This is a genomic window from Pseudoalteromonas sp. P1-11, assembly GCF_001399995.1.
Classification (GTDB): Bacteria; Pseudomonadota; Gammaproteobacteria; order Enterobacterales; family Alteromonadaceae; genus Pseudoalteromonas; species Pseudoalteromonas atlantica.
In genome coordinates, this window is sequence record NZ_LJSP01000011.1 from 55981 (window position 1) to 111049 (window position 55069).

Sequence of the window (55069 nt, forward strand, 5' to 3'; positions counted from 1 at the left end):
ATGCCAAACATGCGCTGCCCTTCGGGTTCTGCCTAGGGGCGATAAACTCTTTGTTACTCGGTTTTTACTTAGCCCACTAGGTTACAAACCTCGTGCCGCGATTTAATCACCCCTAGATTGAACAAATTTCAATCCGCAAAGATCAACACGCCCTAGTATTTATATATAATTCAGCCTAGGTTTTTGTGCTTAGGCTGACTTACAAATGACATAACAAAGCCATAAAAACCCCACATTTTTTTAACACCCCTGTAAATAAACTTCATTTTTGTTGTCATAATTCGAAATCATACTGTGCCCGCTTTCATAATTACTTTAGATAATTAAAACCAAACGGGATCACAATGTACGCTTTAACTAATAAATCGATTTTGAGCATGGCAATTGCTATGGCTGTATCAACGTCAGCTTATGCAAATGACAACGAAATAGAAGAAATAACCGTTACTGCAAAACCAACCAGTTACGCAAATAATGTGATTGAGCCTGCAATGCTTGATCAACAAACAACGGTTTCGAGTGTGTTATCGGTTATCGATAACTTACCTGGAATTAGCATAAACGAAGGCGATGCATTTGGTGGCGATGACTGGTCTACCACAATTACTATGCGTGGTTTTAGTATTGACTCGAACCAGCAGCAATTAGGGATGACCGTTGATGGTATTCCTAACGGTGGCTCAAACTATGGTGGTGGCGCTAAAGCAAACCGTTACCTAGACACTGAAAATTTAGCCACTGTAGAAGTAGGCCAAGGCACCTCAGATATTAAATCGGCATCGCTTGAGGCACTAGGCGGTACATTTAACTTTGTAAGTAAAGCGCCAAGCCTTGATAGCAGCACCACTTTTGCTTACACCTCGGGTAGTCACGATGCGACCCGCTTTTACGTTAAGCACGAAACGGGTACTTTATTTGATAATACACAAGCGTATGTAAGTTACTCGCAAACTGATACTAGCCGCTGGATTGGCTCGGGTAGCAATGGCGGAAAAGATAATCAACACGCAGAGCTTAAATTTGTAACAACGCTTGCTGATTTAACAATTACAGGGCGTTTATCTTACGATGATGTAAGCGAGACTAACTACAACAGTGTAAGTCTTGCGCAATTTGAACAAACGCCAGAGTGGGATCAGCTAACGTGGAACTGGACAGGCGTTCCACATTACGACCAAATGTTTGCTGAGGGCTGGGGTACACTGCGTGAAAATACGTTAGCGTATTTAAAGTTTGAATATGCGCTTTCGCCAACATCGCTTATTACAGTGAGCCCTTATTATCATAAAAACTCGGGCCGTGGCGATTGGATCCCACCGTATTTAACAACTCCAGTAGATGAAAACGGCAACCCAACTACAGAGGGCGGCACTAACGCAGGCTCTTACGGTTTTGTAGATAGCGCAGGTAACGCACTGGCACCAAACGAAGGTTGTACGGCAAGTTTAAGCTGGCCGTGGGAGTCGGGCCCTGGTTTAAACCCTGCATGTTACGATGATACGGCAATACCTGTAATGTCGTATCGTCATACGCATTACAAAAAAGACCGCTTAGGGGTTACTGCCAACTACCAAGCTACGTTTGGCATGCACGACATAGAAGCCGGTTTTTGGTATGAGCAAAGCGACCGTGACGAGTCTCGCGATTGGCACAAAGTAATTAATGCCAGCATTTACCACCACTTTGATAGCACGCCATACTGGACCCAGTATAAAAACACCTTTGAGACCGACACCCTTAAATGGTACGCGCAGGATTCAATGGCCCTTGGCGATTTCACGCTTAACGTAGGTGTTAAAAAGTACCTTGTTGATATTGAAAAGTACGACCATTATCAAAATGCCACAACCGCTAAAGTTAATAGCGACTCTGATGTGCTATTTAGTGGCGGTATTTTGTATCAGCTAAATAACTCAACCGAGCTATTTACCAGCTACAGCGAAAACTTTGCAGCTATTAAAGACGGTGTGCTTGAGCGCGACAGCTCTGATTTATCAGCCATTGAAGCTGAAACCGCTGAAAACATCGATTTAGGTGTGCGCTATCAAAATAATGCGCTAAACCTGACCGCAACAGCGTATTCAATTGAATTTGATAACCGTATTACGTTCATTGCCCCAGGTAGTGACACCGGCGGTATTGATTACACCATAGGTACAAATGGCTCTTACTTAAATGTAGGGGGTATTGAGTCGCAAGGTTTAGAGCTGTCGGCAAGTTACATGCTAAGCCCACAATGGAGTGTATATAGCTCGTACACGAATAATGACTCAGAGTACAAAGGCGATGCACCCGGGTTTGAAGCCGGTGAAAAAGTAATAGACTCAGTAGATGACTTATTTGTGCTATCGACCGATTACTTTAGCGGTGATTTCCGCTTTGGTTTATCGGCTAAATACACCGGTGAGCGTGGCGAAGTTGATGGCTATACCGTGGTTGATTTAAACGCAGGTTACGCAACCGATATAAACGCAGGACCATTTAAAGCTATTGATGTTGCCTTTGTTGTTTATAACGTTACCGATAAAAGCTATTTAGCGGGTGGTACGGGTAATGGAAGCACTTACTTTATTGGTGCGCCACGTACAGCAGCACTGACGTTATCGGCTACGTTTTAATAGCCATAATGTACAGTAAATAATTAAAAGCCCATCTTTGATGGGCTTTTTGTTAAATGTACACAGTAATTAGGTACACAGTAATTATGAACTCAATTATAAAAGCCACGATATTTAGCATCATTGTATTAATCAGCAATACCGCAAGCGCAGCGCAAAATGTAGTGCTAGTAACCCTTGATGGTGTGCGCTGGCAAGAGGTGTTTAGCGGGGCAGATAAAAACCTCATTAATAATGCCGATTTTGTTAAAAACCCAACGCAATTAAATAAGCAATTTTGGGCGCCTACCGCCAATAAGCGCCAGCAATTACTCATGCCATTTTTAACTCAACATGTGGCTAAAAAGGGCGTAATTGTAGGTGATAGAGCAAAAGGCTCTAATATGTCGGTGAGCAACCCTTGGTATTTTTCATACCCTGGGTATAACGAAATTCTCACCGGCGAAGTAGATGAAAAAATTAATAGTAACAATAAAGTATTAAACGCGAATAAAACCATTTTAGAGCGCCTAGATGAGCGTGCAGACTTTAAAGGTAAAACCGCTTTGTTTGGGAGTTGGGATGTATTTCCTTACATTGTGAATACACAGCGTAGTAACGTGTATGTGAATGCGGGTTTTAAGCCCATAGAAAACGATTTATTTGCTGATGCTAAGCTTTTAAATGCATTGCAAAATGAAATTCCAAGCCCATGGGAAAACGTACGCTTGGACAGTTTTACTTACCGATTTGCTAAAGCGTATATGCTGGCAAAAACGCCGCGCTTATTAGTTATTAGCTTAGGTGAAACCGATGACTTTGCTCACGATGGCCATTACGACCAATATTTAAAATCTGCAAGGCAAAGCGATGCGTTTTTAAAAGACTTATGGAACACAATTCAAACTACACTGGGCTATAAAAACAATACAACGCTTATTGTTACCACCGACCACGGCCGCGGGGGCAGTGCAAGTGACTGGCAACATCATAGCTCTAAACGTGCGTTGGCTGAGCTGCATTTAGCAGGTAATAAATTTCCTGAGGGCATTGTCGGCTCTGAGCATATTTGGCTTGCTGCCATTGGCCCTGCAATAAAAGGGCACGGCTTAATTAAAACACAAAATGAGCTTAAACAAGCGCAGGTTGCAGCCACTGTTTTAAGCACATTGGGTATAAACCCTAAACACCTAAATTCAAACATGGCATCGCCAATAAGTGAGATTTTAAAATGAAGCAGTTAGTAAAACCTATTACACACGCCGTATTAGCATTAGGGTTAGCGTTTAGCGCAAATACTATGGCAGCCCCTTCAAAAATTTTATTTGGCTCGTGTGGGCATCAAGATAAAGACATCCCAATATTTGACACCATTAATAAAGAGCAGGGCGATTTATTTATATTTTTAGGTGACAATATTTACGGCGACACCAACGATATGACGGTACTTGCTAATAAATACCAAAAATTAGGTGCAAAACCAGGCTTTAAAACACTAAAAGCGAATACGCCAATCATTGCGATGTGGGACGATCACGACTTTGGTCAAAACGATATTGGTAAAGACTACCCACATAAAGAGCAGTCTCGCCAAATTATGCTCGATTTTTGGGGTGAGCCTAAAAGCTCACCCAGACGCACCCGCACGGACGGCATTTACACGTCGTATATGTATGGTGAGGATGAGCAAACCGTACACGTAATAATGCCCGATTTACGCTGGAACCGTGATGCACTTAACCACGTAAGCGAGCTTGAATATTACACTAAGCGTAAGCTTAATAACCAAGGCCCGTATAGCCCAACAGAGGTGAAAGGCGCGTCTATGCTAGGTGAGGCGCAGTGGCAATGGCTTGAGCAAGAGCTTAAAAAGCCTGCGGCTATAAAGCTAATTGCCTCAAGCTTGCAGTTATTACCCGATTTTACAGGGTGGGAGTCGTGGGCTAATTTCCCAGAGGATCGTAATCGTTTATTTGCGTTAATTAAAAAACATCAAGTTAATGGGGTTATTATCATCAGTGGCGATACTCACTGGGGCGAAATATCAAAGTATCAACAAAACCTTGATTACCCTTTAATAGAAATGACCAGCTCAGGCCTCACTGAAAAGTGGAAAGACGTAAGCCCAAATAAACACCGTGTAGGTAATTTTACCCATAATGTAAATTACGGCGATTTAAGCATAGATTGGCAACAAGCAGATCCAGCCATCTCACTTAAGCTTAAAGGGATAGATGGTAAAGTGATTATGCAAAGCGCATTTAGCTTATCAAGCATTAGCCCTTATAAATAAAATGACCTGACAAATAAAACGCACAGTGATTAAAATTAACGCTGTGCGTTTAAACTCCCTGCTAACTCGCTGATTTATTAGTGCCAATTTGCTGATTGCGCTACCCCTATAAATGAAAATATCTTAAACTGGTTTTACTTCAAGTAAGGACTCCAGTTGTATGCTCAATATTATTCAATCAAACCGTATGGAAGCGCTGCAGGCTCAGTTTAATCAGCTATTAAAAGTAAACCCGTTGCAAAGCCCATTCGATAAAGAAGTGGTATTAGTGCAGTCGCCGGGTATGTCACAGTGGCTTAAAATTGGTTTAAGCGAAAACCTAGGGTTAGCCGCGCAGGTTGATTTTCCGCTGCCATCGAGCTTTATATGGCAGTTATATCAGCAGTTACTGCCCAATGTACCTAAAGAGTCGGCATTTAATAAGCCTAACCTTGCTTGGAAATTATTTGCAATACTGCCCAGCTGTATTGATGAACCGCTTTATTTGCCCTTAAAAACCTATTTAGAGGGCGACCTAGACGGGCAAAAAACCTTTGCCCTGTGTGAAAAAATTGCCGATGTGTACGACCAATATTTAATGTACCGCCCGCATTGGATTGCCACTTGGGATAGCGGCAAAGACGAACTTGACGATGTTGATGTAAGCATTGCCCCGTGGCAAAGCGATTTATGGCGAAAGCTGGTGGCGCACAGTAAAGCGCTTGGGCAAAGCCAATTTCATCGTGCCAATATGCAAGGGCAGCTACTCGCCGCCCTTGAGAATATGGATAATAGCTTACTACCTAAGCGCATTAGTTTATTTGGTATATCGGCGATTGCGAGCTCGCAGCTTGAGGTGTTTGAAGCGCTGAGCAAAAAAACAGAGGTGTTTTTATTCTTTTTTAATCCTAGCGAGCATTATTGGGGCGATGTGGTTGATGAAAAAACAGCAGCCAAAATAAATGCCAAATACGCCAAAATGCCGCTTTTAGAAGCGCAGCAAAAAAAACAAACTAACCCTGATGAAGAGTACTACTTTATAGGTAACCCGCTTTTATCGTCATGGGGAAAACTAGGGCGCGACTACTTTGAGCAACTCGTACAACTTGATGCGCGTTGGATTGATGGCTTTATAGATGCGTTTGACGATAGTTTACTGGGTCAAATTCAAAGCGAGATTTACCAACTGGCATTTAAAGGTGAGTCGCTTACCGATAATAAGCAGTGGTTTATAAATGATGAGGGAAAACTGCCCATTAGCGACACCGACACCAGTATTACCTTAAGTGATTGCCACACACCGCTTAGAGAAGTTGAGCGCTTGCACGACTATTTACTTACTTTGTTTAATCAAAACCCGTCGCTCACTCCTAAAGACATTATTGTAATGATGCCTGATGTAGGTACGTACAGCCCGTATATTGAAGCGGTGTTTGGCGGCGCGCAAAACACCAGTCGCTTTATTCCTTATGCATTGGCCGATTTAGCCATAGAGCAAGAAAAACCGGTGCTGAGCTCGTTTGCCAGCTTAGCCAATTTGCCGTTTTCGCGTTTTGGTGTCTCGGATATTCTTGATTTATTGCAAGTAACACAAATTGCCGAAAAATTTGCGCTAGAGGCGCACGAGTACGAACAAATTCAATATTGGCTTGAGCGTGTAGGGGTTAAATGGGGTATAAATGCTGAGCACAAAAGTAGCTTTGATTTACCCGCAATAGATTTAAATACCTGGCAGCATGGTTTAAACCGTTTACTGCTAGGCATAGCCCAGCGCGATGAGCAATGCCCGTTTAACGGCATTTATAGTGCCGATGAAGTAGAGGGCATGGCGCTTGATACCCTTAATAAATTGGTGCATTTTATTGATGTACTGCAGCGCTTTAAAGATGAGCTAACCCCTGATGATACTCTTAGTAATAAAGCGGATATTTTATCTGAGCTAATAAATGCTATTTATTACAATGAGGGCGAAGACAGCTGGGATTTACTGGTACTGCAAAATGTTTTAGAGGAGCTTAAAAAGCACCACGATAATGGCGATTACGATAAACATGTATCGCAACGAATTGTAAGCTACCTGATAAAACAAGGCATTCAAGAAAAAGGGGTAGGGCAGCGATTTTTAGTGGGGCAAGTTAACTTTTGTACACTAATGCCTATGCGCGCTGTGCCGTTTAAAGTGGTGTGTATGCTTGGCTTAAACGATGCCGATTATCCACGTACGGTGCAGCCTATAGGGTTTGACTTAGTGCCGTATTCTAAAAAACAAAAAGGTGACCGTTCACGTAAATTAGATGACCGCTACTTATTTTTAGAAGCCCTCCTGAGTGCCCGCGAAAATTTATACATAAGTTACATTGGCCGCTCGTGTTTTGACAATCAACCGCGTATGCCCTCGACCTTAGTAAGCGAGCTTTTAGAGTACATAGGCCGCAGCTTTACGTTAGCAAATAACAGCGAAAAAACGCTGCCTGAGTGTTTAATTAATCAGCAGCACTTACAGCCTTTTAATCGTGCGTATTACACAGCAGACACTGAAGCTGAGGCTAAGCTGAGTAATCACAGTTTTAATCCTATTTGGCTACCAAGCGAGCGTATAGACGCGCAGCCGCTAACAGCCATTGATGTAACCGCGCCCGCGCAATTAGAGCTTGATGTATTTATTCGCAGTGTGTGCAACGCACAAGAGAGCTTTTACCAGCAAACATTAGGTTTACGCCTACCTGAATTTAACGAAGTAGCAAAAGATGAAGAGCCTTTTAGCCTAGATGCGCTGCGCCGCTACTTTTATTTAGACGAAATACTGCAAGCCAACATTAATGAGCAACCTTTAAGTACAGAGCAAATATTGCAACGGGGGGAGCTGCCACAAGCCAATGTGGGCAATTTAGTGTATGAGAGTATGGCGCACCGAGTAGATGCACTAGCTGGGCAAGTAAAAGAGCATATTAAAAGCGGCAAAACCGACCCGCTTGAGGTGTCTTTGCGTATAGAAAATACCACCATTGAGGGCTGGCTTAATCATATTTACCTTCAAAAACAAGTGTTTTACCGAAGTGCCAGTATAAAGGCCAAAGATTTAATTAAAGGCTTTATATATCATCTTGTTGCACAAAGTATGGAACAAAATGTTGAAACCCTTTTACTGGGGCTTGATAAGCAAATTAGCTTTGCACCGCTGAGTAAAAATGAGGCCGATGCCTTACTCAGTGATTGGTTTTCGTTATACCAAGCCTTGCGCAAAGAGCCTGTGGCATTTTATCCGGTAAGTGGCTATGAATACGTTAAAAGTGGTGGCGATATTGGTAAAGCCATTAGCAAGTTTAACCCACAATACATAGGGCGCGGCGAAGGCGAAAACCCGTATATTCGTTTAACGGTGCAATCGCTCAATGACTGCCAAGAAGAATTTATTAAGTGGAGCGAAAAATTACTCTCCCCATTACATGCACATGCAAAGGAGAGTGACCATGCAAGCGCTTAATCCGCTAACAATGCCATTAAAAGGGCAAAGTTTAATAGAAGCCAGTGCGGGTACAGGTAAAACCTACACCATTACCGGGCTTTATTTACGTTATTTATTAGGCTTGCAAATACCAGGGGAGATAAACACCCCGTTAAGCGTTGAGCAAATACTTGTGGTTACCTTTACCGATGCCGCTACGCAAGAAATTAAAGACCGCGTACGCAGCCGTATTATTGCTGCGCGCGATGCATTACTTGGCCAAAACCCAAATGATGAATTAATAGAAGGTGTAATAGCCGCAGTAGATGATAAACACCGCGCCTTTGATTTACTCGATGCCGCCGCTAAATCTATGGACGAAGCCGCTATATTTACCATTCATGGTTTTTGCCAACGCATGTTAAAGCAGCATGCGTTTGAATCAGGCGTTGCCTTTAATCTTGAATTTATTTTAGATGAGCGCGACATACTGCTCGACACGATTAAGGATTTTTGGCGCGCCTTTGTATACCCACTTAATAAAGAACGCACTGATGCTATTTTAGAGGTGTTTGCAGCCCCTGAATCGCTATTTAGCCAAGTTAGTAGTGTGCTAAATAAAGCGAATGCGAACATAGTGCCGCAAATAAACTTAGATGACGTATTTAAAGCTCGCGATGAGTACATTGCTAAAGTACCCACTTTTAAAAAAGCAGTGCTGGAGCAAGAGTTTATAGCTGCAATAAAGGGCTCGGGTTTAAGTGGCTCTAAAACACCTGGGCGAAAAGGCAGTTTAACGGCCCTTGAAGGATTTTGTTTAGGTGATGAGTTATTTTTTGAATTTGGCACCAATAAATACTCGTTTGAGGTGTGGAGCAGCGAAAACTTAAGTGATGCCAGTAATTATAAAAAAAATCAGCCATTATTTAGCCACCCTCTGCTTAGCCTGTTTGATGAGCTTAGTGCACTTAATACTAAAATTAATCAGGGTCTTAAAATTGCCGTTGTACAAACCGCAGCTCGGTGGGTTAAACAGGCAATTGTAAAACGCAAGCAAGAGCAAAGTGTGATCACCCCAGATGATTTACTGACTAATTTACACAGTGCTTTAAATGCCGAGCAGGGCGAGGCTTTATCGCAAAAAATAGCGCAGCTATTTCCTGTTGCCATGATTGATGAGTTTCAAGATACCGATCCGATTCAGTACGGAATTTTTAGCAAAATATACGGCCAAGAAAAAACGACGCTTGCCATGATAGGCGACCCAAAACAGGCTATTTATGGCTTTAGGGGCGCTGATATTTTTACCTATATTGGCGCAAAAGAGTCGGTAGAGCCTGAGCAGCAATTTACTTTAGGTACCAATTTTCGCTCAAGCACCGATATAGTAAGCAGTGTGAACAGTTTGTTTTCTAAACATGCCAATAGCTTTATTTATAACGATGCCATACCGTTTAACGCAGTAGCAGCAAAAGGCAAAAAAGCCGATGAAACATTTACAATAGATGGCAAACCTGTCACCGCGTTTGAATTTAATGTATTTGTAGATGAAGCTGCAGATGAAAAAAACAAACCCACCAGCAAAGGCGTTGGGCAAGGGCATTTGGCCAGCTATTTTGCCAATAAAATAGTGACATTGCTTGAGCAAGCCGAGCAAGGGCGAGCGTGCATTGGTAAGCATAAGGTGACCGCTGCCGATATTTGTATATTGGTGCGCGACCGTGTAGAAGCGCAAATAATGAAAAAAGCACTGAGCAATGCCAATATTGCTAGCGTGTATTTATCGCGCGACAGTGTTTTTAGCCAAGAGCTTAGCCACCATTTACTTAACTTTTTAACGGCATTGCATGGCCAATACAACGAGTCATTACTGCGCGGCGTATTAGCTGGGCCGTTATTTTGTTTAAGCTACAACGAAATTTACGCCCTTGCTGATGATGAAAATAAGTGGCAAGAGCACTTAAACTTTTTTGCTCAACTTAGCCATATTTGGAACAAGCAAGGCGCAATGGCGATGCTTGAGCGTTTGTTAAGTCATAATCAGCTGAGCGCTAAGTGGCAAGGGCTTGGCTATAACGTTGAGCGCTGGTTAACCGACTTTAGACACTTAGGTGAAATACTGCAGCAAAAGCAAATAGAGCTAGAAGGCACTTTGCGCTTGCTGCGTTGGTTTGCACAAAAGGTTAGCCAGCAAGATGGCGAAACCGTGCAAGTACGCCTAGAGAGTGACGCCAACTTAGTTAAAATTGTGACTATGCATGCCTCAAAAGGGCTCGAGTATCCGCTGGTATTTATGCCTTTTGCCAGTGGCTATCGCGAAACTAAAGAAGCGCTTTATCATCAAAACGGCCAGCTAGTTTACGATTTAAGTAAAAACGAAGACGCCTTAGCACAAGCCGAGCAAGAACGCTTAGCTGAAGACTTACGCTTACTTTATGTTGCCCTTACCCGTGCGGTACATTTTTGTGCACTTGGGGTGTATAACATAGGGCAGGGGCAAAGTAGTCGCTTGGCTATACAAAGTAGTGCATTAGGGCATGTGTTATTTGCAGGGCTTGAGCTTACAAGTAGCCAAACGTGGCGCACCCACTTAAGTGAATTTTGCGACGCTAACACCGAAATGCATTATCAGCAATTTACGGCTGAGCAATTGGCCGAACAAGGCCAATTAACACTTAATAGCGCAGTGCAGCAAAGCCAAGCGTTAAGAGTTAATACGGTTACAGCCAACATAGAGCGAGATTGGCGAGCAACCAGCTTTAGCGCGCTGAGCTTTAAAAAGCACACCGATCATATTGAGCCTGGGCGCAGCGATGAAGATCATGAAAAAGATGAATTTGCTAACAGCCAAGATGAAATACCATCGCCTTACAGTTTTCCCAAGGGGGCGAAGCCTGGAAGCTGTTTGCATGAAATTTTTGAACAAATAGACTTTACCAGTGCGCAAGTACACCCTACAAATCCAGAGCAAAATTTAGCAGAGGTAGTAAAACATGCGCTGGATAAATACCATATTAGCGAAAGCTGGCAACACGTGACCGAGCAATGGGTGCTTGATTCGTTAACCTGCCCCTTAAACAATGAAGGATTAAGCTTAAGTCAATTAGCCCCGACAGATTGCCTAGTCGAAATGGAATTTAATTTACCTTTAGATAGTTTGAGCGCGCCAAAATTAAATGAAATACTGGTTAAGTATTTTGGTTTTACCCAAAGCAAGCTCGCGTTTTCTCATGTAAAAGGCCTGTTAAAGGGATTTATAGATTTAATTTTTTGCTATCAAGGTAAGTATTATATTTTAGATTATAAGTCTAATTACTTAGGCAATACGCCCGCTGACTATGAAAGCGACCTGCTAGAGCAAGCCATGAATAGCCATCAGTATCATTTACAGTATTTAATTTATAGCGTTGCGCTGCACCGATTACTCAAACAACGCATCAGTGATTATGCAATAGAAACCCATTTAGGCGGGGTTTATTATACGTTTTTACGCGCCATGCCGGCGGGCAAAGGGGTGTATTTTAATAAGCTTAGCGCAGAGCAAATCACTATATTAGATGGCTTATTTAGCCAAGGAGCCATGTTATGAGTGACTACCCTATGCAGCAAAGCTTGTTTGATGAGCCGCCAGCACCTGCCCAACCGTTAAATACGGTGGAGCTGCTTGACTACTTATTAGATGAAAAACGTATAAGAATGGTAGATGTAAAGCTTGCCTTAATGCTGTGCGATAACCAGCAAAACGACGTGTTTTATATAGTGTTATTGCTGTGTTTAGCACAGCAAAGCCAGCATAGCTGTTTAACATTAAAAGAAGTCGACTGGCAAAACCCGTTTAATTTACGCCAAAGCGACTTTACTAAAACCGAGGGCAATGTACCAAATATTACATCGCCTTTTAACGAAGCCTTTAATTACCTCGATGCGCTTAGCTGTTTAAGTGCCCATAACAGTGTGGGCGAGGCCAAACCCTTACAGTTATTTAACGAACGGCTTTATTTTGCGCGCCTAGCTGATTATGAGCACACCTTAGCTACACGTTTACTTGCGATGAGTGAGCGCCATTTAAATATAAATACCCAGTTACTCAGCCAATTATTAAATGACTACTTTGTTGATAATTCAGCGCTTGCGATTGATTGGCAAAAAGTAGCCTGCGCTATTGCCGCAACAAAAGGCTTTAGCGTTATTACGGGCGGGCCAGGAACTGGTAAAACCACCACCGTGACTAAGCTATTAGCTATTTTACAGTCGCTTTATAAAAGTGCACCTTTAAGCATTAAACTGGTGGCGCCTACAGGTAAAGCCGCAGCCCGTTTAAGTGAATCAATTTTAGGGGCAAAAGAGCAACTTAAAAATATTCCTGAGGATATAAAGGCCTTAATTCCCGATAGCGCGCAAACTATTCACCGGCTTTTAGGGGTTAAACCCTTTACTAATAAATTTAAGCATAACAGCACCAACCCGCTGCATTTAGATGTACTTATTATTGATGAAGCCAGCATGGTTGATTTATCGCTCATGGCTAAATTAATAGAAGCACTGCCTGTGCATGCGCGTTTAATATTGCTTGGCGATAAAGACCAACTTGCCTCGGTAGATACCGGCAGTGTAATGAGTGATTTATGCCAAGGGTTAGCATTGGGTGAAACGCCTAATTACTCGCAAGCACGATGTGATGAGCTTAATGCTTTATGTTTTAAAGGAGAGGCTAAATTAGCGTCGCCTGGACATAGCGAATTTAAACTAGCCGATTGCATTGCGTTTTTACAACACAGCTACCGATTTGATGCACAAAGTGGCATTGGCCAGCTTGCACTGGCGGTTAATACTAACCATAACGGTATTTTAAAATACGTAGAGCAACAAAGCACACAAGGCCAATTTAACGATGTTATTTTAGATTATGACTTTGTTGCAAAACCCATAGAAAAATTAATAAACAGTGCTGCTAAGCATTACGCTCATTATTTAAATTTAATTGCACAAGGGGCAAGTGTTGCAGATGTTCACGCGGCGTTTTCTCAATATCAATTATTAGCGGCCGTTCGTGAGGGTGATTACGGCGTAAATAGCTTAAACAGCCGCATTGAGCGCGCACTTGTGCAGCAAGGATTAATATCGGTAAGCCCAAACCAGCGCCATTACAGTGGTATGCCCATTATGGTGAGCCAAAACGATTATCAACTTAAGTTGTTTAATGGGGATATTGGTATTTTAATGCCTGATGAAAGCGGGCAGTTAAAAGCATTATTTATTGATGAGCAAAACACGGTTCGGGCGTTTTCACCTGCGCGCCTGCCTGCTCACGATAAAGTGTATGTAATGACCATACATAAATCGCAGGGCTCGGAGTTTAGTTATACTGCTATGGTTTTACCGCCGCTTAAACACGCCAGTATGGGCGTAAATAGGCAGCTGGTGTACACAGGCATAACACGTGCTAAAAACACCTTTGAGCTGGTGGCCGATAAAAAAGTACTGCAATTGGCCATGAGCAAAAGTGTATCAAGAGCCTCAGGATTGTATGAGCGCTTAAAATACTAATACCTGTTTATATTTATAGGTTTAACTAATTACTAAAAAACCTAACGTATTTTTATGCGTTAGGTTTTTTTTGCTTTAGTACTGCCTAGTTACTAGGTATGTGTAAATAATACTAAATATTGCAATTATTTAAATTTAAGTAATTGAATATACAGTCAATATAGGTTTAGCAGAATTTAAATGATAATAAATTGTTGCATTTTTGAGCGTTGTTCCTAATACTGGTCAATGCATGTGCGCCTGCACATGTGTAAATGAATACCTTAAGTACATAGGCATAAAAATAAAACACTGAACACATTAAGGATTTATATGAACAACTCTAAACGAACACACACACTTAAATATCTACTTTTTGCCAGCGCTGCGTTTTTAATGAGCTTTTCTGCACTGAGTAAAGAGCACAAAATTATACTGATCCACGGCTTGCAGGTATCGCAAATAACCAATAAGTCGGGCAGCGATGTAATTAACGACGGTGAAACCTATTGGCAAACCTATTGGAATAACCGTGCTGATGAACGTATTGATTGGCCTGCCTATGAGCGCATTGAAGGTAAAATTGCGACCGATTGGGTATGGCCTAAATTAAAGCAAATATCGCGTTCTAACTTATGTGCTGATGGCTGTGTGCTAGTAACGCATTCAACAGGCGATTTAGTTGCTCGCCATATTATTGATAACCAAGCTAATTGGCTTGAAAATGCAGGGCTTACACCACTTAATATTGTGGCGACCTTTGATTTAGCGGGAGCAGGGGGCGGCAGCGAGCTTGCCGATATTGCTGTAAGTGCTTTAACTGGCGCAGCATGGAACTTTGCAGTGGATGCAGCACTCAAATGGTGGTTAGGCAGCGATGTGGCAGAAGCGGTGGGCGTATTACACGATTTAAAAGTAAATAACGCACGCAAAATTTCGCCGTTTCCAGATGCGCGTACGCCGCGTTTACGTTTTGTAGCCGATGGTAATGAGTACCTAGGTTTAACGGGCGGGTTTTTAAAAGGGAATGATGATTCGGTGGTGGCATCGCATTCATCGTGTGGAGCAAGCGCAGCTAAATCGTTTGGTAGTTGTAGTAGCACTATTGATACTAATGGCCAGTTAAAATCACAAGGCGATGCCGTTAATAGCTTTATGCCGCACCATTATCCAATGATGATGAGCGACAGTTACAGCCACAACGAGATCCATAATGCGCAGCGCAAAGGAAATGTCACAATTGCCATGAACAATATAAATGTAGATGGTCAAAATGTTGGCTTTAACACATTTGATAAAACAACGGGTACTTGGTTTTGGAAAAAACACTACCGCTATATTAAGGATTCAAACACACAAAGTGCCTCGGCACTTATTTATAACGTGATCCCTTAATTAAGTACCTAAATTTTATAAACGCGTTAGGTATTAAACGCTAGAGCGTGTAGTTATTTGCTGCACGCTTTTAAAGGATTGATGCAACATGAAAAAGTTTTACATTGGTGCCGCTGTAGTCAGTATTGCGATGTTTTTACTGTGGTTTACAAATAAAAATGAAGTTAAAACGCTTGAGCCTCCCGCTGCGCTGGCAATAAAAAACAAGACAGATCCAGCAAGCCCAGATAAAAACACCGTAATAACCATTGATGTGCCAAAACAAAAACAGGCAAAAAGCCCTCCCAAAATACATTATGATCAGCACTTGGCCAGTGCCGCTGAGCATGTGGCAATGCAATACCAAAGCGCACTAAAATACCCGCCTTATTCGCAGCCTTTAAGCGCACTTGATGAAGACCGTTTAAAGCCCAATCAGTTTTACCCAGTTACAAGCCCCATTGACGATGCGGGTAATGCCCTCGTTGTTAGTTTAGATAAATATCGGTTTGTATATCCGCAAGAAATAACCATTAATATTGCTGCGCAAAACCTAGCAGAGGTAAATGTAGCGCTAAGCAATACTGATACTAAAGCGTCAATCAGTTCAAAAACCACCACAGCTCAGCAGGGTGAAGCTACGGTTAAATTTAAAGCCCGTGAAGACTACCCGCGAAATTTACAGCTATTTGTAGAGGCAAATGTTGCAGGTAAAAAGGTACCTGCAGTAGCACAAATTCAGTATATGCCACCCAGTGCGACGCTTATTGATTTTGATAATGCCTATGCACAAAACGAAAACATGATAGCCACAGCTCATTTAAAAGTGCTTAAAAGTGGCTTATATAGAATTAGAGCTAATTTATACAGTGATACGACCCCACTTGCACATTTGGTGACTAAAAAGAAACTTTCACAAGGCAGTCAAACGGTGGATTTAAAGGCGCATTGGTCGGTATTACCACAAGGGGTGGTTAACATGCGTTTAAGTGACTTTGTGATAGAGCGCATGTCGCCAAGCCCAGGTGAGCGTAATAGTTTTGGTAGCAGTGAGATTACTGAGTTTGAAATTACAGATTTTGCCTACGATAGTTTGCAACAGTTGCCTTATCAAGCAAACGAGCAAGAGCGAATGAGTTTAGAGTTTTTAAAAGGGTTAGCTGATAAAGGCGCTTAGCAGGATTAATGAGTATAAAAAAAGGGGCGAGTAGCCCCTTAACTATATTTTTAAAACCGTTAGCTTAGCTTAGGTTAATAGTAACCACATCAGCTTGTTGCTGTTGGTTTTCATCTTCATCGCTTACAGGCGCGTTAGGTATATCTGGTTTATCGAGTGCTATATCGCCGCCATCAATAACGTCGCCGGTTTTTAGGTTTTCAAAGTCAAATAGTTCTGTATCGGCTAAATGCGAAGGCACCACATTTTGCATTGCAGTAAAAATACTCTCAATACGCCCAGGGTGGTCTTTATTCCACTGCGCTAGCATGCTTTTAGTGTGTTTACGTTGCAGGTTTTCTTGTGAGCCACATAAGTTACACGGAATAATAGGGTAGCCTTGGCTAAATGCGAATTTACTTATATCGGCTTCTTTACAATAAGCGAGCGGACGGATAACCATATGCTCGCCGTTATCGCTCATTAATTTAGCCGGCATGCTTTTAAGTTTACCGCCGTAAAACATGTTTAAAAAGAGTGTTTCGATCATGTCATCGCGGTGATGGCCAAGGGCAATTTTAGTTGCGCCCATTTCTTTGGCTGTACGGTACAAAATACCACGACGTAGGCGTGAGCAAAGCGAACACGTGGTTTTACCCTCAGGAATGATATCGGTAACAATGCTGTAGGTGTCTTCTTCTACAATTTTGTATTCAATATCTTGTTTATCAAGGTACTCAGGTAAAACGTGCTCAGGAAACCCAGGTTGTTTTTGATCGAGATTAACAACAAATAAATCAAATTTAATAGGCGCCACACGCTTTAAATGTTTAAGCATATCAAGCATGGTGTAACTGTCTTTACCACCCGATAGGCATACCATTATACGGTCGCCTTCTTCTATCATGTTAAAGTCCATGACGGCTTGGCCAGTAAGACGGCGTAAACGCTTTTGTAGCTTATTTAAGTTGTATTGAGCTTTGGCTTGAGCTGAGTGAGACACTACGCCCCCTTATAAAACAATGCGGCAAATTATTTGCTGAAAATAAAGGGGCGTATTATATACCCAAGTACTATGGGTATTAAAGCGCTAGTTAAGGCTTTGTTTAACTTTAGGCAAGCGGGCTTACATAGCCATCAGGTTTTAATGCCAAGACATCGCAATCTAGGCTATCAATTACGTGCTCGGCAGTGTTGCCAACCAATGCGGCACTTAGCCCCGTACGCCCTACGGTGCCAATCACCACCAGTTCGCTATTTAAGCGATTTGCTACATCGGGGATCACATCCTCCGGTAGGCCTTCTTCTATAAAGCATTGCTCATTAGTTAAACTAAAGGTTTTAGCAAGCTCGTTGGTAGATTCTATGTGGTGTTTTTTTACAGATTCGTTATAAAGGCCTGGGTTAAATTCTGGTATCTCTATGGCAATATTAATGGGTGTAGCAGGGTAGGCATTAACTAAGTTAAGTTTAGCGTTGGCAAGTTCACATAAAAATTGTGCATCTTTAATAATGCGTTTATTAAGGGCTACATGCTCATCGTTTTCACTAACCGCATTGACCGCGGCTAAAATATTACCTTGCTCAGGCCAAGCCATTTCTTTTACAAATAACACAGGTGTGGGGCATTTACGTACTAAGTGCCAGTCGGTAGGGGTAAAAATAACCGATTTTAGCGCACCATGCTGATGGGTACTTTTAACAACTAAATCGTATTCTTGTTCAATAACGGTATTAATAATGGCTTCAAAAGGGCGGTTATGCCAGACCACCTGGGTGGTGATATTTACATCTGGGTAGGAAGAAATTATATCCTTAAGCCATAATTCTCTATCGTTTATAACGGCTTTTCGCATTGCTTCGCGCTCTTCAAACGACAACATGGTGGTCATTTCGTAAGAAAAGTCGTAAACAGTCATAAAGGCGGTAATACTGGCGCCTGACTTTTTGGCTAAATCAATCGAGCGAGCTAAACCGTGATGGTCATCCTTAGTGGGATCAATAACGGCTAAAATACGTTTAATAGTGTTCATATGCTACTCCCTTTTTAACTTACTTTCAGTGTAACGTAAATACACAGCAGTTAAAGGGGTAGCACACAAATTGTTGTTCTAAATCAAAGTTACAACACCTATTAGCTTAGCAAGGCTTAATTATTGCTGCCGTTTTGGCGAGTGCGTCACTGTCTAAAATAGTAATAAATTTACCTTCTACCTTTATTAAATCGGCTTTTTGAAAACGACTTAATAAGCGGCTGATGGTCTCAACGGTTAGGCCTAAGTAGTTACCTATTTCACCACGAGTCATGGTAAATCTAAACTCTTTACGCGAAAATCCGCGCTCGCCAAAGCGCTCCGAAAGGTTATAAATAAAGCTCGCTAGGCGCTCTTCTGCCGATTTTTTATTAAGAAGTAGCAGCATTTCTTGATCGTAGGTAATTTCGCTACTCATTAAACGCATAATTTGTTGGCGAAGTTTGGGTAATTTACCTGCTAACTCATCGAGTGTATCAAACGGGATTTCGCATACCATTGATGTTTCTAGTGCTTGCGAAAAGCTCTGATGAGCCATTTTGCTGATAGCATCAAAGCCGACTAAATCGCCGGCTAAGTGAAAACCGGTAATTTGCTCATCACCTTGCTCAGACAATGTATAAGATTTAAATGAGCCTGAGCGTACTGCATAAATTGCATTAAGCGCAGCACCGGATTCAAACAAGTAGTCGCCTTTGTGCAGGGGCTTTTTGCGTTCAATGATTTCGTCAAGTTTATCCATTTCTTGGCCATTTAACGAAAACGGCAAACACAATTGGCTGATGCTGCAGTTATTACAGCTAATTGCACAATTACTTTTAGCGCGACTTTGAGAGAAATCCATAATTTAATCCGTTTTAATTTTTATACACAGCAGTGAAAATAAACCGAGTGGCTTAATACAGCTGACGATTAATGTACTAGTTTGTCGATGGCAATGATCAACAGGTACATACCATACCAAATTATAATACTGCCTAACACAATTCGCGTCCATGGGTGGTTAATAACACTATTAAGCTTTTGGGCGGCCAGGCCTAAGGTGATCATGGCCGGAAAGGTGCCAAGCGCAAAGCAAAGCATCACTAGGGCACCATCAAATGCACTAGGGCTGGTCATTGCCCATGTGAGCGCTGAATAAACCAAACCACAGGGTAGCCACCCCCACAAAGCACCGTAACCCAATGCTTTAGCCGTTGAATCTACTGGCATTAAATATTTATTAAGCTTAACTATATGCTGCCAAATAAGTGTTTTGCCTATTTTTTCAAGCCATTGCAGAGTGGGGCCTAAGCGCATTATATACACGCCTACCAGCAGCATAAAAATAGCCGCAATGAATGAAAGGGTTACAGAAAAAAACGTATTTTGCTTTGCAAATTGGCTACTTATACCCGCAACGAGTGCGCCAGCCAGCATGTAGCTACAGGCTCGGCCAAGGTTATAAGCAAATGAATAAATAACAGATTGGCGTTTGTTACTGGCCAATTGCAATGAGCTGGCAATACCACCGCACATGGCAAGGCAATGTCCGCTACCAATTAAGCCCATTAAAAAGGCGCTGGTGTAAAGTGGGTCAATCATTACTTTTGTTGTGTTGTTCTTTATCATCTTCAAACAAAATACTATGACCTTGTTTGTTTAAATCAGAGAATTGCTCGCTTTTAACGGCCCAAAAAAACACGCCAATGGCAATAATCACAAATAATATGGCAATCGGGATTAAAATATAAATTATGCTCATAACTTTAAAAGCCTTAGTGAATTACTAATCACAATAATTGAGCTGGCAGACATACCAATAACGGCCATCCACGGTGCAACAAGCCCAAGCGCTGCAAGCGGTAAAATAGAGGCATTATACAACAAAGACAGCGCCAGGTTTTGCTTAATGATTCGTCTAGTTTGCTTAGCAACATTGAGTAAGTGCGCAATTGAGGCTAAATCACTGTTTAACAGCACTACATCGGCACTGTTTTTAGAAATGTCGGCACCGGTTTCCATTGCAATGGATAAATGGGCACTGGCAAATACTGGGCTGTCGTTAATGCCATCGCCTACCATGGCAACCACTTCGTTTTGAGATGACCATTGCTCTACGGCAGTTTGTTTATCTTTAGGCGACAGGGCGCTTTGGCTGCTGTTGAGCTTTAATTGTTTTGCTATTTTTTGCCCAGCATCTGATGCATCGCCTGTGAGCATATGACAGCTCAAGTTTTGTGCTTGTAAGGTACTTATAAGCTCACTGGCACCGGGTTTTACTTTATCTATAAAGTAAAAACGAGCAACTACGCGTTTATTTATAAATAGGCTTGCTTGGGCATTTGTTTTTTTACTGTCAAACCAGCCGCTTTTACCAATAGCGTAATGATCATCTGTGCTTTGTGCACTAATGCCCATACCTGGGTGTACAGTAATGTTTGTAAGGGCAAGTTCGGTGGTGGCGTATTTATTAAATGCGCTGGCTATGGGGTGCTCAGAATAACGCTCTAACTGGGCTGCAATATTAAGCGCTTGCTCTTTAGAGATTGTGTCATCGAGTATATCAATGGCATCTAAGCTAAATTTACCTTGTGTGAGGGTGCCTGTTTTATCAAAGGCAAACAGTGTTAATTGCGAGAGGGTTTCGAGCACATGTGCTTGTTTAATTAACACCCCTTTTCGGGTGAGCGTGGCTACAGCGCATGTTAATGCGGTAGGTATAGCAAGGCTAAGCGCGCAAGGGCAAGTGGCAACCAATACAGAAATAGTGATCCAAAACGCGTGCTCTGGGTCAATTTGGTACCAGCCAATGGCCGTTATAGAGGCAAAAACTAGCAAGCAGGCAATAAACCACTGGGCAACTTTATCGGTAATTTCTACCAGTTTAGGGCGCTTGGTAAGCGCAGTGTGTTGTAAGTGTATAATTTGGTTTAGTAGGGTGTTTTGGCCAATTTTATTTATTTTTATTTCTATTACGCCATCATGATTAACACACCCGGCATACACATTGTGGCCAATAAACTTATTAACGGGCTGATGCTCACCGGTCATCATCGACTCATCAACGCTTGTTTGCCCCTTGATAAGCTCTCCGTCAGCGGGAATAGTTTCGCCAGCTTTTATGAGTACAACATCATTAAGCTTAAGTTTTTTAGCTGCAATAATATGCTCTTGGCCATTATCATCAAGGGTGCGGGCGGTTAAAGGTAGCAGCTTTTGTAAGTTGGCGGTAAACTCGCTGGCTTTTAATCGGGCTCTAAACTCAAGGTATTTACCTAATAATAATAAAAAGGTAAACATACATACCGATTCAAAATACACTTCGCCTACTTGCATAAATGTGGCATAACAGCTGGCGCTATACGCACCAAAAATAGCCAGCGAAACGGGTAAGTCCATATTTAACTGTTTTGCTTTTAAGCCATTAATAGCATTAGTTAAAAAGGGTAATGCGCTGTATAAAATAACGGGGGAGGCAAGCACTAGGCTTATCCACCTAAAGTATTGCTCAAAGTTATTATCCATACCCGAGAACATGCCAAAGTACATGGCAAAGGCAAACATCATTACTTGCATGGTCATCAGCCCTGCAACACCTAAGCGGCGTATATAGGCTTTTGCTGTTTGTTGTTTTTGTTGGGCTTCGTCATCGGCTTGAAACGGGTAAGCTTTATAGCCAATTTTGGCTAAGGAAGTAATAATTTCGCTCAGCGGGGTTTGGGTTTTATCCCATTGGATCATGGCACGGTTAGTTGAGGTATTAACATCAACGCGCTTTACCGTTTTTAAGCTAAGTAATTGCTTTTCGATAAGCCATGCACACGCGGCGCAGGTAATGCCTTCAACACTTAAAAGTACTTGGGATAAGTTATCGGTTGTGGCTATAAACTCATCTTGTATGTCTTCGTTGTCGTAGCTTTTAATAAACGCGAGTTGCTCAGGGACTAACTGCTCTACTTTACCAGCGCGTACGGTGCGGTATTTGTAATAGTCGGTCATGCCTTGGTCAACAATGTTTTGCGCAACCGCTTGGCAGCCAATACAGCACATAGGCTGTGGCGTGTTATCTATTGTTACGGTTGCGCGAAATCCATCTGGCACACTTTCAAGGCAATGAAAGCAAGAAACGCTCATAGTGGTGGCTACTTATAATTTGGGGTAACTAACAAAGGCTGCTCTGTAGGAAGAGTAATGTTTTCTTTTAACTTCCAACTACCATCCACCGGCTCTATAAATACAGAGTAAGCACCTGGTGTGTAGTTATCTAAAAGGGCAGTAAATTCTTTATTTGCATTAGGGGTAAGCGTTGCTTCAAAGTCATGCGCTTTGATGGTGCGATGATAAAAAGACAGCTTTAAAGCGTGTACGTTACTATAATCGCCTTTGGTAAAGGCAAAACTGGCACGCTCGTTTGTAACATTAAGCTTGCCATGTAAAAACAGTGCTTTGGCTTTTTCAAACTTAGTAAGTTCTAAGTTTATTGCTTTGCCTTTTTTATAGTAATCATCAACCACCATATCTGGGCCGTTGCCCACAGCAGTAATAATTAAGGTTATGCACCCAATAATGGCCGCTAGCGGAAAAAAGATTAAAAACCAAGGCCAAAAATTTTTATACCACGGAGTAGGTTGCATAGTTGCTCTAAAATTAGTTTAGGTAGGGCTATTTTATAGCAAATATTTGTAAAAGACTAAAAAAAAGCCTCCGACTGGAGGCTTTTTTGATCTGGATTAATCTGTTGAAATAAAAAGATTAATTAATAGTTAACTCGGTGTTTATTTATCTTGCGATAAACTGTAAACATAGGCAGTTAACAGGTGAATTTTATCTTCACCTAAAATATCTTTCCATGCTGGCATTACACCGGCGCGGCCATGGTTAAGGGTTTCTTCAACAGCGCGTTGAGAGCCACCGTATAACCAAATGTTATCTGTAAGATTTGGTGCACCAAACGGTAAGTTATGTGCAACAGAGCCTTTACCATCTGCACCGTGACACGCGGCACACATCGCAAACTTAGCGGCACCTGCAGCGGCATCTTTTTGGTTAACAGTACGACCAGACAAGCTAAGTACGTGCGCTGTCATTTCTTTAACGCCTTGCTCACCAAGTGCTGCACTCCAAGAAGGCATTGCTGCTACACGACCATAAAGAAGCGTTTCTTTAATTTTGTCTGGTGAACCACCGTATAACCAATCTTTATCAGTTAGGTTAGGGAAGCCAGTTGCACCACGTGCATCTGAACCATGACATTGCGCACAGTTTTGCGAGAATAAACGCTGACCAATTTCAAGTGCTAACTGGCCGTCTGTTTGTTCATGCTTTTCGCCATTTTCAAGGGCTACTTGCTGCGCTGCATCACCTTCAAATTTAGAGTTAACTAAATCTAATACTGGTACTTGTGCAAGCTTGTTAAAAATAGGACCAAAGCGCTCTTGTGCTGCTTCGTATTCTTTATCAAGCTTTACATAGCGGCCTTCTTCTTTTGCTTTAGCCGTGGCTTCTTTAGATTCAGCTAAAGAGGTAATACCTTGGTTAGAGCTTGTCCATTTACCTAAACCTTCCCAGTTACCTAAACCTGGATAAGCTGCTAAGTAATATACCGACCAAATAAATGTTGCGAAGAACATGTACGTCCACCATTTTGGGAGTGGATTATTTAGTTCGGTAATGCCGTCATATTCATGTCCGCAGTCTTCACCTTCTTTTACGCCCGCATAGTTTTTAAGGTTCCAAACTAATAAGCTAAAAATGATGATTAAGCAGGCTAGGGTTAATACAATAACCCAAATACTCCAAAAGCTAGTCATTTTTCAGACTCCTTTTCCTCGTTAGAGAGTGTGTTGTTATGTTTTTTTTCATCTTCGAAAATGGCATTAGCAGCGTCATCAAAACGATTTTTGCTACGCTTGCTGTATGCCCATACAACAATCACAATAAACAATACTAAAATTACCAGAGTCAAAATGCCTCTGTATGTTCCGTAATCCATAATAATTACTTCAAGTGGGTGCCAAGTTGCTGTAAATACGCGATTAGGGCTTGCATTTCTGTTGCGCCTTCGCCGTTATTCATAGCGTTAACTTTATCAACATCTGCTTGTAGCTCTTCGTCGCTGCCATAACCTAAACCCGGGTGTTTAGGGTTTTCTGGGTTAATAGCAAAAGTATCACGGAAAATTTGTAGTTTTTTCAGAGTCAGGCTGGTATCAACCTTAGTCTCTGCTAACCAAGGAAAACCTGGCATGTTCGACTCAGGAACCACGGCGCGTGGATCAACTAAGTGTGCATAATGCCAATCGTCCGAGTAACGGTTACCTACACGTGCAAGGTCAGGACCAGTACGTTTAGAACCCCATTGGAAAGGGTGATCCCATACTGATTCGCCCGCTACAGAGTAGTGACCGTAACGCTCAACTTCATCACGAAAAGGACGAATCATTTGTGAGTGACAGTTATAACAACCTTCACGTACATAAATGTCACGACCTTCCATTTCAAGCGCGTTAAGTGGGCGCAAACCTTCTACAGGTTTTGTTGTATCGTCTTGGAACATTAGCGGAGTAATTTCAACTAATGCACCAAAACTAATAGCAAAAACAGTCAGAATAGCCATTAGGCCAACGTTCTTTTCTACTATTTCATGTTTATTTTGTGAATTTTTATTGCTCATCATCTCACTCCGTTATGCTAATTGTGCTTGCGCGTCTAACTTCAGTGATTCTTTCTCAGCTGAAATTGTACGCAGAACGTTGTAAGCCATAACTAACATACCTGTAACGATGAATACACCGCCTACAAAGCGCATAATATAGAAAGGATGTGATGCTTCTAAAGACTGAACAAAGCTGTACATTAATGTACCGTCAGAGTTAACTGCGCGCCACATTAGACCTTGCATAACACCTGAGATCCACATTGCAACAATGTAAAGTACAACACCTACTGTGTGTAACCAAAAGTGCGTGTTAACCAATTTAACGCTGTACATACGACCTTGTGCGAATAACGCAGGGATAAGATGGTAAATAGCACCAATTGAAATCATCGCAACCCAACCTAGTGCACCTGAGTGTACGTGGCCAATAGTCCAATCTGTGTAGTGAGATAATGCATTTACAGATTTAATTGCCATCATTGGGCCTTCAAACGTAGACATACCGTAGAAAGACAATGAAACAACTAAGAAACGCAGTACTGGGTCAGTACGTAGCTTATGCCAAGCGCCAGAAAGCGTCATTATACCGTTAATCATACCACCCCAAGACGGTACAAATAGGATAATAGACATAACCATACCTAAACTTTGCGTCCAATCAGGAAGCGCAGTGTAGTGAAGGTGGTGAGGACCTGCCCAAATGTAAAGTGAAATAAGTGCCCAAAAGTGAACTACCGATAAACGGTAAGAGTAAACTGGGCGACCTGCTTGCTTTGGTACAAAGTAGTACATCATACCTAAGAAACCAGCCGTTAGTAGGAAACCTACAGCGTTGTGACCGTACCACCACTGAACCATTGCATCTACCGCACCTGCGTAGATTGAGTATGATTTAGTTAACGACACAGGTACTGCCATGCTGTTTACAATGTGTAGCACTGCAACAGTAATAATAAAGCCAGCGTAAAACCAGTTAGCAACGTAGATGTGCGATACTTTACGTTTGATCAGCGTACCAAAAAATACGACTGCGTAAACTATCCATACTACCGCGATTAAAATATCGATTGGCCACTCAAGCTCTGCATATTCTTTAGAGCTAGTAATACCCAGTGGTAATGTAATTACGGCTAATACAATAACAAGCTGCCAACCCCAAAAAGAGAAAGCGGCGAGTTTGTCTGAGAAAAGGCGCGTTTGACAAGTACGTTGAACGACGTAATAAGACGTCGCAAAAAGTGCACTGGTACCAAATGCGAAAATTACTGCGTTCGTGTGTAACGGACGTAGTCGAGAGTATGTTAACCATGGTGTATCAAAGTTAAGTGCTGGCCAAGCTAATTGGGCAGCAATCAGAACCCCAATACTCATGCCAACGATGCCCCAAATCACTGTCATAATAGCGAATTGGCGTACAACTTTATAGTTATACTCAGTTTGTGATGCTACTGTTTGGCTCATTTTCTGGCTTCCGCTGCAATAAATGCGTTTAGAAATGAATTACCCACCGTTTAAAGTGGGGCCTACTATTTTCCCCAAGCGTATTACCTAAAACGTTCAAAGCCTGAATGCTTCAGAAAACAAACTCGAGAAACCCTTATTTTTTGCGGGTGAAATGATAAATTTTTTGGCCTAAAAAAGATAGGTCAATTACATAAAATTATGACATCAATCAAAGTTTGTGAGTTTGTTGTTTATTTTTTGATACAGATTGTACCTATATTAACCAAACATCACACTGGCTATTGTTATTTCAAAGCATGCTAATTAAGATTTGTTTTTATTTAGCGCGGATTTGTTATGCATATATATAGATTATCTTTGTTTTTAATGCTGTTTTTTGTATTAACAGGCTGTGACAATGCCAACCAAAAAGATCAAAAAGCACTGTTAAAAACAAATTGCGACACGAATCAGCGCTGTATTTATAATACCGGTGTTAAAGTATGGTTAAGTGATAAAAACATTACCCCCGAAACCCCCTTTAGTATTTACCTTGATTTACCCGCCCACCTAAAAATAGATAACGCTAAGCTTGAAAGTATAACCATGTATATGGGTTTTATTCCGCAAAAGTTCACTAAAGAAGCAACTATTTATAAAAGTGACACTATGGTGGGCATATGCTCTGAGAAAAATATGCTATGGCAACTGGTGCTTAATTTAAGCAATGTTCAAACTGGTGAGCAAATCACTCACTTTTATAATTTTTACGTAACATATTAAGAAACCTTTTCATGCCAATCATTTTTTTAGCTGGCGCATAACAAAAGTCAGCTATTAATTAGGTATTACTATAATAAGCTATTCCTATAATAAGGCATTACTATTTAGCGGTACGTCTTATATATGTAGCGCTGCAATAGCAAGTGTATAAAATTGTATTTAAAGCACTAACACACATTTAAACCTCTTTGCTGCCTTGTATGCCGTAACCTTTTTTTCATTCTCATCTGTTTTATGTTGGTGTGCTTACTCGTTCTTGTTATAGAGTGAATTGCCTTAAGCCAATAGGGTGTATTTTAGTTGTTTATAGTAAAAGCGTCTTGCTTGCATTACCGAGTATGTAAAAAAGTAAATCCTGCTTACTTTCATGATAACTGTTTTAATCAAGCTAAACGCCCTCAAATTAAGACCCTCTAATGATTTGCTAAATTAAATAACGCCTCCCGATCCGAGCAAACGTTGAAGTCTCGCTGAACAAAAAACATTACCCAAAAAACGAAATAAATAGCTTAATAAGACTATTTAAGCGGTAAATCTGCATATTTATGGTTATTAATTTTATTACAGCTTTACGGTTTTACTAATGCGCTGTGATTAATATGTTAATTTTTCTAAAAAGGGTATATTTATCCACTAATTACATTTGATTACAATCTGCATAACTTTGATTTCAGGTGTGTTTTAATTGCTTTCTTTTTGTTGCATGTCTATGATTTTTAGTTGTTTTTTTTAGTTAACACTGCAACAAGTTATAACCTTTGTACCTTTTTTGGTTATTCTTTTTTGGTGTTGTATATATAGCAATCACCCATTAAGTTTTTGTTCAGTTAACTCAGCCTAAGTTGCCCCCCTGACTCACAATTCTTATAAAAAGTGAGCATTACCAATCAAGGTAAATTTCCAACAAGTAGGGTTTATTCATGAAAAAATCAACTCTTGGTTTAGCTGTAATCGCAGCAATCCCAATGTTCTCAAGTATGCAAGTAGTAGCGGCCGAAGATGGCGCAAACGCTATTGAAAAAATTCAAGTAACGGGTTCTCGCATTAAGCGCGCAGATATGGAAACCGCTAGCCCAGTTACTTTAATCGGTGCAGATGACATTGCTGCAACCGGCGCAGTTTCGGTTGATGCCGTATTACAAAAAATGACTGCTACTGGTGGTGCAATGACCAACCCAGGTATCAATAATGGTTCTGGTGGTAATGCTTCTATCGATTTACGTGGTTTAGGTTCACAACGTACACTAGTACTTGTAAATGGCCGCCGTATGATCAACTCAGGCACAGGTGCTGCCTCTACTGTTGATTTAAACACTATTCCTGTTTCAATGATCAAGCACATTGAAGTACTTAAAGATGGTGCATCTGCAGTATACGGTACTGATGCGGTAGCAGGTGTTGTAAACATCATCTTAAAAGATGACTTTGAAGGTTTAGACTTAAATGTTAAATCTGCAATCACTACAGAAGGTGATGCTGATGAAACGTCTTTCGATATCACTATGGGTGGTAGCTTTGGTCGTGGTAACGTTGTAATTGGTCTTCAGTACACTGACCGTGGTGACGCATCTCAAGCAGATCGTAGCTTCTCTGATTGTCCATTAACAGAAGATGGCGACGGCAGTGCACCTTACTGTTCTGGTTCTTCATACACGCCAAATGGCCACGTATGGTCAGGTGATGAATCACTACAAGGTCAAGCAGACAACGGTTGGCATGACTTTGGTTCTGATGATGCTTACAACTACTCATCAGACAGCTACCTATACACGCCTATGCGTCGTTTAAACCTTACAGGTATTGGTAGCTTCGATTTAACAGATGACACGCGTTTATACTCAGAATTCACATACTCTAAGCGTTGGTCAGAGCAACAAATGGCGCCACAGCCAGTATGGTTTGACTTTGATTACACTGAAGATATGGGCGATTCACTAACAAGCCACAATATTAACTACGGTGATGAAGTTTCTTACGGTCGTCGTATGACAGACACAGGTACTCGTGATTTCTCACAAGTTGTTGACACTGTACGTACTGTAGTAGGGGCTGCAGGTTACCTTGACAGTGGTTACGATTGGGATGTGTCTGTAATTTTTGGTCGTAACGATTCAGTTGACCGTTTAAGCAACCTTCACAACATGGGCTCTATCCAAGATGCAATCGAAGCGGGTGACTTTAACCCACTTATGCAATCTTCTTGGTCTGCTGAGAACTTAAGTGACTACGTTTACACTGAGCAAAACTCAGGTGGTAGCCAATTACTAATGTTCACTGCATCATTAGCTGGTGAAGTAATGGAACTTCCTGCAGGTTACGTAGGCTTTGCTGCTGGTGTTGAGCGCCGTGAAGAAAAAGCATGGTACATCCCAGATTCAATCACATCACAAGGTCTTGCAAACGACCCACGTGTTGAGCCAACAAGCGGTCGTTTTGACGTAAACGAAGCGTACTTAGAGCTTGCAATTCCTTTAGTTAGCGATGCGTTCTTAGCGCAAAACGTTGAACTAAGCACTGCAATCCGTGCTTTCGATTACAGCACCTTTGGTTCTGACGAAACATGGAAACTTGGTTTAACTTGGCGTGTAAACGACGAAGTAATGCTACGTGGTGTTCGCTCTACAGCATTCCGTGCGCCTACAGTAGCTGAGCTATACTCAGGTAATTCACCTTCGTTTGAACAAGTTAGCTTCCCTGGTGCACAAGACCAAGCAGAAGTAACTGTTGGTGGTAATGACCAATTAACGCCTGAAGAAGCTGATACGCTAACAGCGGGTATTGTGTACGAGCCAGAGTGGTTTGAAGGTTTCTCAATGACGTTAGATTACTACGACATTGAAATTGAAAACGCAATTGCGACAGTTAACAACCAATACATTGTTGACTCTTGTTTAGCAACAGATGGTTCATTAGCTAACCAAAGTACTGCGTTATGTAGCTCTGCTGCGGTATCGTTTAACCAAAGCACTGGCCGTATTGCTTTTAATAACCAACTACAAAACGTAGGTTACGAGCAAACTAAAGGCTACGACTTAAACTTAAACTACACATTTGATGCAGCTGGTCTTGCGTGGAATACATCACTAGATGTTACTTACCTAGACGAGTACCTAGTAGATGTTGTTGAATCAAGCATTGATTACGCTGGTTTAATTACTTCTGGTATCGGTGGTTATGCAGATGTTAAAGCTAACTTTGAACTAACTGTGAAAGGCGACGCTTGGAACGCAAACTACAAAGCACGCTACATTGCAGGAATGGATAGCTACAGCTGTCAAGGTGATGAGTCATCATGTTATGCGCCTACAACGCCTTCAGTTGTATACCATGATATAAGCGGTGCTTACATCTTTAACGAGACTGTGTCAGTAACAGCAGGTGTTAACAACTTATTTGATAAGCAACCACCTTACTACACAGGTAACAACGATTCTAACACTGACCCGTACACATACGATGTACTAGGTCGCCGTGTATTTGCTGGTGTAAACGTTAAGTTTTAATTAGCACATTAATCGTATTAAGGCTCAGTGTTTACTGGGCCTTTTTTATTGAACAAAATTAAGGAGACCAGTACACTTATACACTCAATAAAAGGAGAGTTGTTTGATAAAACAAGACGAAAATTTATCTTTTGTCATAGAACCAGAGTTATCCCCTCGCTCTGAGCAGCGTATCGACCTGTATTTTTCTATCCCCAATGAAATGGGTATAAACGTGCAAACCCTCAGTGAAGAATCTTATTTTAATAACCACTTTAAATCGCACTTAGCTTATAACGCTAAAAACATACACTTACCCTTAGTGCGTAGCCGCTTTGTTAGTAAAAATAAAGGTGAGCAACAAGATTACCGCCAAAACCTTAATTTGTACTGTTATCAGGTGCGTTTAGCGCTCGATGCTGATATTAAAGATGCATTAAAAATTCAAGAAGTGGATGCTTTTTATGCCCGTGCACAAGAGCTGTTTGAGCAAAGTGAAGGGCTGCTAAAAAAGCTGCGCAGATATACCCCCGATGATGAAAAGCTGGTGCCGTTTTACACCAATGCCGATAACTATTTAAGTTGGCATGTTGAGCAGTCGTTTTTAAAGCTATTAGATGAAGGCCCGCGCAGCAGTGACTTTGCGAAAGAGCGCAACGACTTACTGCAATTTTGTAAAAACGAAAATACATACCGGTTTGAGCAAAATTACAACTCAGAAACCACGTTGCAAGATGGTAACCGCATTACAAATAAAATGCGTTTACTGCAGCGCCTTATAGAGCACGGCGTTATTTTGCATCGCAATACGCGTTATTTAAATAGTTACTTAAAGCGTTTAGTAAAAGGCACGGTTACAGCTGTCATTATGGCATTTGTAATGGTGGTTATACTTAACGCGCGCTCAACCTTTACCGAAGTTACCGCTACCCTTATTTTAATATTAGGGGTTATTTACGGCTTGCGTGAAATATTTAAAGAAGACATTACGCGGGTAATTTGGCGCGCTATTGTGCGGGGGCGTCCTAAATGGCGGTTTGTATTTAAAAACAGCATCACTAAAGACCGCGTTGCAAGTCAGTTTGTGTGGCTTGAGTATATGCGTTTTAAAAAAATCCCTAGTGAAGTAAAAACAATATTTTCAAAAAGGCGTCAGCAAAACAAGCTAGCCGCGCAGTGGCTGCATTTTGCCAGTGAAACACGTGTTTCTGCCAAAGAGTTTTTACCAGGCTACGATACTCTACAGCAAAGTATGCGTTTTAATTTGGCGCCTTTTGCACGGTATTTAAAACGCGGCGAGGGCAAGCTGTATCATTTAGATGGTAATAAAATATCAAAGCAAGCGGTTGAAAGGCGCTACCAGTTAAATTTGGTGATGGTATTAAAAGACGAGGAAAGAACTTTATACCAGCGTTACAAAATAACCCTTAATCGCAGTAAAATAGTTAATATTGAACTTATTTACTCTAAAAAATAGAAAATAAAAAAGGGATAGCAACGGCTATCCCTTAGTGTCATGTAAATTTACCTAATTTAACGCAGTATTACTGTGTAATACCGTGCTTAGAATAAATAGTTACCTTGTCTGAAACGAGTGTTATTTCAATGTTTTTAGACTCATCACCCCATACACAATTAGTATGTAGGGTTTTTTCTACGCAGTTATCAGCAGAGCCTAAAATAGCTTCTACTTCGGCTTTATCCATGCCAACTTCAATTTTTTCGTAGTTTTCTAGGCTTACTTTTGAACAAGCTGCCAGGCTTAGCGTTGCTGCGATGATCAGGAGTTTTTTCATTGTTATGTCCTATTGATTTAGTGTTTATACTTTCGTATTTGTACAATCATGCCCATACGAGGATGATCAAAGTAATGGATTTCACCACTAATTACACGTTTAAATTGTGAAAAGCGGGCCGATTCTATATCCCCATTAGGTAGTTTTTCGTTTACGTCAAAATCAGCGGTTATGTACAGGTAGTGGCGTAAATGTATTTTAAATAAACCATCTAGCTCCCAATAGCTTAGGGGCTGCTCTGAGGTATTAAATAGCTGTGGCTTACTTTGTACTAGGCTAATAAAGTCGGGATTTGAATAATTAGGCGTAGTGTTAACGTCGCGTTTTATATGATCACCAGAAATTAAATGTATGCTTGGCGCACGCGATTTACTTGCCCCTTCAAAGCGCCAGCCGGTATGTAGTAGCGGGGCTAAACCTTTTCTGTCTAAAGCGCGGCGCTGGGCAGTAAATTGTAATTGCTCAGGTGCGAGTAAGTAGGGCTCATCCATTGTATCTTGTGCCGGTGCTAATGGCGTAACGGGCAACTCGTCGTAACTTTTCATAAAGTCGATACTGTTATCACACACACCCGATTGTGGGTTAGCATTAACTAAAGAATCGGTAAACGAGCGTTTTTGAAAGCGACTATCGCCATCTATACATGCCTGCATAGCTTGCTCTGTGTATAAAGGGGTGAGTAGCTCTAACGTATTTTTCGCCTTAATGGGCTCGTGCTTTAAGCTAAAGTCTTCTTGTAAATAGGGGGCAGGGCGCTGTTTAAATACCAGCACTTCTACTTCAAACCAACGTTCTGCAAATGCGGTGCTGCTAAATAAGCAACATAACACGATAAGCGATTTTTTTAGCAACATTAATGGCTAACCTTTTTTTCGAAATCTGCAATCATTGCAGTGACCATTTTTAAGCGTTCACGAGGGTTTACCTCATTAATCGCAAAGCGCAATTTATTTGCGCCATCCATTTTGTACACATGGGGTGCACTTTGTATCAAGCCTATGATGAAGCTAGGATTAACCTTCGTATTTTGGCTAAATTCAAAGTAGCCCCCTTTAGGGTTTGCCTCTATTTTTGTAATTCCTAAATCGCTAGCACGCATTTTTAGTTGCTGCATACTAAATAGGTTTTTAGTGGCATCAGGTAATAAACCAAAGCGGTCTATTAGCTCTACTTGTAATTCGTCCATATCGGCAAGGTTAGCACAACTTGCAATGCGCTTGTACATACCTAAACGCGCATTAACATCGTGTATGTAATCATCAGGTAGTAAGGCAGGGAGTTTTAAATCAACTTCAGTTTGCTGCTGAAGCAGATTTTCAAGCGTTGGCTCTTTACCATTTTTAAGGGCATTAACCGCTTGCTCTAGCATTTCCATATACAAGCTAAAGCCAATAGTTTGCATTTGCCCTGATTGATCGTCGCCTAATAGCTCACCCGCACCACGTATTTCTAAATCATGTGTAGCAAGGGCAAAACCTGCGCCTAAATCTTCCAACGACTCAATTGCTTGTAAGCGTTTGGTGGCATCTTTAGAAAGTGCTTTAGCATCGCCTGTTAATAAATAAGCATACGCTTGGTGGTGGCTTCGCCCAACACGGCCGCGTAATTGGTGTAATTGCGCAAGGCCAAGTTTATCGGCTCTGTCCATAATAATAGTATTAGCAGTAGGCACATCAATACCGGTTTCGATAATGGTGGTACATACCAGTACATTGTATTTTTGATGATAAAAGTCTGTCATTATTTGCTCAAGCTCTTGCTCGCGCATTTGCCCATGAGCAGAGGTGACACTAGCCTCTGGTACCGATTCGCTGATCTCTTGTGAGACTCGCTCAATAGTCTCAACATTGTTATGCAAAAAGTACACTTGGCCGCCGCGTTTAATTTCACGCAGTATGGCTTCGCGTATTAAGTCGCTGTCGCGTTGGCGTACAAAGGTTTTAACTGCTAAACGCTTAGCAGGTGGGGTGGCAATAATTGATAAATCACGCATGCCGCTCATCGCCATATTTAAAGTACGCGGAATAGGCGTTGCAGTAAGCGTTAATATATCTACATCAGCACGTAATGACTTTATTTTTTCTTTTTGGCGCACACCAAAGCGGTGCTCTTCATCAACAATTAGTAAACCTAAGTCGTTAAATTTAATATCTTGCTGAATTAACTTATGTGTTCCAATAACGATATCAAGTTTACCGTCTGCCATTTTTTCAAGCGTGTCTTTTTGCTCTTTAGTTGAATTAAAGCGAGACAACACTCCCACTTCGATAGGGAAATCGGCAAAGCGGTCTTTAAAGTTTTCATAATGTTGCTGAGCCAGCAGGGTGGTTGGTACTAACACGGCTACTTGTTTGTTATCGTTAACCGCTACAAACGCGGCGCGCATAGCCACTTCTGTTTTACCAAAGCCTACATCACCACACACTAAACGGTCCATAGCAAGTTTTGATTGCATATCACCAAGTACGGCTTCAATAGCATTACGCTGATCGTCAGTTTCTTCAAATGGAAAGCTGTCGCTAAATTGGCGATAGCTTTGCCCATCGAGTGCAAATTTATTACCTGGTTTTGCTTGGCGCTGTGCGTAAATATCTAACAGCTCCGCGGCTACATCACGTACTTTTTCGGCGGCACGCTTTTTGGCTTTCTCCCAGGCATCCGAGCCAAGTTTGTGAAGCGGGGCGCTTGCTTCTTCACCGCCGGAATAACGGCTTAGCATATGCAGTGCCGATACCGGCACATACAGTTTTGCTTCACCGGCATAAGTAATGGTAACAAACTCAGTGATTACACCTGCTGCGTCAATTGTTTGTAGGCCTTGATAGCGCCCAACACCGTGGTCAAGGTGCACAATTGGCTGGCCCTCTTTAAGCTCGGCTAAGTTGCGAATTAACGCATCTTGGCTTGCTTCGTATTTATGTTTACGGCGTCTGCGTTGCGACACCTTAATACCTAACAGCTCTTGCTCGGTAATAATAGAAAGGCTAGGTTTTGTGCCCAGTACAACACTTTGCTCAAGAGGGCTTACAATTAAGCCTACATCGCTTTGGCTTTGTGTAAATTGCTGTAAGCTTTCAAATTCTTTAAACTTTAAGCCGCTTGGCTTAAGCACGCTTAATAAAGACTCGCGGCGACCATCAGACTCAACACTTAATAAAATACGGCTTTTTTTCTTTTTTTGTTCTGCCACATAGTTAATAAATGCGCCGTAGGGTTCGTGTTGTTTATGATCGATTCTTACTGTGGGCAGCTCGCTCACATTTAAGTTTTTATTGCCTGCTTTAGTGGGTAATTTAGCTTGCGATAAGCGTATTCGTGAAAACTCACCTAAATTAGAAAACAACTCATTAATAGGTTGATACAACTCGCTGGGCGCCAGTAGTGGACGCAGGGGATCTACTTTTCGGTTTTCGTAGCGTACGTTTACATCGTGCCAAAAGGTATCTGCGGCGTGTTCTAAGTCACCTAGTTGCATAACCGTAGTGGTGTTTGGCAAGTAATCAAAAATGGTGGCAAGCTTTTCAAAAAACAGCGGCATGTAGTATTCAATACCGGCAGGCCAAGTACCTTTGCTTACTTGCATGTAAACAGAGTCTTGCTCTGAGCTGGCCCCAAATTTGTCGCGATAATTTATTCTAAAACGCTCAACGTCTGCTTCGTTGGTTGGAAATTCATGCGCGGGAAGTAACTCAATTTTATCTACTTTTTCATCTGAGCGCTGGGTTTCTACGTCAAATAAACGAATAGAGTCGAGTTCATCGTCAAAAAAGTCGAGCCTAAATGGGTGCACACTGCCCATTGGGTACAAATCAACAATAGAGCCACGTATTGCGTATTCGCCGTGCTCCATTACCTGTTGTACGTTTAAATATCCTGCTTGTTCTAAATTACTGCGCAGGTTATGGGTGTCGAGCTTATCGCCTACTTTAAAATTAAGGGTAGAGCCATAAATAAACGAAGCAGGCGCAGTACGTAGCATTAACGTAGATACAGGCACTATAAGTACGCTTTGCTGCTCGTTTTTTAAAGTGTTTAAAGTGGCTAAGCGCGCTGAAATAATATCTTGGTGCGGAGAAAAATGGTCATACGGCAAGGTTTCCCAATCAGGAAATACCATTACCGGGTTATCTGGCAATAAGTATTCGAGCTCGGTTTCAAGCCGTAATGCGCTTGGCGTATCAGGCGTAACTATAAGCACTAAATCGTTTTGCTGTTTTACACCTTCTGCAATGGCTATACTTAGTGCACTGCCAGTTAGCTGCCCCCATTGAATTTTATCTTTTTGAGATTTTACCCACGGCAAGGCTGCCCATTGCTCAAACGCCATTTAGTGCTCCATTTTTTAGTTGGCGTTTGCTCGCAAACGCCATGCAGTTATTTAGTCTCGGTAAATTTTTGTTAAGTCTTGATAGTGATCAATTCTGCGGTCGCGTAAGTACGGCCATATACGTCTTACGTTTTCAGAGGCTTTTTGATCAAGTTCTACTACTAAAATTTGCTCATCGGTATTGTTCGCCTCTGAGAGCATTTCGCCCTGTGGGCCTGCAATAAACGAGTTACCCCAAAATTGTATACCTTCGCTTTGTCCGCTAGGGTCGTTTTCGTGCCCTACACGGTTACAGCTAATAACGGGGACGCCGTTCGCAACCGCATGCGCACGCTGGCTTATTACCCATGCGTCTTTTTGGCGTGTTTGCTCTGCGTTATCATCACGTGGGTCCCAGCCTATTGCGGTTGGGTAAATTAGTACTTCTGCGCCAGCCATGGCCATTAAACGGGCCGCTTCAGGGAACCATTGATCCCAGCATACTAAAACACCTAATTTACCTACTGAGGTTTGAATTGGCTCAAAGCCTAAATCACCTGGGGTAAAGTAAAATTTTTCGTAAAAGCCAGGGTCATCAGGAATGTGCATTTTACGGTATTTACCCGCAATGGTGCCGTCTTTTTCAAGTACCACCGCGGTATTGTGATAAAGCCCGGTGGCACGTTTTTCAAACAGTGAAGCCACAATAACGATGCCTAGCTCTTTAGCAAGCTCGCCCAGTGTATTTGTGCTTGGGCCCGGAATTGTTTCGGCTAAGTCAAATACATCCACATCTTCTGTTTGGCAAAAATACAGACTACGATGCAGCTCTTGCAAAACCACAAGCTGTGCGCCTTGTTTAGCAGCATCACGAATGCCAGCAATCGACTTTGCCATATTTTGGCAGGCGTTATCACTGTTAGTTTGTTGCACTAAGGCAACGGTTAATTTTGCAGGGCTTGTCATTGTGCTGCTCCAGCTAAAAATCCACGAGGTAATTGCATGGTAATGCAATGTAAACTACCAAATTGTTCAATAATAGGTAGGCAATTAACGCCAATAATAGTGTGCGTTGGGTACGCTTTTTGAACTTGCGCTAGCGCCAGTGCGTCGTTGTCATCGTTATACGTCGGGACTAAAACCGTATTGTTGATAATCAAGTAGTTTGCGTACGTTGCCGGTAAACGGGTGTTGTCATCATCAAACACTGGTTTTGGCCACGGCAAATCAATTAACGTATATGGGGTATTATTTTGCGTTTTAAAGCTTTGCAGCTGCTTTTCCATCGCATCTAATGCGTTAAAGTGCTCATCTTCTTTAGTATCGCACTTAACATACACAAGTGTATTATTGGGGGCAAAACGTACCAGTGTATCGATATGGCTGTCGGTATCGTCACCGGCTAGGTAGCCATGATCTACCCATAAAAAGTCAGTTGCGCCTAAATGTGTTGTTAAAATTGACTCAATATCGCCTGATGATAAATCGGGGTTGCGATTTTTATTCAGTAAACATTCGCTGGTTGTAAGCAACACACCGTGTTCGTTAATTTCAATGCCGCCACCTTCAAGTACCACATTCAGGGCTTGGTAATCAGTGTTTGGGTTACTTAGCTGGTTTACCAGTACTGCGTTAATTTTATTATCGAGGGCACTTTCGAACTTATTACCCCAGCCATTAAAGATAAAGTCGTAAATTTTAAGTTGGCGAGCGTCGTCAATATTTGCGCAGGTAATAGGGCCGTGATCGCGTGCCCAGGTATCGTTTGTTGGTGTAACAACAAAGTGCACTTGGCTTAAGTTTATATTCGCTTTTGTTAGCAAGGCAGTAATGTGGCTTTTAAGCGCCGTGTTATGGGCAACAATAACAAGCTGCTGCACGGCTGTGATATGTGTTGCAAGCTCAACATAAACAGGCTCTACGCGTTCAAGCGTATCAGCCCAGTCGGTCTGTGCATGGGGCCAAGTAAGCATAACGGCGTCTTGCTCAGCCCATTCAGGTAAAAGTCTAAAGTTCATGAAGTTTTGATACAAATTACGGTGGCGCTAGTTTAGCATTTTACATGCATATGTCAGCTATTTATCGCCGCTAGAATCATCGTCAATTTGCTCGAGTTCTTGGCGTTTTTTTAGCTGGCGTGTTTGTGCATGTAAGCTGGCTCTGACAACTAATTCTTGGTCTGTGGTTCTTATTGCAGTAAACAGTAATGTGTATTGGTAGTGTTCGCTGTCTTGTTTTTCAACGGCTACAACTTCTGTATAACAGTAAACGGCTGAGGCTTCGTGGTGCAAAAATAGCTTTGTTCTAAATGCTTGGCCTATTGCGTATACATCAGGCGAAGTAAAGCGAATGCCGCCTCCGCCGTAGCTATCGCACTGTATGGCGTTATCTTGAGCTTGCTCTGAGGCTAAAATGTGGCTCATTATTAAATCAATTTTACGCGACTGTGCTTGTAAAAAAGCCGCCAGCTCTTGTGCTAAATCGCCCAGGTTTCTAAGGGGTCTTAAAGAGGCCTGTTCAAGCTCACTGACTTCGTTAGCTAGCTTAAATAGAGGAGGTATGTCGTCTTCAAGCGCGAGTTGAGATTGCGGCACTAACTGATTTTCTACAGCAAATAAGTTTACTCGAATGCTTTCATTTATTTGAAAGTATTCTTCAAATTCGCTTAATCTTTGACTGTTCATAATTATCTCCACTGCGTATTCATTAAATAGTAGCGTTGTGGGGAGTAAATTGCTAGCAGATAAAAATGCTAAATGGTTTGTTTATAAGCCAGTTTTTAAGAATGTTAATTAGGGCGTGTTGAACTTTGCGGATTGAAATTTGTTCAATCTAGGGCGTTTAAATCGCAGCGTGAGGTTTGTAACCTCGTGGGCACGATAACAGCTCCTGCGTTTCGCCTATTTATATGGAATAACCACACTTCATAGGCTCTGCCTTGCCTAAAAACCAAACACACTGCTGCAAATTCAACTATTAAAAATCAACACGCCCTAATAAAAAAGCGGCCAATGTCATCCTAACATCGGCCGCTTGGGTATTGATTAATTAGCGCTGGGAGTGCTTATTTAAGTAGAGCGGCTAATTCATGTAAATCTTTCACAACGTGGTCTGGTTTTTTTGCCAGTGGGTAAAGTGTTTTACCTGGGCGGGCGATAAAGGTTGTTTGTAACCCGGCTTCTTTAGCACCTGCTACATCCCAACCGTGCGCCGCTACCATCATTGCTTCATTTGCTTTTACATTTAATTTTGTTAGCACCCACTCATAGGCACGTAAGTCTGGTTTATAAATTTTAATATCTTCAATGCTGTAACGCGCATCAAAGAACGACATTAATCCAGCGCTCTCAAACTGGGCTTTAACACCTTTGTTTGAAGAATTTGTCAGACTTACTAACTTATAGCCCTGTGCTTTGAGTTTTGCCAGTCCTTCTTTCACATCTTTGTGAGGAGGTAGGGTTAAAAGCGGGGTGACAATGGCTGTTTTTGCTTGTTCATTAGTAATGGCTATGTTGTTATTTTTGGCAACCATGCGCAGCGATGCAACGCCAATTTGACCAAAATCGTGGTAATTGCCACTTACAGTATCAACGAGTGAATGATGCAACATGGTCGAAAACCAAAGTGGTAATAAATCCTCACGCCCGCCAAGCGCTTTACCAATAGAGGTGCGCATGGAGGTTAAATCTAACAAGGTTTCGTTTACATCAAAAATAAGTACTTTAGGTTTCGCTTGTGCCTGTGGCTCCTCTGCCATAGCGTAGCCAGAGGCAAGGCTAGTACCAACAAGTAGTGATAAGGTAAGGGTTTTTAACGATTTTAAAATAGACATTAGTGTTGCTCCGATTCAAGGGCGGCCAATACATCAGTAGGCTCTGCGCGTAGGGTATAGTCTTCGTTTAAAAAGGCATACGTAATTATGCCTTTTTGGTTAATTATATAGGTTGCTGGTAAAGGTAATTTATAACTTTTATTGCCGTAGTACTTTTCAAAATCAATACCAAACTGGCTATAAAGCGCCACAATACGTTCATCTAAAGTAAACAGTAAACCAAATTGCTCGGCCACCCTGTTATTAATATCTGAAAGCACATCGAATTCAAGGGCATTTTTTTGTGCGCTAGATAACGTCTCGTCGGGTAATTGTGGCGATATCGCAACTAACTGCGCATTGTGCGTTTTAAATTCGGGTAAGTGATCATTAAGTGCTTTTAGCTCTAAATTACAATATGGACACCAGTTACCACGGTAAAAGCTAATTATTACCGGGCCATTATTTAATAAATCAGCGAGCTCAACTTGCTCAGCGCTATGATTGTTTAAGCTGAAATTGCTTACTTTAGCGCCTACCTGTAGCGCATTATCTTTTATATGCTGAGCAATGAGCTCTTCATTTGTCTGCGCCATAAGGGCTAATACATCGCTAGGTAGCTTCGCTTCTTTTTGCACGTTATAGGCATCAATCTGTGCTTTTAAACTCATTATTAAATCTCGAATATAACTGTACGGCGATTATGGATGTTTTAGTTATTTAAATATATATTGCAAAACTGAAAGCTTCATTCGAAAATATTAAATACTAAAAACTGCCTAGCCAAATGTATGTATAATTTAAGTGACCTAGAAACATTTATTGCCGTCGTAGAAAATAAAGGGGTGCTTGCAGCTGCGCGTGAGCAACGTTTGTCGCCGGCAACAGTAAGCCACAGGCTAAGCAAGCTCGAGCGTGAGCTTTCAACCGTGTTAGTGTTCAGAGACAGCAGACGAGTGAGGTTATCGCCCGCCGGTGAGCTATTTTATCATCGCGTAGGGGCTATTATAGAAGCCTTGCACGATGCAGAGCACAGCATTGGCGCACGAAGCTCTTCAGTGAGCGGGTTATTACGTGTGACTATGCCACCGTGGGTTTTTTCAAAGTATGTTATGCCTAAGTTGACCGAGTTTGAAACCCAATACCCGCAGCTCAAGCTCGACTTTTTAATTACTGATCATTTTGTCAATGTGGTCGATGATGCACAAGATGTGGCAATTAGAGTAGGGCAATTAACCGATTCTGGCCTGCTTTCTCGCAAAATTGTCAACAACTCCCGTATTTTATGTGCAGCACCAAGTTATATAAAAAAGCATGGTATGCCTTGTACACTAAGCGAACTGAGCACGCACTATTGGGTGTGTTTACCCTGGCAAAGGCAGTTAAAACTGTATGATAAAAATAATAAAATACACACCTTTAATGCCAAAACGCGCTTTACGATTTCTAATTCCGATAACATGACGCAAGCAGCCCTTGCCGGACATGGCATAGCCATTAAATCTAAAATTGCGATTAACGATGAGCTAAGTGCCGGAAACTTAGTAGAGGTGATGCCCAATGTAATGGCCCAAAGCGACGCGCCGGTGTGGTTTTTACGGCCTCAAAATAGCTTAACAACCCGTAAAACCGAGGTGTTTTATGAGTTTATGAAGTCTTTATTTGCCAGCTATGAATAAGCGGTAATACCCGCGCTTAATAATGAATAAGGTTACAAAGCCAATAAACTCAGCAAAAATAGCAATAATAATGGCGCTAACTAGCGCTGCTATTATGGAGTCTTTTTTTAACACTATTTGCCCTTCAAAGCGTTGCCATACTTGCTTTTTAATGGTGAGAAAGTCGCTGGTTAAAGTAAATAAATAGGGCGATTGGTTAAAGTTATTAACTGCCGCTTGTAAAGAGTGCTGGCGATTATTGAGGCTTTTAATATGGGTAGCCCCCTTACCCACAATATCATCACCAATATTTTCATAGTGGGCAATTAACTTGTTTAAATCGTTGTTAAAGTAGTTTTGAGCATCTTTTTTAAACGGGGCTAATGCGTTATTCGCTTCAATTAAATGTGCATCTAAAGCGTGCCCAAAGTCACTTACAAAGGCCGGTATTTGTACCCCTAATAGTAAACCTGCTGCAAAAAAGCTGAGCCTTATGTAATCTAATAATTTACTCATTTGATCTCCTGTTTACTCAAAACCCACCTAAACAACGCTAAATTAACATTTGCGCTTGTTTTTATGCCAAAAACTCGTAATCTATCGGTAATAAAAATAACAATAGGCCTATGTTAAGGATGACTACCAAAGTAAATATGACATCAACGTTTGTTGATATCACTAAGCAGTTAAAACGCTTTGTGTCGCGTATTGTACAGCCCGATGACGTAGAAGACATTGTGCAAGAAACCTTTATTAAAAGCTACGAAGCTGATTTAAAACAAGATATTCAGTTTAGACGCAGTTACATGCTTAAAACTGCAAAGCACTTAGCGCTTAATCATATAGCCAAGTGGGATAACAAGTTTAATGACTCGTTAGAGCACGACGCAGAATTACCCCCGCTGCTTAAATCCTCACAACTTGAGGATGAGTACACCTCAAAAGAGCGTTTTTTACTTTTTTGCAGAGCAACGGATCAACTAAATTCTTCTATCCGTAAATGTTTTATATTTAAAAAAGTGTACGGTATGAGCCAAAAAGAAATCGCCCAGCACATGCAATTAAGTGAAAGCACAGTAGAAAAACACATTGCCAAAGGTTTATTACAAACCATGTTATACATGAAAGAACATGAACAAAATCATAACCAATCTGCGGCACATAATTCTGCTTGTAATTCGGCTCTATCAATTGAGAGGGCAGCAAAATGAGTAATGTTCATCAATTTACATCAAAAGATTTAATTTTAGAAAAAGCCTGCCAATGGATCAGCGCAATTGATAGGGGCTTAAGCGAAATTGAAAAAGAGCAATTTAAGCTTTGGATGATGCAAAGCACCGCCCATCAAGATGCCGTCTACGAACTTGCGCAGCTATGGGATGAATTGTCCGTATTAAACGAGTTAAGCAGTTTATTTCCGCATAGAAGTGTAAAACAGCCCCAGAAAAAAAGATGGGCGTTTTCTAGTGCGATTGCCGCGAGCTTATTTGCAGCATTAATGGTGTGTAGTTACTTATTAATTAACCTTGAAAACGGCTACAACGAAGAGCTGGCTAAAATAAATTACACCAAAATATATACAACGAAGGTGGGCGAACAAGCCACGTATGTTTTACCCGACGGCACCATAGTGCAATTAAACACGAATAGCCTATTAGAGGTAGCTTATAGCAAAGGGCGTCGTCAGTTATTACTGAGCAAGGGTGAAGGGCGTTTTAATGTAGCAAAAGATGCATCGCGCCCATTTAGTGTGATGGCTGGCGATAAGAGCTTTACGGCACTTGGTACTGTATTTAATGTACAACGCAATACCTCTTCTGATTTAGAGCTGGTTGTAACCGAAGGTAAAGTGATGATCACCGACCCAAGTGTTGCTGTAAGTGCCAACGATTTTAAAGACTACCAACTGGCTGATAACAACGCTAAAAAAGTACGTAAAATCAATGCCAATATTGTTATCTCTGGCGAAAAAGCAATTATAGAGCAAAGCATTACTAAACCTATCACACAGCTTTCTGTGGATGACGTACAGCGTGATTTAGCGTGGCAAAATGGCATGTTAATTTTTAATGGTGAGCATTTAAGCGATGCATTAAATGAAGTGAGCCGCTACACCTCTACGCGTTTTGAGCTTTCAAGCGATGAGCTTGCCAATATAAAAGTGGCGGGTGTATTTAAAGCTGGCGATGTTGAGGGGCTACTTGAGAGTTTACAGACTAACTTTGCAATTGAGCATGAGCGTTTAGGTGAACATATGGTGAGCCTAACACAGCAAACTAAATCATAAGAAATGTTATGCATATCAAACAAATGTTAGGTGAAGTTGCATCTTTAAATGTTATTAGTAAAAAAAAGTTTAAAAAAAAGATAAAAAACTATAGAGGAATTTTGTTTGTCAGCTGTTTATATAAATTGCGCAGTAACCAAACGCATTTATTTAGTGGTTTAAGTGTACTTGCTCCGGCTATTTTTAGCTTGAGTGTGCAAGGGGCAACACAGACCACTGGGCAAATGGTGCAATTTGATATACAAGCGCAGCGAGCAGACAAAGCCTTAATAGAATTTGCGAAACAAACAGAGCAAACCGTGGTGTTTTCTTATGAGTTGGCAAAAAATTACCAAGCAAATTCGGTTTATGGTTTTTATACCCAATTAGATGCACTGCAAGCATTATTAAGTGGGACTGAGCTCGATGCGGTTGTTGATCAAAATGGTTTACTGAGTATAAAACTCAAACAAATCAATAGGAAAGATAACAACATGATGAAGCTTTCAGGGGTTAGTGCAGCTGTATTACCAGCATTGCTTGCAGCAAATTCACACGGTGTGAATGCAGCAGAGGATGTTGCACAAGAGAAAATAGAAAAAATTGCTATTGTAGGTAGCCGCGTAGCAGGGCGCTCAGTAGAAGATTTACCCGTACCCGTTGATATTTTAAGTGCTGAAGCACTTGAAAACACAGGCCAAACCGAAGTTGGCCGTATGTTGCAATCTATTGCACCTTCATTTAACTTTTCAAGCTCGTCAATCAGTGACGGCACTGACGCCTTACGACCTGCAACACTGCGTGGTTTAGGGCCTGACCAAACACTTGTGCTTATTAATGGTAAGCGCCGCCATCAGGCAAGTATTATTCATATCAATACCTCAGTAGGGCGTGGTACCGCAGGTACCGATATGAATGCTATTCCAGCCTCAGCTATTAAACGTATAGAAGTTTTACGAGACGGCGCAGCAGCGCAATACGGCTCAGATGCAATTGCCGGTGTAATCAATATTGTACTAAAAGATGGTAGCGAAGGCGGCAAAGCAGCGGTTAATTACGGCCAATACTCAGAGGGTGATGGCGAAACAGTAAACGTTGATTTTAATAAAGGGTTTGCCCTAGGTGATAGCGGCTACTTAAATGCAACACTTAATTACCGCGACCGCTCGCCTACTAACCGCGCAGGTTTGCACGGCTCGTGTCAGTTTTATGGCTGTACAGAGCTTAGCGACGGTACTTTACTGGCAGACGATCCGCGTGAACTGACCGCCGACAGAGACACTTTTCGTATTGGTGATGCCGACTCACAACAATTTGGCTTAACCGTTAATACAGGGTATGAGTTAGGTGATGGTGAGCTGTATGGCTTTATTACTTATTCAACGCGCGATAACGAATCAGCAGCGTTTTTCCGTCATAATGCGAATGCGGGCGGTAACCCTGTTTTACAAGACAACGATGCAACTATCCCGTTAGGCTTTTTACCCAAAATTAATACCACAATTGATGATATTTCTTACAACTTTGGTTACAAAACCGACTTTGATAACGATGCAAGTTTAGATGTATCGTACACCTACGGTGAAAACAGTATTGATTACACAACAAGTGACACAATTAATGCCTCGTACGCTAACTTTTTACGATACGAGCAAGGTTTAAGTGCCGCTGATATTCGCAGTACTATTCCACGTGAAGCCTATGCCTATGGCATGGAGTTATCACTGCAAACCATTAATATAGATTTTACGCAAAACTTTGATGACTACTCGCTGGCTATGGGTGCAGAAATACGTACCGATGAATACCGTATTTTAGAGGGCAGCGAATATGCTTATCGTGATTACGACACCCTTGATGGGGTAAGTATTTATAGTGGTTTAAGTGGCGGTGTAGGCTCTGAAGATGCCTCTGGCGGCACGCAAGGTTTTGGTGGTTCTTCGCCGGCATCATCGGTTGATGAGTCACGCGATGTAATTTCGTTTTACCTTGATGCAGAAACCTACCTAATTGAAGATGTCATTTTATCAGGCGCACTGCGTTATGATAATTACAAAGGCTTTGGCGACACGGTAAACTTTAAGCTTGCAGGTAACTGGGCAATTACTGATGATGTGTCACTGCGTGGTGCATTAAGCTCAGGCTTTAGAGCGCCATCAATGCAGCAATTGTATTTTAACAATATCAGCACACAATTTGTTGTGGCTGAAGACGGCTCATTGGTTGCTGAAGAAGTAGGTACATTCAGAAACGATTCAACCCTTGCGCAAAGTTTAGGTATTCCAAAACTTAAAGAAGAAAAATCGCAAAACCGCAGCTTAGGTATTGTCTACAACGTGACGGGTAACATTAATGTTACTGTGGATTACTACTCAATTGATATTGACGACCGCATAGTAATTAGTAATCGTTTAGGTAAAGGGCTTTCTTCAAGCCTAGATGCTGCATTAATCAGCTCAGGCGCAGGTGCAGGACAGTTTTTCTTAAATGGTGCAGATACCGAAACTTCGGGTATTGATTTTGTAGCTACTTGGAATACCGAGGGATTAGGTGGCACGCTTGATTTTACTTTAGCAGCTAACTTTACTGAAACTGAGGTGGTGTCGTTATTTACGCCATCGGGCTCAGGGCTTGAAACCGTACCTGTTGAAGATGTTTTCTCTGATCAAGAAATTTCAATTATTGAAGAGTGGCAACCAGAAGATCGCATCAACTTAAGTGCGCTTTACCAGCGTGGAGATTGGACTGTGAACCTTTCACTTAACCGCTTTGGTGAATACACAGTAGAAGATGGCGGACGCCAAACCTACGGAGCAGAAATTTTAACTGACGTTAAAGTTAACTACTTCGTGACTGAAGATTTATCTGTAAATATTGGTGCAAATAACTTATTTGACGTGTACCCAGATAAAAACACCATTGGTAACTCACGCTCGGGCACAATTGTAGATTCAAATGGCAATACTATTGTAAGCAGCGATGGGGTATTTGAATACTCTCGCCGTTCAGCGCCATTTGGCTTTAATGGTGCTTATTACTATGTAGGTGCAGAATACCGTTTTTAATAAATAACACTCCCTTATGTTATTTAAGTTCAAAGGGCCGTAAGGCCCTTTTTTTGTATTTAGCCTTTTTAGTATTTATTTGTAAACCGCGATTTTATTATTGTGCAACGCCTTACCTCAGCGTTAAATTATACCAATTCGCTTAATTAAACATTATTACGGATTGGTATACCCCCTGTATGGCTTTGATGATACTAAATGAGGCATTTTGGACTTGGCTATACATAGCAGGGTTTAAACTGGACGTTGTAATAATAAAAAACCCAGCGGCTAGGCTGGGTTTTAAATATATGCAATTGAAAATTAATGCTTTTGCATTCGGCTCATTTCGGTGTGGCAGCTTTGCATCGTTAGCAAGGTTTTCGCTAAGGCTGCTTCACAGTCGGCTGGCTGTGGTTTCTCCATCGCTGCTTTAATTTCTTCAAGGGTTTTATCTTCTACTTCTTCAAGCTCTTTAACGTATGTTTTATCGTTATGAGAACTAAATGAAGTGAGTAGGGCTGTGTAAGCTCTGCGTGCTTCTACAGCAAAAGAAGAGCCGTCTTCACGCTCACCTTTTTCGTTAACTGCATAAGGTTGTAAGCGCTCAACACTTACTTTTCGTGCGTCAATCATGCGTTGAAATAATGCGCCAATGGCTGGGTCTTCAACTTTCTCTTGCGCTTTTTGATAAAAATCAATGCCACTGTTCATTACTTGGATGATGTCAGTAATATGAGTTGCTTCTGTTCCTTGATGGGTATTCATAATGACCTCTCTTTACATGAATTTAAGTTTCATAGTAAATAGAGCAAAGGCCATTCCAGTTTTATTTTAATTTTTAACATGCTGAAATAGTTAGCTATTTTATTTATATTCAAACTGCAAGGCTATTTAAAATAAAATAACCTCGCAAATTTTACATGGCTTTTGTAATAAGGTTATTTAAGCTCATCAGCCACTTCGGCTACTTTTTGGCGTAACCATATATGACTTGCATCGCGATGCAGTAAAGGGCTCCAAATCATATCTAGTTCAAAAGGCGGTATAGGAAATGGAGGCTCTAAAATTTTAAGGCCTGCATCATCTAAGTAAATATTGGCAGCCTTTGAAGGTAAGGTCGCCACTAAATTTTGCTCTTTTGCTAAATGAATGGCTACGTGGTAATTACGGGTAAACGTAGCAATATTTCGGTGTTTACCAAAATGGGCAAGTGCTTCATCTACCCAACCTAGCTTTTGTACATCTTTAGGGTCCATACCTACGCCAACCCCAAAGCCGGTTTTACTGACCCATATATGGCGGGCTTTTAAATAGCTGTCTAGGCTAAAGTTTTCGATAATTGGGTTGTCAGCTTTTACTAAGCAGCAAAAGCTGTCTTTCCATATGCGTTTATGATGAAAAGATTGCGGAAGGTTTTCAAAGCGGTTAATTGCCATATCCACTTTACCATTTTCAACATCATGAAACGTTACATCACTAGGCGTCAGTATATCTAGGGTTGTATCGGGCGCTTCTTCATGAAGTTTACTTAAAAGCTTAGGCGCTAATGTACTGGCTGCATAGTCACTGGCCATTATTCTAAATACACGTTTACTTTGGCTGGCTTCAAATTCGCGATTAGGTGCGAGAGTTTCTTCTAGGGTCATTAATATACCGCGAATAACCGGTTGCAGCTCTATAGCACGCTCTGTGGGGACCATACCTTCACTGGTACGTACCAAAATTGGATCGTTAAACAAGTTTCTTAAACGCTTAAGGCCGTTACTCATAGCTGGTTGAGTAATACTTAACTGGTTAGCGGCGCGGGTTACGTTACACTCACGTAATAGGGTGTCGAGGTAAACCAGCAAATTTAAATCTATTTTACTTATGTTCATTGTGTGTCCTTTAACGCTTACCAGTGATGAATAAAGCGTTGTGCTGTCGGGTATGGGTATATGTGACTAACATGACCCTTTTTTATATTTTGCTGAGCTTGCTTCCAAAAACTAACATCAACAAGCTCGGGGTGTGTACTGAGCAAAAACTGTTTGTACTTTGGGTTTGGCATAACAAAGGTACAAAGTTGCTCAGGAAAAACATCTTGCGGCGCAACTGAGTAGCTTTGTTCATCAGTTAAGTAATCATCATAGCTTTTGGCCTTAGGTAAGGCCCTAAAGTTCATATCTGTTAGGTATTGAACCTCATCGTAGTCGTAAAAAATAATGCGCTTGTGTTTGCTTACCCCAAAGTTTTTAAGCAGCATGTCGCCTGGGAATATATTTACCGCAATCATTTCTTTAAGTGCTTGGCCATACTCTTCTATTGCATCGGCAGCACTTTCTTCGCTGGCGTTTTCTAAAAATAAATTAAGCGGTGTCATGCGCCTTTCAATATATAAATGCTTGATAATAAGCCACGGGCCTTCAATTACCATAGATGAGCCAATGGTTTTATGTAGCTGCGCCAGTAAATTACTATCAAAGCGTGCCAAAGGAAATACGACGTTAGAGTATTCTATGGTATCAGCCATGCGGCCAACCCGATCATGGCTTTTTACCAGTTGATAGCGTTTAAGCACGGTCTCGCGGCCAAACGGTTTGCTTTCGCCAAACTTATCTTTAATTACTTTAAATACATAGCCAAAAGAGGGCAGTGTAAATACCATCATAACCATGCCTGGTGTGCCTGGCGCTATAATAAAGTTATCGTCTGAGTGAGACAAGTGATGTAAAAATTCACGGTAAAACTCTGTCTTACCTTGTTTATGAAACCCAATGGCATTATAAAGCTCAGCGAGTGTTTTATTAGGCATAAGTTGATTTAAAAATCGCACCATGGCTGAGGGCGCATGGGTTTCAACCATAAAATAAGCCCGTGCAAAGCCAAAAATAACCCGCATTTGCGATGATTTGGTTAATAGCGCATCGAGGTATAAGCCTTTATCTTCATGGTGCAGTACCGCAATAATAAAAGGCTGCACACCGCTTTGAGAGACAACTCGGCCGACTATGTAAGCTGCTTTGTTACGATAAAAAGGCGCGTGCAAAATATCAAAGCGCATTTGCCAAGGCTGGTGGTGAGTGTCTGGCGCTTGTTTGTAAAATGCCTTTACCAGCAAACGTATATCCCGCTCTAAATTTACAAACGGGGCTTTAAAATCAAAATGCTCAATAATGCGCTTGATTGTGGGCTTTAAACCATCAACCACTGGAAAGTAGCTGCGGTACTCTGCCTCAACAGGAATGGCAGGGGCATCTTTTAATGTGGCTTGTACAAATATAAAGTCGTTATGAAAATAGCGTCTGTGGTACAAACGGCAAAATACTGAGTTATAAAATGTTTCGGCAAGTTCAGCTTGAGGATGAAAGCATAAAAAGCGTTGGTACAGTATTTTTACTTCAAGCCAAAGTTGCTCATCTAATTGCTCAGTTAACTGTGCTTGTTTTAATGCTTTAGTAGTTTCGTTTACTCTGTCATCGTAGTAACTAATACGCAGTTTACTAATTTCATTAATTTGCTGCCAATCGCGCTTTGCAAAGGCAAGCGGGGCTTGGGCGGTGGTTTTTTGAAACAGCTGATAATGCTTTTTAAAACCCGTTAAAATTAATTCAGCTATATGGCGTGGCTGCATAAACACTCCTTAAAAAAGTGTATATAACGATTTTAGTACAGCATTTATAAATGTTAGTGGTGCTGTAGTGTTATACACGTTAGAGCTTTAACTCTATAGTTGTTAAGGTTATGTTATTTTAAGTTTAAAACCAAGATAAATATTCTCAGTTTTTATACTTTTAGCTTAAAGCATAATTGAGTGTGATGGCAAAAGCCATGCTATTGGTAGGAGGCTATTTTTTTCTCTAATTTTTTAATGCGCTTTTCAATTTCGGTGGTTTGCTTTTTATGATCTTTATTTATTATTTTTAATTGTTTGGTAATATCTTTGCTAATTAACTTTTTGTCCTCGTCATCTAAAATACGGTTGAGGCGCTGTTGTTGGTTGTACTCTGCGCGGTCTTTTTTACGTTTTATAATCGCTAATTTATTAGTATTACTTCTCAGCTCAGCTTGCAGATCAAGCACAATCCGTTCGCGCTCTAATGCGTTTAGCTCTTTTGTGTAGTCTTGCGCCGGTGCAGTATTAATTCCCGATACAGTATTAATTGTGTAGGCGGTAGCGTTATCGTTACAAGGGAATTGCGAAAAGATAGTGCCGTTTTTTGTCACGCATTTATAGTAAGTTGTGGCATTTTGCGCATGCAGAGAAAGTGGGCATACCATTACTGCGCATAAAAAAAGTGTGTGTTTTTGCATTAATTTCATCCCTGAGCGTTTACTATGATTTAGTAAATATAACCTAGCTTGGTGTTATAGCAAGCTAGGTTAAGGGATAGGGCTATTGTGTGTAGGTTTTTAGCTTTTTAATACTTTGTACTAAAAACGGGATATCGAGGCTTTGCTCAATAGAAAAACCTTCAGCGGCAGATATATTTTTATAGTTACCGTCTGAATCTATTAGCGTAATTCTATCTTTTTTGTAAGCAATAACTACGCCTTGCGAGTAATTAACGCCAGTGTCCGTTTTTTTCTTATACAGGTTTTCACCTAGCATGGTTTGTTTAACCACAGACTTACAGTTTAAGTATTGGCCTACACTGGTTGCAATAATATCACTGGGTTGAATAAGTCCATCTACCTTGGCTATTCGCTTATCTGAGCTGTATAACACCGATGATGTAACTACTTCCGAGCTATTATTAGCTAAGCTAAACGCAAAAGTATGGGTGTCGTCACTGCGAGGAGACGGATTATCTTCACCTTTAATGATTTTAATTGCGCTGTTTGAATGCGCTTGATCGTTTATAAAGTTTAGCTTTTCAATTCCAGCTAGCTCTATGCTTCTGCGCTGACTTTGCCACGCGGGCAAGGTTTGCTCTGATAAAATAGCCATCTTATAAAAAGAAGGTAAGCCATACACTAAACTAAACAAGCTATCGCCATGGTGTGTTGGCTGTAAAAACTGATCAGTTTTATGTAGGTTTTTATGCTTGGCAACAAAGCGTTTTAACTGCTCGTTGGTATCAAATACAAAAATATCGACTTGCTGAGCAGTGTAATCTTCACATTTTTGCATTGGCGCAGGTATTTGGTAATTAATATTTTGGTTATTAATTCTTACATTGTGAGCTTGTTTATAGCTTTCAATGTCGAGCAAATCATTTTTTGCTAATAAGCTTTTAGCGGTCGTAGGGTACGACAGCGGTAAAACGTTATCTTGCTTTGTTATATCAAACTTTAAATTTGCATCTGCCCAAATGTGAATACTGTGGCTAAGTGCAAAACACAACACTAAAAACGAGCTGGCAAAACGGGCAAACTTAAGTTGTTTTAAACGCGCTAAGTGCTGCCATGTATAGTTACTTACAACTAATTGGAAGCCTAAAATGAGTAAAACAATCCCCCCGGCTAGCAATGTAGTAAGGGCAGGCGAGCTAGTTAGACGGTGCCACAGTAAGGAAATGATTTCCGGTAGCGCAGAGGAACTTAAATGATAGCCCAGATTAACGTATACATACGCATCAAGCGTTAAAATAGACGCCCCAAGCGTAGCAATAACGGCAGCCATACCTCGAATATGTCGAGGGTAGGGAAACACTAAACTTAAAGGAAATACCGTCAGCACAAATGCTAAAAAAGCGATAAAGCTCGTATGGCTTAACCACGTCACTAACATATAGGTAATACCCATAAAGCTAGTTGGCGGTGAATCTGCAAATAAAAAGCTTAGGCTAATAAAAAGCGCTAAACCAATATTTGCAAAAGTGAACCAGTGGCCCCAACTTAATAACTGACTCGCTTTTGACGAAAACTGATTGTGCTGCGATAAATTCATATAATTTATTTAACCGACTGAGCAAGTGCTTTTGCAAAGTTCTCAGTTACGGCTTGTCTTTTCCCTGCAGGTACATGCTCTTTTAGGATATGCGTGATAGAATTTCCTAAACACATAAGGCTTAAATCAACCGGCGCATTGTGTTGCGTTAGCACATCAATGAGCTGATCGACGATTTGTTCTACTTCTTCATTAGAGTATTTTGATAAGATTGGCATCAGTTGGTTCAATAAAAGAGTTATATTCTCGTATTTTAACACCAGAGGCGTGAAAAACAAAGATGACAACAGACGTTAAAAAATTAGTCGTTCATTATGTAGACAAAAAAGACGACGATACGCAAATTCACCTACGAAACGATGAAATGGTGATAAACGATAAAGTCGCTGTTTTTATCGAACAACTTCATCATGCATACAACTCAAAGCCAGGTAAAGGTTACTGTGCATTTAGTGGCGATAAAAACAGTGTTGTAGCCTCGGCAATGCAAAGCTATCGTAATGACGAGTTAGGCTTTTGGCACATGACCGAGCAGGCATCTACTGTTTTAAAAGAAGAGTTAGATAAATATGCCTTTAGCGAAACAGGCTACTTAGTATTTTGTCATTATCAGTATGTGGCTACTGATTACATGCTAATAGCTATGATCAATATTAAAGAGCACTACAGCATGACCTCTGAGCTTGATTTAGCAGCGTCGCGCCACTTAGACATATCGCGCATGCAACTAGCTGCACGTATCGATTTAACCGCGTGGGATACTCAAGCTGACGACAATCGCTATATCTCTTTTATTAAAGGGCGAGCAGGGCGAAAAGTAGCAGACTTTTTCTTAGACTTTTTAGGTTGTGAAGAGGGCATAGACCCTAGACAACAAAGCCAAGTGATGCTTAATGCCGTTGAAGACTATTTATCGGAGCAATCATTCGATAAATCAGAAAAAGACGAGTTACGTAAGCAAGTATTTGATTACTGTAACGATTGTGTGACCACGGGTGAAGATGCAAGCGTTACTGAGCTTTCGGCTACGCTAACGAAAGGTGACGACAGTCCGTTTGATAACTTTTGCAAAGAGCAAAGCTACGATTTAGAAGACTCTTTCCCGGTCGATAAAAAAACGGTGACCAGTATGGTCAAGTTTTCGGGTTTAGGGGGCGGAGTTAGTGTTAGTTTTGAGCGTAAACATTTAGGTGAGCGCGTAACTTACAATGAAGCGACCGATACACTGGTTATTAAAGGCATTCCACCAAACTTAAAAGATCAATTACAACGCTTTATGGAAAATGAAAGCGAATAAACTCATTTGATCTAGTTAAAAGCCGATTTAAGAGCGCGATATTTATATCGCGCTTTTTTATTACCTTTAATTTAGTTTTATTAATGATCTAAAGCGCAGCGCTTCTAAATCTCTTCGAGGATAAATCTTTTATTACAGGCTTTGCCCGTCACGCCAACAAGTTATGCGTCTACAAGTAAAAATAGCCACGATGCTAAATTTAGGTTGTAGATACCATCTCTCATTTTAAGCTTCAAGGTCGTACTTAACTTTCTTGGAGCTTAAAC

The 55069-nt window shown here is 41.3% G+C and carries 42 protein-coding genes; 16 read left to right on the top strand and 26 right to left on the bottom strand.

Going from position 1 to position 55069, the window contains the following annotated elements; genetic code table 11:
* Positions 1-344: 344 nt before the first annotated feature.
* The 8 genes from AN390_RS15890 to AN390_RS15925 all read left to right on the top strand — a co-directional run bounded on the left by AN390_RS15890 (position 345) and on the right by AN390_RS15925 (position 16391).
* Complete coding sequence (locus AN390_RS15890) at positions 345-2618, top strand: TonB-dependent receptor domain-containing protein (protein WP_055255334.1); 2274 nt, start codon at positions 345-347, stop codon at positions 2616-2618.
* A gap of 86 nt (positions 2619-2704) precedes the next feature.
* Positions 2705-3832, top strand: coding sequence for an alkaline phosphatase family protein (locus AN390_RS15895; RefSeq protein ID WP_055255335.1), 1128 nt, complete (start codon positions 2705-2707; stop codon positions 3830-3832).
* The gene (locus AN390_RS15900) at positions 3829-4890 is read left to right on the top strand and encodes an alkaline phosphatase D family protein (protein ID WP_055255336.1); all 1062 of its coding nucleotides are present in this window, start codon (positions 3829-3831) and stop codon (positions 4888-4890) included. The genes AN390_RS15895 and AN390_RS15900 overlap by 4 nt, the downstream gene beginning before the upstream one ends.
* Before the next feature lie 160 nt (positions 4891-5050).
* A complete protein-coding gene (recC, locus tag AN390_RS15905) occupies positions 5051-8353 on the top strand; it encodes an exodeoxyribonuclease V subunit gamma (RefSeq protein ID WP_055255337.1) in 3303 nt (1100 codons plus the stop codon).
* Complete coding sequence (gene recB / locus AN390_RS15910; RefSeq protein ID WP_055255338.1) at positions 8340-11903, top strand: exodeoxyribonuclease V subunit beta; 3564 nt, start codon at positions 8340-8342, stop codon at positions 11901-11903. The genes recC and recB overlap by 14 nt, the downstream gene beginning before the upstream one ends.
* A complete protein-coding gene (gene recD, locus AN390_RS15915; protein WP_055255339.1) occupies positions 11900-13861 on the top strand; it encodes an exodeoxyribonuclease V subunit alpha in 1962 nt (653 codons plus the stop codon). The genes recB and recD overlap by 4 nt, the downstream gene beginning before the upstream one ends.
* Positions 13862-14173: 312 nt before the next feature.
* The gene (locus tag AN390_RS15920; protein ID WP_055255340.1) at positions 14174-15235 is read left to right on the top strand and encodes a hypothetical protein; all 1062 of its coding nucleotides are present in this window, start codon (positions 14174-14176) and stop codon (positions 15233-15235) included.
* 88 nt (positions 15236-15323) lie between these two features.
* Complete coding sequence (locus AN390_RS15925; protein WP_055255341.1) at positions 15324-16391, top strand: hypothetical protein; 1068 nt, start codon at positions 15324-15326, stop codon at positions 16389-16391.
* A 64-nt stretch (positions 16392-16455) separates the two neighbouring features.
* Here the strand turns inward: AN390_RS15925 and ttcA are convergent, their stop codons facing one another.
* The 11 genes from ttcA to ccoN all read right to left on the bottom strand — a co-directional run bounded on the left by ttcA (position 16456) and on the right by ccoN (position 26503).
* Positions 16456-17373, bottom strand: coding sequence for a tRNA 2-thiocytidine(32) synthetase TtcA (gene ttcA / locus AN390_RS15930; RefSeq protein WP_055255342.1), 918 nt, complete (start codon positions 17371-17373; stop codon positions 16456-16458).
* Positions 17374-17482: 109 nt separating this feature from the next.
* Positions 17483-18403, bottom strand: coding sequence for a universal stress protein UspE (uspE, locus tag AN390_RS15935; RefSeq protein ID WP_055255343.1), 921 nt, complete (start codon positions 18401-18403; stop codon positions 17483-17485).
* Positions 18404-18509: 106 nt separating this feature from the next.
* Positions 18510-19247, bottom strand: a complete 738-nt coding sequence (locus AN390_RS15940) for an FNR family transcription factor (RefSeq protein ID WP_024032585.1) — start codon at positions 19245-19247, stop codon at positions 18510-18512.
* A 68-nt stretch (positions 19248-19315) separates the two neighbouring features.
* Positions 19316-19987, bottom strand: coding sequence for a sulfite exporter TauE/SafE family protein (locus tag AN390_RS15945; RefSeq protein WP_055255344.1), 672 nt, complete (start codon positions 19985-19987; stop codon positions 19316-19318).
* Complete coding sequence (gene ccoS / locus AN390_RS15950) at positions 19980-20147, bottom strand: cbb3-type cytochrome oxidase assembly protein CcoS (RefSeq protein WP_002963071.1); 168 nt, start codon at positions 20145-20147, stop codon at positions 19980-19982. The genes AN390_RS15945 and ccoS overlap by 8 nt, the downstream gene beginning before the upstream one ends.
* Positions 20144-22519 carry a heavy metal translocating P-type ATPase gene (locus AN390_RS15955; protein ID WP_055255345.1) on the bottom strand — a complete coding sequence of 792 codons (2376 nt, stop codon included), beginning with the start codon at positions 22517-22519 and terminating at the stop codon, positions 20144-20146. Before AN390_RS15955 ends, ccoS begins: the two co-directional genes overlap by 4 nt.
* A gap of 8 nt (positions 22520-22527) precedes the next feature.
* Positions 22528-23019, bottom strand: a complete 492-nt coding sequence (locus tag AN390_RS15960; RefSeq protein WP_004588822.1) for a FixH family protein — start codon at positions 23017-23019, stop codon at positions 22528-22530.
* 141 nt (positions 23020-23160) lie between these two features.
* Positions 23161-24195 (bottom strand): cytochrome-c oxidase, cbb3-type subunit III, encoded by a 1035-nt coding sequence (ccoP, locus tag AN390_RS15965; protein ID WP_054982343.1) that lies wholly within the window; start codon positions 24193-24195, stop codon positions 23161-23163.
* The gene (locus AN390_RS15970; RefSeq protein WP_004588824.1) at positions 24192-24377 is read right to left on the bottom strand and encodes a CcoQ/FixQ family Cbb3-type cytochrome c oxidase assembly chaperone; all 186 of its coding nucleotides are present in this window, start codon (positions 24375-24377) and stop codon (positions 24192-24194) included. The genes ccoP and AN390_RS15970 overlap by 4 nt, the downstream gene beginning before the upstream one ends.
* Before the next feature lie 5 nt (positions 24378-24382).
* Positions 24383-25057 (bottom strand): cytochrome-c oxidase, cbb3-type subunit II, encoded by a 675-nt coding sequence (ccoO, locus tag AN390_RS15975; RefSeq protein WP_004588825.1) that lies wholly within the window; start codon positions 25055-25057, stop codon positions 24383-24385.
* 12 nt (positions 25058-25069) lie between these two features.
* The gene (ccoN, locus tag AN390_RS15980; protein ID WP_004588826.1) at positions 25070-26503 is read right to left on the bottom strand and encodes a cytochrome-c oxidase, cbb3-type subunit I; all 1434 of its coding nucleotides are present in this window, start codon (positions 26501-26503) and stop codon (positions 25070-25072) included.
* Positions 26504-26842: 339 nt separating this feature from the next.
* Here ccoN and AN390_RS15985 point away from each other — a divergent pair, with 339 nt between their 5' ends.
* From AN390_RS15985 to AN390_RS15995, 3 genes are all read left to right on the top strand, one after another.
* A complete protein-coding gene (locus AN390_RS15985) occupies positions 26843-27268 on the top strand; it encodes a hypothetical protein (RefSeq protein WP_054982344.1) in 426 nt (141 codons plus the stop codon).
* A gap of 920 nt (positions 27269-28188) precedes the next feature.
* Positions 28189-30771: a TonB-dependent receptor gene (locus AN390_RS15990; protein WP_055255346.1), complete on the top strand. Its 2583-nt coding sequence runs from the start codon at positions 28189-28191 to the stop codon at positions 30769-30771.
* Between the two features lie 103 nt (positions 30772-30874).
* Positions 30875-32227 (top strand): hypothetical protein, encoded by a 1353-nt coding sequence (locus AN390_RS15995; RefSeq protein WP_024032591.1) that lies wholly within the window; start codon positions 30875-30877, stop codon positions 32225-32227.
* Between the two features lie 67 nt (positions 32228-32294).
* Here the strand turns inward: AN390_RS15995 and AN390_RS16000 are convergent, their stop codons facing one another.
* The 8 genes from AN390_RS16000 to AN390_RS16035 form a co-directional block, all read right to left on the bottom strand.
* Positions 32295-32546 carry a hypothetical protein gene (locus AN390_RS16000; protein ID WP_004588905.1) on the bottom strand — a complete coding sequence of 84 codons (252 nt, stop codon included), beginning with the start codon at positions 32544-32546 and terminating at the stop codon, positions 32295-32297.
* 17 nt (positions 32547-32563) lie between these two features.
* Complete coding sequence (locus tag AN390_RS16005) at positions 32564-33400, bottom strand: peptidoglycan binding protein CsiV (protein ID WP_024032592.1); 837 nt, start codon at positions 33398-33400, stop codon at positions 32564-32566.
* The gene (mfd, locus tag AN390_RS16010; RefSeq protein WP_055255347.1) at positions 33400-36873 is read right to left on the bottom strand and encodes a transcription-repair coupling factor; all 3474 of its coding nucleotides are present in this window, start codon (positions 36871-36873) and stop codon (positions 33400-33402) included. Before mfd ends, AN390_RS16005 begins: the two co-directional genes overlap by 1 nt.
* Before the next feature lie 51 nt (positions 36874-36924).
* A complete protein-coding gene (locus AN390_RS16015) occupies positions 36925-37818 on the bottom strand; it encodes a carbon-nitrogen hydrolase (RefSeq protein WP_004588908.1) in 894 nt (297 codons plus the stop codon).
* Entirely contained in the window at positions 37815-38870 is a 1056-nt protein-coding gene (locus tag AN390_RS16020) for an agmatine/peptidylarginine deiminase (protein ID WP_055255348.1), read from the bottom strand. Before AN390_RS16020 ends, AN390_RS16015 begins: the two co-directional genes overlap by 4 nt.
* Positions 38871-38927: 57 nt before the next feature.
* The gene (locus tag AN390_RS16025; RefSeq protein WP_054982349.1) at positions 38928-39536 is read right to left on the bottom strand and encodes a PilZ domain-containing protein; all 609 of its coding nucleotides are present in this window, start codon (positions 39534-39536) and stop codon (positions 38928-38930) included.
* Between the two features lie 380 nt (positions 39537-39916).
* Entirely contained in the window at positions 39917-40684 is a 768-nt protein-coding gene (locus AN390_RS16030) for a haloacid dehalogenase type II (protein WP_055255349.1), read from the bottom strand.
* Positions 40684-41334 carry a peroxiredoxin-like family protein gene (locus AN390_RS16035; protein ID WP_055255350.1) on the bottom strand — a complete coding sequence of 217 codons (651 nt, stop codon included), beginning with the start codon at positions 41332-41334 and terminating at the stop codon, positions 40684-40686. Before AN390_RS16035 ends, AN390_RS16030 begins: the two co-directional genes overlap by 1 nt.
* A gap of 120 nt (positions 41335-41454) precedes the next feature.
* Between AN390_RS16035 and AN390_RS16040 the strand changes: the two genes are divergently transcribed.
* Positions 41455-42342, top strand: coding sequence for a LysR family transcriptional regulator (locus AN390_RS16040; protein WP_055255351.1), 888 nt, complete (start codon positions 41455-41457; stop codon positions 42340-42342).
* Here the strand turns inward: AN390_RS16040 and AN390_RS16045 are convergent.
* Positions 42322-42837, bottom strand: coding sequence for a DUF2937 family protein (locus AN390_RS16045; protein ID WP_004588914.1), 516 nt, complete (start codon positions 42835-42837; stop codon positions 42322-42324). The two genes, AN390_RS16040 and AN390_RS16045, sit on opposite strands and share 21 nt — an antisense overlap.
* Before the next feature lie 119 nt (positions 42838-42956).
* Between AN390_RS16045 and AN390_RS16050 the strand changes: the two genes are divergently transcribed.
* The 3 genes from AN390_RS16050 to AN390_RS16060 are packed head-to-tail and all read left to right on the top strand — an operon-like array spanning position 42957 to position 47652.
* The gene (locus AN390_RS16050; RefSeq protein ID WP_004588915.1) at positions 42957-43532 is read left to right on the top strand and encodes an RNA polymerase sigma factor; all 576 of its coding nucleotides are present in this window, start codon (positions 42957-42959) and stop codon (positions 43530-43532) included.
* Positions 43529-44608 (top strand): FecR family protein, encoded by a 1080-nt coding sequence (locus tag AN390_RS16055; protein ID WP_055255352.1) that lies wholly within the window; start codon positions 43529-43531, stop codon positions 44606-44608. The genes AN390_RS16050 and AN390_RS16055 overlap by 4 nt, the downstream gene beginning before the upstream one ends.
* A gap of 8 nt (positions 44609-44616) precedes the next feature.
* Positions 44617-47652, top strand: a complete 3036-nt coding sequence (locus tag AN390_RS16060) for a TonB-dependent siderophore receptor (RefSeq protein WP_055255353.1) — start codon at positions 44617-44619, stop codon at positions 47650-47652.
* A 303-nt stretch (positions 47653-47955) separates the two neighbouring features.
* Here the strand turns inward: AN390_RS16060 and AN390_RS16065 are convergent, their stop codons facing one another.
* The 6 genes from AN390_RS16065 to AN390_RS16090 form a co-directional block, all read right to left on the bottom strand.
* Positions 47956-48399: a PA2169 family four-helix-bundle protein gene (locus tag AN390_RS16065; RefSeq protein WP_055255354.1), complete on the bottom strand. Its 444-nt coding sequence runs from the start codon at positions 48397-48399 to the stop codon at positions 47956-47958.
* A gap of 173 nt (positions 48400-48572) precedes the next feature.
* Positions 48573-49511 carry a LysR family transcriptional regulator gene (locus AN390_RS16070; RefSeq protein WP_024032602.1) on the bottom strand — a complete coding sequence of 313 codons (939 nt, stop codon included), beginning with the start codon at positions 49509-49511 and terminating at the stop codon, positions 48573-48575.
* Positions 49512-49528: 17 nt separating this feature from the next.
* Positions 49529-51247: a bifunctional isocitrate dehydrogenase kinase/phosphatase gene (gene aceK, locus AN390_RS16075; protein WP_055255355.1), complete on the bottom strand. Its 1719-nt coding sequence runs from the start codon at positions 51245-51247 to the stop codon at positions 49529-49531.
* Between the two features lie 200 nt (positions 51248-51447).
* Positions 51448-51927 carry a hypothetical protein gene (locus AN390_RS16080; protein ID WP_029772054.1) on the bottom strand — a complete coding sequence of 160 codons (480 nt, stop codon included), beginning with the start codon at positions 51925-51927 and terminating at the stop codon, positions 51448-51450.
* Between the two features lie 82 nt (positions 51928-52009).
* On the bottom strand, positions 52010-53506 hold the full coding sequence (locus tag AN390_RS16085) for a DUF3413 domain-containing protein (RefSeq protein WP_055255356.1): 1497 nt from the start codon (positions 53504-53506) through the stop codon (positions 52010-52012).
* Positions 53507-53511: 5 nt separating this feature from the next.
* Positions 53512-53724 (bottom strand): DUF1414 domain-containing protein, encoded by a 213-nt coding sequence (locus AN390_RS16090; RefSeq protein ID WP_004588923.1) that lies wholly within the window; start codon positions 53722-53724, stop codon positions 53512-53514.
* A gap of 62 nt (positions 53725-53786) precedes the next feature.
* Between AN390_RS16090 and yejK the strand changes: the two genes are divergently transcribed.
* Positions 53787-54803: a nucleoid-associated protein YejK gene (gene yejK / locus AN390_RS16095; RefSeq protein ID WP_055255357.1), complete on the top strand. Its 1017-nt coding sequence runs from the start codon at positions 53787-53789 to the stop codon at positions 54801-54803.
* Positions 54804-55069: the final 266 nt, after the last annotated feature.

What these genes read in the sequence shown, in the direction of transcription:
- AN390_RS15895 (WP_055255335.1), top strand. Translation starts at nt 2,705, where the DNA reads ATGAACTCAATTATAAAAGCCACGATATTTAGCATCATTGTATTAATC.
- recB (WP_055255338.1), top strand. Translation starts at nt 8,340, where the DNA reads ATGCAAGCGCTTAATCCGCTAACAATGCCATTAAAAGGGCAAAGTTTA.
- AN390_RS16085 (WP_055255356.1), bottom strand. Translation starts at nt 53,506, where the DNA reads ATGAATTTATCGCAGCACAATCAGTTTTCGTCAAAAGCGAGTCAGTTA.
- recC (WP_055255337.1), top strand. Translation starts at nt 5,051, where the DNA reads ATGCTCAATATTATTCAATCAAACCGTATGGAAGCGCTGCAGGCTCAG.
- AN390_RS16070 (WP_024032602.1), bottom strand. Translation starts at nt 49,511, where the DNA reads ATGAACATAAGTAAAATAGATTTAAATTTGCTGGTTTACCTCGACACC.
- AN390_RS15990 (WP_055255346.1), top strand. Translation starts at nt 28,189, where the DNA reads ATGAAAAAATCAACTCTTGGTTTAGCTGTAATCGCAGCAATCCCAATG.
- AN390_RS16020 (WP_055255348.1), bottom strand. Translation starts at nt 38,870, where the DNA reads ATGAACTTTAGACTTTTACCTGAATGGGCTGAGCAAGACGCCGTTATG.
- AN390_RS16035 (WP_055255350.1), bottom strand. Translation starts at nt 41,334, where the DNA reads ATGAGTTTAAAAGCACAGATTGATGCCTATAACGTGCAAAAAGAAGCG.
- uspE (WP_055255343.1), bottom strand. Translation starts at nt 18,403, where the DNA reads ATGAACACTATTAAACGTATTTTAGCCGTTATTGATCCCACTAAGGAT.
- AN390_RS16030 (WP_055255349.1), bottom strand. Translation starts at nt 40,684, where the DNA reads ATGTCTATTTTAAAATCGTTAAAAACCCTTACCTTATCACTACTTGTT.
- ccoP (WP_054982343.1), bottom strand. Translation starts at nt 24,195, where the DNA reads ATGACTAGCTTTTGGAGTATTTGGGTTATTGTATTAACCCTAGCCTGC.
- AN390_RS15890 (WP_055255334.1), top strand. Translation starts at nt 345, where the DNA reads ATGTACGCTTTAACTAATAAATCGATTTTGAGCATGGCAATTGCTATG.
- AN390_RS16090 (WP_004588923.1), bottom strand. Translation starts at nt 53,724, where the DNA reads ATGCCAATCTTATCAAAATACTCTAATGAAGAAGTAGAACAAATCGTC.
- ccoO (WP_004588825.1), bottom strand. Translation starts at nt 25,057, where the DNA reads ATGAGCAATAAAAATTCACAAAATAAACATGAAATAGTAGAAAAGAAC.
- AN390_RS16055 (WP_055255352.1), top strand. Translation starts at nt 43,529, where the DNA reads ATGAGTAATGTTCATCAATTTACATCAAAAGATTTAATTTTAGAAAAA.
- AN390_RS15955 (WP_055255345.1), bottom strand. Translation starts at nt 22,519, where the DNA reads ATGAGCGTTTCTTGCTTTCATTGCCTTGAAAGTGTGCCAGATGGATTT.
- aceK (WP_055255355.1), bottom strand. Translation starts at nt 51,247, where the DNA reads ATGCAGCCACGCCATATAGCTGAATTAATTTTAACGGGTTTTAAAAAG.
- AN390_RS15985 (WP_054982344.1), top strand. Translation starts at nt 26,843, where the DNA reads ATGCATATATATAGATTATCTTTGTTTTTAATGCTGTTTTTTGTATTA.
- AN390_RS16000 (WP_004588905.1), bottom strand. Translation starts at nt 32,546, where the DNA reads ATGAAAAAACTCCTGATCATCGCAGCAACGCTAAGCCTGGCAGCTTGT.
- AN390_RS15900 (WP_055255336.1), top strand. Translation starts at nt 3,829, where the DNA reads ATGAAGCAGTTAGTAAAACCTATTACACACGCCGTATTAGCATTAGGG.
- AN390_RS16005 (WP_024032592.1), bottom strand. Translation starts at nt 33,400, where the DNA reads ATGTTGCTAAAAAAATCGCTTATCGTGTTATGTTGCTTATTTAGCAGC.
- AN390_RS16065 (WP_055255354.1), bottom strand. Translation starts at nt 48,399, where the DNA reads ATGAATACCCATCAAGGAACAGAAGCAACTCATATTACTGACATCATC.
- ccoN (WP_004588826.1), bottom strand. Translation starts at nt 26,503, where the DNA reads ATGAGCCAAACAGTAGCATCACAAACTGAGTATAACTATAAAGTTGTA.
- AN390_RS15960 (WP_004588822.1), bottom strand. Translation starts at nt 23,019, where the DNA reads ATGCAACCTACTCCGTGGTATAAAAATTTTTGGCCTTGGTTTTTAATC.
- AN390_RS16080 (WP_029772054.1), bottom strand. Translation starts at nt 51,927, where the DNA reads ATGCAAAAACACACACTTTTTTTATGCGCAGTAATGGTATGCCCACTT.
- AN390_RS15925 (WP_055255341.1), top strand. Translation starts at nt 15,324, where the DNA reads ATGAAAAAGTTTTACATTGGTGCCGCTGTAGTCAGTATTGCGATGTTT.
- AN390_RS15940 (WP_024032585.1), bottom strand. Translation starts at nt 19,247, where the DNA reads ATGGATTTCTCTCAAAGTCGCGCTAAAAGTAATTGTGCAATTAGCTGT.
- yejK (WP_055255357.1), top strand. Translation starts at nt 53,787, where the DNA reads ATGACAACAGACGTTAAAAAATTAGTCGTTCATTATGTAGACAAAAAA.
- AN390_RS16015 (WP_004588908.1), bottom strand. Translation starts at nt 37,818, where the DNA reads ATGACAAGCCCTGCAAAATTAACCGTTGCCTTAGTGCAACAAACTAAC.
- recD (WP_055255339.1), top strand. Translation starts at nt 11,900, where the DNA reads ATGAGTGACTACCCTATGCAGCAAAGCTTGTTTGATGAGCCGCCAGCA.
- AN390_RS15920 (WP_055255340.1), top strand. Translation starts at nt 14,174, where the DNA reads ATGAACAACTCTAAACGAACACACACACTTAAATATCTACTTTTTGCC.
- AN390_RS16050 (WP_004588915.1), top strand. Translation starts at nt 42,957, where the DNA reads ATGACTACCAAAGTAAATATGACATCAACGTTTGTTGATATCACTAAG.
- AN390_RS16045 (WP_004588914.1), bottom strand. Translation starts at nt 42,837, where the DNA reads ATGAGTAAATTATTAGATTACATAAGGCTCAGCTTTTTTGCAGCAGGT.
- AN390_RS16060 (WP_055255353.1), top strand. Translation starts at nt 44,617, where the DNA reads ATGCATATCAAACAAATGTTAGGTGAAGTTGCATCTTTAAATGTTATT.
- AN390_RS15970 (WP_004588824.1), bottom strand. Translation starts at nt 24,377, where the DNA reads ATGGATTACGGAACATACAGAGGCATTTTGACTCTGGTAATTTTAGTA.
- AN390_RS15945 (WP_055255344.1), bottom strand. Translation starts at nt 19,987, where the DNA reads ATGATTGACCCACTTTACACCAGCGCCTTTTTAATGGGCTTAATTGGT.
- ccoS (WP_002963071.1), bottom strand. Translation starts at nt 20,147, where the DNA reads ATGAGCATAATTTATATTTTAATCCCGATTGCCATATTATTTGTGATT.
- AN390_RS16040 (WP_055255351.1), top strand. Translation starts at nt 41,455, where the DNA reads ATGTATAATTTAAGTGACCTAGAAACATTTATTGCCGTCGTAGAAAAT.
- mfd (WP_055255347.1), bottom strand. Translation starts at nt 36,873, where the DNA reads ATGGCGTTTGAGCAATGGGCAGCCTTGCCGTGGGTAAAATCTCAAAAA.
- AN390_RS16025 (WP_054982349.1), bottom strand. Translation starts at nt 39,536, where the DNA reads ATGAACAGTCAAAGATTAAGCGAATTTGAAGAATACTTTCAAATAAAT.